Source organism: Pseudomonas sp. No.21, from assembly GCF_054558415.1.
Map to the genome: position 1 here is coordinate 337,126 of NZ_BAAJNO010000008.1, position 57,671 is coordinate 394,796.

At 67.7% G+C, this 57,671-nt stretch carries 47 protein-coding genes (2 of these 47 only partly in view); 19 read left to right on the plus strand and 28 right to left on the minus strand.

Annotation, left to right across the window (positions count from 1 at the left end):
- From ACYJSS_RS18950 to tagH, 9 genes are all read right to left on the minus strand, one after another.
- Positions 1–428, minus strand: the 5' portion of a protein-coding gene (locus ACYJSS_RS18950; protein WP_275672213.1) for an ABC transporter ATP-binding protein. 289 nt of this gene lie to the left of the window's left edge; only the first 428 of its 717 coding nucleotides appear in the window; the start codon lies at positions 426–428; its stop codon lies off the left edge, out of view.
- Entirely contained in the window at positions 428–3,565 is a 3,138-nt protein-coding gene (locus tag ACYJSS_RS18955; RefSeq protein WP_236204806.1) for a serine/threonine-protein kinase, read from the minus strand. Before ACYJSS_RS18955 ends, ACYJSS_RS18950 begins: the two co-directional genes overlap by 1 nt.
- Positions 3,566–3,584: 19 nt before the next feature.
- Positions 3,585–4,313, minus strand: a complete 729-nt coding sequence (locus tag ACYJSS_RS18960; protein WP_213624925.1) for a PP2C family protein-serine/threonine phosphatase — start codon at positions 4,311–4,313, stop codon at positions 3,585–3,587.
- Positions 4,313–5,008 (minus strand): type VI secretion system-associated protein TagF, encoded by a 696-nt coding sequence (gene tagF / locus ACYJSS_RS18965; protein WP_111264723.1) that lies wholly within the window; start codon positions 5,006–5,008, stop codon positions 4,313–4,315. The genes ACYJSS_RS18960 and tagF overlap by 1 nt, the downstream gene beginning before the upstream one ends.
- Positions 5,005–8,520, minus strand: coding sequence for a type VI secretion system membrane subunit TssM (gene tssM / locus ACYJSS_RS18970; protein WP_236204805.1), 3,516 nt, complete (start codon positions 8,518–8,520; stop codon positions 5,005–5,007). Before tssM ends, tagF begins: the two co-directional genes overlap by 4 nt.
- Positions 8,517–9,875: a DotU family type VI secretion system protein gene (locus ACYJSS_RS18975; protein ID WP_111264721.1), complete on the minus strand. Its 1,359-nt coding sequence runs from the start codon at positions 9,873–9,875 to the stop codon at positions 8,517–8,519. The genes tssM and ACYJSS_RS18975 overlap by 4 nt, the downstream gene beginning before the upstream one ends.
- A 6-nt stretch (positions 9,876–9,881) precedes the next feature.
- Entirely contained in the window at positions 9,882–11,216 is a 1,335-nt protein-coding gene (gene tssK / locus ACYJSS_RS18980; protein WP_111264720.1) for a type VI secretion system baseplate subunit TssK, read from the minus strand.
- Positions 11,217–11,233: 17 nt separating this feature from the next.
- A complete protein-coding gene (tssJ, locus tag ACYJSS_RS18985; protein WP_111264719.1) occupies positions 11,234–11,713 on the minus strand; it encodes a type VI secretion system lipoprotein TssJ in 480 nt (159 codons plus the stop codon).
- A gap of 69 nt (positions 11,714–11,782) precedes the next feature.
- Positions 11,783–13,417, minus strand: coding sequence for a type VI secretion system-associated FHA domain protein TagH (gene tagH / locus ACYJSS_RS18990; RefSeq protein ID WP_236204804.1), 1,635 nt, complete (start codon positions 13,415–13,417; stop codon positions 11,783–11,785).
- A 403-nt stretch (positions 13,418–13,820) separates the two neighbouring features.
- Here tagH and tssA point away from each other — a divergent pair, with 403 nt between their 5' ends.
- The 10 genes from tssA to ACYJSS_RS19040 all read left to right on the plus strand — a co-directional run bounded on the left by tssA (position 13,821) and on the right by ACYJSS_RS19040 (position 26,938).
- Positions 13,821–14,855, plus strand: coding sequence for a type VI secretion system protein TssA (gene tssA, locus ACYJSS_RS18995; protein WP_111264315.1), 1,035 nt, complete (start codon positions 13,821–13,823; stop codon positions 14,853–14,855).
- A 94-nt stretch (positions 14,856–14,949) separates the two neighbouring features.
- A complete protein-coding gene (gene tssB / locus ACYJSS_RS19000; RefSeq protein ID WP_111264316.1) occupies positions 14,950–15,465 on the plus strand; it encodes a type VI secretion system contractile sheath small subunit in 516 nt (171 codons plus the stop codon).
- 12 nt (positions 15,466–15,477) lie between these two features.
- On the plus strand, positions 15,478–16,974 hold the full coding sequence (gene tssC, locus ACYJSS_RS19005; RefSeq protein ID WP_111264317.1) for a type VI secretion system contractile sheath large subunit: 1,497 nt from the start codon (positions 15,478–15,480) through the stop codon (positions 16,972–16,974).
- Positions 16,975–17,047: 73 nt separating this feature from the next.
- Positions 17,048–17,536, plus strand: coding sequence for an Hcp family type VI secretion system effector (locus tag ACYJSS_RS19010; protein WP_111264318.1), 489 nt, complete (start codon positions 17,048–17,050; stop codon positions 17,534–17,536).
- A 228-nt stretch (positions 17,537–17,764) separates the two neighbouring features.
- Positions 17,765–18,550 carry a type VI secretion system accessory protein TagJ gene (locus ACYJSS_RS19015; RefSeq protein ID WP_111264319.1) on the plus strand — a complete coding sequence of 262 codons (786 nt, stop codon included), beginning with the start codon at positions 17,765–17,767 and terminating at the stop codon, positions 18,548–18,550.
- Positions 18,551–18,552: 2 nt separating this feature from the next.
- Complete coding sequence (gene tssE / locus ACYJSS_RS19020) at positions 18,553–19,071, plus strand: type VI secretion system baseplate subunit TssE (protein ID WP_111264320.1); 519 nt, start codon at positions 18,553–18,555, stop codon at positions 19,069–19,071.
- Positions 19,068–20,927, plus strand: a complete 1,860-nt coding sequence (tssF, locus tag ACYJSS_RS19025; protein ID WP_111264321.1) for a type VI secretion system baseplate subunit TssF — start codon at positions 19,068–19,070, stop codon at positions 20,925–20,927. Before tssE ends, tssF begins: the two co-directional genes overlap by 4 nt.
- On the plus strand, positions 20,891–21,907 hold the full coding sequence (tssG, locus tag ACYJSS_RS19030; RefSeq protein ID WP_111264322.1) for a type VI secretion system baseplate subunit TssG: 1,017 nt from the start codon (positions 20,891–20,893) through the stop codon (positions 21,905–21,907). Before tssF ends, tssG begins: the two co-directional genes overlap by 37 nt.
- Before the next feature lie 290 nt (positions 21,908–22,197).
- A complete protein-coding gene (gene tssH, locus ACYJSS_RS19035; RefSeq protein WP_236204803.1) occupies positions 22,198–24,897 on the plus strand; it encodes a type VI secretion system ATPase TssH in 2,700 nt (899 codons plus the stop codon).
- A 127-nt stretch (positions 24,898–25,024) separates the two neighbouring features.
- A complete protein-coding gene (locus ACYJSS_RS19040) occupies positions 25,025–26,938 on the plus strand; it encodes a type VI secretion system Vgr family protein (protein WP_371921737.1) in 1,914 nt (637 codons plus the stop codon).
- A gap of 447 nt (positions 26,939–27,385) precedes the next feature.
- Here ACYJSS_RS19040 and ACYJSS_RS19045 read toward each other — a convergent pair whose 3' ends face one another.
- The 5 genes from ACYJSS_RS19045 to ACYJSS_RS19065 all read right to left on the minus strand — a co-directional run bounded on the left by ACYJSS_RS19045 (position 27,386) and on the right by ACYJSS_RS19065 (position 30,938).
- Positions 27,386–27,910 carry a hypothetical protein gene (locus ACYJSS_RS19045; RefSeq protein ID WP_111264325.1) on the minus strand — a complete coding sequence of 175 codons (525 nt, stop codon included), beginning with the start codon at positions 27,908–27,910 and terminating at the stop codon, positions 27,386–27,388.
- Positions 27,911–28,174, minus strand: a complete 264-nt coding sequence (locus ACYJSS_RS19050; protein ID WP_111264326.1) for a hypothetical protein — start codon at positions 28,172–28,174, stop codon at positions 27,911–27,913. It abuts the gene before it with no gap.
- A gap of 8 nt (positions 28,175–28,182) precedes the next feature.
- Entirely contained in the window at positions 28,183–29,451 is a 1,269-nt protein-coding gene (locus ACYJSS_RS19055) for a PAAR domain-containing protein (protein ID WP_111264327.1), read from the minus strand.
- A 46-nt stretch (positions 29,452–29,497) separates the two neighbouring features.
- Positions 29,498–29,932 carry a DcrB-related protein gene (locus ACYJSS_RS19060; RefSeq protein WP_111264328.1) on the minus strand — a complete coding sequence of 145 codons (435 nt, stop codon included), beginning with the start codon at positions 29,930–29,932 and terminating at the stop codon, positions 29,498–29,500.
- A 577-nt stretch (positions 29,933–30,509) separates the two neighbouring features.
- Positions 30,510–30,938 (minus strand): GTP pyrophosphokinase, encoded by a 429-nt coding sequence (locus ACYJSS_RS19065; protein WP_236204802.1) that lies wholly within the window; start codon positions 30,936–30,938, stop codon positions 30,510–30,512.
- A gap of 370 nt (positions 30,939–31,308) precedes the next feature.
- Between ACYJSS_RS19065 and ACYJSS_RS19070 the strand changes: the two genes are divergently transcribed.
- The 7 genes from ACYJSS_RS19070 to ACYJSS_RS19100 are packed head-to-tail and all read left to right on the plus strand — an operon-like array spanning position 31,309 to position 39,511.
- Positions 31,309–33,534 carry a type VI secretion system Vgr family protein gene (locus tag ACYJSS_RS19070; RefSeq protein ID WP_111264330.1) on the plus strand — a complete coding sequence of 742 codons (2,226 nt, stop codon included), beginning with the start codon at positions 31,309–31,311 and terminating at the stop codon, positions 33,532–33,534.
- Between the two features lie 28 nt (positions 33,535–33,562).
- Positions 33,563–34,009 (plus strand): DUF6484 domain-containing protein, encoded by a 447-nt coding sequence (locus tag ACYJSS_RS19075; RefSeq protein WP_236204801.1) that lies wholly within the window; start codon positions 33,563–33,565, stop codon positions 34,007–34,009.
- Positions 34,010–34,022: 13 nt separating this feature from the next.
- The gene (locus tag ACYJSS_RS19080) at positions 34,023–35,138 is read left to right on the plus strand and encodes a DUF2169 family type VI secretion system accessory protein (RefSeq protein ID WP_236204800.1); all 1,116 of its coding nucleotides are present in this window, start codon (positions 34,023–34,025) and stop codon (positions 35,136–35,138) included.
- Positions 35,138–36,172, plus strand: a complete 1,035-nt coding sequence (locus tag ACYJSS_RS19085) for a beta-ketoacyl synthase N-terminal-like domain-containing protein (protein ID WP_111264332.1) — start codon at positions 35,138–35,140, stop codon at positions 36,170–36,172. Before ACYJSS_RS19080 ends, ACYJSS_RS19085 begins: the two co-directional genes overlap by 1 nt.
- Positions 36,172–37,359 carry a PAAR-like domain-containing protein gene (locus ACYJSS_RS19090; RefSeq protein WP_236204799.1) on the plus strand — a complete coding sequence of 396 codons (1,188 nt, stop codon included), beginning with the start codon at positions 36,172–36,174 and terminating at the stop codon, positions 37,357–37,359. The genes ACYJSS_RS19085 and ACYJSS_RS19090 overlap by 1 nt, the downstream gene beginning before the upstream one ends.
- A 17-nt stretch (positions 37,360–37,376) precedes the next feature.
- Positions 37,377–38,276, plus strand: a complete 900-nt coding sequence (locus ACYJSS_RS19095) for a beta propeller repeat protein (RefSeq protein ID WP_236204798.1) — start codon at positions 37,377–37,379, stop codon at positions 38,274–38,276.
- The gene (locus ACYJSS_RS19100) at positions 38,276–39,511 is read left to right on the plus strand and encodes a TIGR02270 family protein (protein WP_236204797.1); all 1,236 of its coding nucleotides are present in this window, start codon (positions 38,276–38,278) and stop codon (positions 39,509–39,511) included. Before ACYJSS_RS19095 ends, ACYJSS_RS19100 begins: the two co-directional genes overlap by 1 nt.
- Before the next feature lie 13 nt (positions 39,512–39,524).
- Here the strand turns inward: ACYJSS_RS19100 and ACYJSS_RS19105 are convergent, their stop codons facing one another.
- Positions 39,525–40,193: a TetR family transcriptional regulator gene (locus tag ACYJSS_RS19105; protein WP_236204796.1), complete on the minus strand. Its 669-nt coding sequence runs from the start codon at positions 40,191–40,193 to the stop codon at positions 39,525–39,527.
- 78 nt (positions 40,194–40,271) lie between these two features.
- Positions 40,272–42,182 (minus strand): 3-dehydroshikimate dehydratase QuiC, encoded by a 1,911-nt coding sequence (gene quiC, locus ACYJSS_RS19110; RefSeq protein ID WP_111264807.1) that lies wholly within the window; start codon positions 42,180–42,182, stop codon positions 40,272–40,274.
- 577 nt (positions 42,183–42,759) lie between these two features.
- Between quiC and ACYJSS_RS19115 the strand changes: the two genes are divergently transcribed.
- Complete coding sequence (locus ACYJSS_RS19115) at positions 42,760–44,136, plus strand: MFS transporter (RefSeq protein WP_236204795.1); 1,377 nt, start codon at positions 42,760–42,762, stop codon at positions 44,134–44,136.
- Between the two features lie 114 nt (positions 44,137–44,250).
- Positions 44,251–45,516 (plus strand): OprD family porin, encoded by a 1,266-nt coding sequence (locus tag ACYJSS_RS19120; RefSeq protein ID WP_111264808.1) that lies wholly within the window; start codon positions 44,251–44,253, stop codon positions 45,514–45,516.
- Positions 45,517–46,402: 886 nt separating this feature from the next.
- Here ACYJSS_RS19120 and pcaC read toward each other — a convergent pair.
- From pcaC to benA, 12 genes are all read right to left on the minus strand, one after another.
- Positions 46,403–46,798, minus strand: a complete 396-nt coding sequence (pcaC, locus tag ACYJSS_RS19125) for a 4-carboxymuconolactone decarboxylase (RefSeq protein ID WP_043245095.1) — start codon at positions 46,796–46,798, stop codon at positions 46,403–46,405.
- 13 nt (positions 46,799–46,811) lie between these two features.
- A complete protein-coding gene (pcaD, locus tag ACYJSS_RS19130) occupies positions 46,812–47,606 on the minus strand; it encodes a 3-oxoadipate enol-lactonase (protein ID WP_236206657.1) in 795 nt (264 codons plus the stop codon).
- Between the two features lie 10 nt (positions 47,607–47,616).
- The gene (locus ACYJSS_RS19135) at positions 47,617–48,978 is read right to left on the minus strand and encodes a 3-carboxy-cis,cis-muconate cycloisomerase (RefSeq protein ID WP_275672251.1); all 1,362 of its coding nucleotides are present in this window, start codon (positions 48,976–48,978) and stop codon (positions 47,617–47,619) included.
- A 274-nt stretch (positions 48,979–49,252) separates the two neighbouring features.
- Positions 49,253–50,458 carry a 3-oxoadipyl-CoA thiolase gene (gene pcaF, locus ACYJSS_RS19140; RefSeq protein WP_111263919.1) on the minus strand — a complete coding sequence of 402 codons (1,206 nt, stop codon included), beginning with the start codon at positions 50,456–50,458 and terminating at the stop codon, positions 49,253–49,255.
- Positions 50,455–51,249, minus strand: a complete 795-nt coding sequence (locus ACYJSS_RS19145; protein WP_236206656.1) for a CoA-transferase subunit beta — start codon at positions 51,247–51,249, stop codon at positions 50,455–50,457. The genes pcaF and ACYJSS_RS19145 overlap by 4 nt, the downstream gene beginning before the upstream one ends.
- The gene (locus tag ACYJSS_RS19150) at positions 51,246–52,097 is read right to left on the minus strand and encodes a CoA transferase subunit A (RefSeq protein ID WP_111263921.1); all 852 of its coding nucleotides are present in this window, start codon (positions 52,095–52,097) and stop codon (positions 51,246–51,248) included. Before ACYJSS_RS19150 ends, ACYJSS_RS19145 begins: the two co-directional genes overlap by 4 nt.
- A gap of 124 nt (positions 52,098–52,221) precedes the next feature.
- Positions 52,222–53,493: a benzoate/H(+) symporter BenE family transporter gene (locus tag ACYJSS_RS19155; RefSeq protein WP_111263941.1), complete on the minus strand. Its 1,272-nt coding sequence runs from the start codon at positions 53,491–53,493 to the stop codon at positions 52,222–52,224.
- A gap of 84 nt (positions 53,494–53,577) precedes the next feature.
- Positions 53,578–54,906, minus strand: a complete 1,329-nt coding sequence (locus ACYJSS_RS19160) for an MFS transporter (protein ID WP_111263922.1) — start codon at positions 54,904–54,906, stop codon at positions 53,578–53,580.
- A gap of 61 nt (positions 54,907–54,967) precedes the next feature.
- Positions 54,968–55,741, minus strand: a complete 774-nt coding sequence (locus ACYJSS_RS19165) for a 1,6-dihydroxycyclohexa-2,4-diene-1-carboxylate dehydrogenase (RefSeq protein WP_111263923.1) — start codon at positions 55,739–55,741, stop codon at positions 54,968–54,970.
- Positions 55,742–55,794: 53 nt separating this feature from the next.
- On the minus strand, positions 55,795–56,808 hold the full coding sequence (gene benC, locus ACYJSS_RS19170; protein WP_111263924.1) for a benzoate 1,2-dioxygenase electron transfer component BenC: 1,014 nt from the start codon (positions 56,806–56,808) through the stop codon (positions 55,795–55,797).
- A gap of 45 nt (positions 56,809–56,853) precedes the next feature.
- Positions 56,854–57,342, minus strand: coding sequence for a benzoate 1,2-dioxygenase small subunit (gene benB, locus ACYJSS_RS19175; RefSeq protein WP_111263925.1), 489 nt, complete (start codon positions 57,340–57,342; stop codon positions 56,854–56,856).
- On the minus strand, positions 57,339–57,671 hold the end of the coding sequence (benA, locus tag ACYJSS_RS19180) for a benzoate 1,2-dioxygenase large subunit (RefSeq protein ID WP_111263942.1). Its footprint extends 1,026 nt past the window's final position; only the last 333 of its 1,359 coding nucleotides appear in the window; the start codon falls outside the window, past its right edge; the stop codon is at positions 57,339–57,341. The genes benB and benA overlap by 4 nt, the downstream gene beginning before the upstream one ends.

The window sequence follows — 57,671 nt, forward strand, 5'->3', positions numbered from 1 at the left end:
CGCTTGCCCAGTTGATCGGCGATTTCCAGGTGGCTGGCCAGGTGGCGCACCGTATCGTCGTCCGGCATGCCCAGCAGCGCGCGGGGCAGGCCGATGTTGCCGGCCACGTCGAGGTAGCCCAAGAGCCCGCCGGTCTGCAGCACATAGCCGATGCCGCGACCCCGCAGGGCCGCCAGCTCGTCGCTGCGCCCCTGCTTCCACAGCGCGGCGACGTCGCGCACGCGCCCGTCCAGCTCACACTCCATCACCCCGCCGGCATCCGGCGAGAGGATCAGCGCCAGCAGGTCGAGCACCGTGCTCTTGCCGCTGCCGCTGGGGCCGACCAGGGCCAGGCGTTGCCCGGCGCGCAGGTCCAGCCTGGGGATTTCCAGGCTGTAGCGCTGGGCGCCCTGCCCCCGCGTCTTGCGCAGGTCACGAAGCCTGAGCATCAGGGCAGCGTCGACAGCGGTACGCGGTAGAGGGCGTCGCCGGGCGCCGCGTCGCCGAAGCGCACCCAGTTGGCGGTGTCGTTGTGGAAGGTCTCGTAGAGGCGGATCTTCGACTCCAGCTCGTCGATGAAGTCCTCCTGCTCGGCCACAGACAACGACAGCCACAGGTCCTGGTTCATGTTCAGCGACTTGCTGCGGTACGGCAGCCCTTCCAGGTACTCGCCGAGGATGCCGCTCTGCGCCAGGTTGCTGCCACGGGCCAGTTTCGAGGGGTCGCGGGCCATGTGTGCACTGGCGCTGGCGATCTCCTGGAAGAAGTCCTTGGGCGAGCTCTGGGTGCGGCGCGCGGCGTCGACGATCACCTTCAGCGACTGCTGCAGGTCGTTGAGCTGCAGCTTGGTCAGCAGCACGCAGACCTGAAAGGCCGGCAGCTGCGGGTTGGTCAGGTCGCGGTCGGAGGTCCAGGCGGTCACCAGCTGCGGCGCGCGGGCCTGGGACTTGTGGCCGAGGAAGTCCATGTGCATGGCGTAGCCGATGGCGGCGGTCTTGGCGGCGATGCTGTTGCCCGCCACCGGCGCCTCCAGCGGTGCGTCGCTGCGCACCTTGTGCACCAGGTCGGCGAAGACGCTGCCGATCTCGCCGATGCTGTCGCCGAACTTCTTCACGTCGCCACCGGCCACCGGGATGTACAGGTCGCCGATCTGCGGGTTGGCATCGGCGGTGAGGCTGCGGTACTGCTGCTCGGCGAAGCCGTGGTTCTTCTTCCCGGCGTCGGTCTTCAGGTGCAGGGCGTATATCTTGATCTGCTTGCGCAGCGCCGCCTCGCGCACCTCGGCCTCGTTCATCTGGGTACGGCCCAGGGGGTCGTTCTTGCGGATCGCGCCGGCATCGCTGACCAGCAGGATCAGGCGCCCGCCGTAGCCGCTCCAGTCCATGCCGTCGACCGCTTCCATGACACCGGCGAAGGCGTCCTCGTTGAAGTCGTGGCTGGAGACGTTGGTGGCCTTGACCTGCTGCGCCAGTTGCAGGAACTGGTCCGGATTGCGCCCCTCGTCCAGGCTCACCAGGGTCTTGGCGGTGTACTCCAGGCCCGGCGTCTTGTCGGTGTTGCTGCGGAAACCGACCATGCCGAAGCTGACGCTGTCCAGCTCGCCCCGGGCGGCGATCTGGTTGTGCAGCTCGTGCACCACGTCGCGCACGCGGTCGATGTAGGGCTGCATGGACACCGAGGTGTCCACCACCAGCACGATGGCGGTGCGGAAGGCATCGGTCTTCGCCGCCGGCGCGCTGCCCTCGCCCTTCACCTGGGGCGTGTCGCCCGGGTCGATGGAGGCGACGTTGAGCAGCTGCACCGGCTGGCCGCTGGCGTCGAAGCTTTCGCGGGAATCGAAGATCGGCAGCAGGTAGAACTGGTCCTGGGGGATGGCGCTGGCGGCCGGCTCGATGGCGACGATCTCCGGGTCGGTGCTGTCGCCGAACTGGGCCTGGTGCACGGCGTTGCGCGCCTTGCTGGAGTCGGCGAGGTAGAGCTCCACCTGCTCCGGGTCACGCAGGAACATCACCGGCGAGCGGCCGGAGCGTTCGGTGAACTTCAGCACCAGGCTCTGCTTCCAGTCGCTGAGCTTGTCCAGGGGCAGCCAGCCATCGCGGTGGCCATCGCTGGAGGCCCCCACTTCGACCCAGGGCGTGCCGCCCACGACCTTGCGCGCGTACACGTAGAACACCGAGAAGGCCGGCACCGGCGCGCCGTCGGCCTCGGCGCCGGGGGCGCTGGCGAAGCGTGCGCCGGGCTTGCTCAGCACGCGCTCGAAGAGGGTTTTCTTGCCGGCCATGATCAGCGGACGGCTGCCACCGTCCTGGTTGCCCACGGGCTTGGCGTCAGCACTGGAACCGCTGTCTGCCGGCTGGTCGCCTTCGCTGCCTGGCGTACCGGTGGCGCCGCCGTCGACCTGGCCACCGTCGACCTGGGCGGTGTCGGGTTTGGCCGGCGACTGGTTCAGCCACCAGTAGGCACCGCCGCCGATGCCGGCGAGGCCGAGCACGGCCAGGCCGGCGGCGATCAGCGGTGCGCGGTTGGGGCCACTGGTGGGCTGGCCGGCAGCGGCGCTGAGTTCGGTGTCCAGCACCGAGGCGCGCTTGCCCTTCTTGGGCGGCGTGGCCGGGGGTGTCGCCGGCGGCGTGACCTGGGTCGGCGGTGCGGGGGCGTCCAGTGGGGGCATGGTCACCGAGACCGGGGTCAGCCCGGTCATGCCGCTGCCGGTCGGCGCGGCGGGTGGGGTCGGCGGCAGGCCGAGGGGGCGGAACTGGGTGGCGCCATCGTCGTCGGCCGGGGCCGCCGTGGGCAGGCTCGGCAGGCGGTCGAGGGCCGCGATCAGCGCGGCGGCATCCGGGTAGCGGTCCTTGGGGTCCTTGGCCAGCAGGCGGGTGAGGATCTCCTGGTAGCGGCCCTGGGCGATGGGCAGCTCCGGCAGCGGCTCTGTGAGGTGCGCCAGGGCGGTGGACAGCGAGTCCGAGCCGACGTAGGGCAGCTTGCCGGTGAGGATTTCGTAGAGCACCACGCCCAGGGCGTAGAGGTCGGCGCGGCCGTCGATCTCCAGGCCGCGCGCCTGCTCGGGGCTCATGTAGCTGGGGGTGCCGACGGCGAAGCCGGCCTGGGTGAACTGGGTGCGGTCGTCCAGCGCCTTGGCGATGCCGAAGTCCGAGAGCACCGCGCCACCGTCGGCGCGGAACAGGATGTTGGCCGGCTTGACGTCGCGATGCACCAGGCCCTGGGCATGGGCGTAGCCCAGCGCGGAGGCGATCTGGCGCAGCCACACCAGGCCCTGCTCGGGGCTGAGGCCGGCGCTGATGCGCTCCTTCAGCGTGCCGTTGGGCAGGTACTCCATGGCCATGTAGTACAGGCTGCCGACGTTGCCGATGTCGTGGATGGTGACGGTGTGCGGATGCGACAGCCGCGCCAGGGTCTTGCCCTCGCGCAGGAAGCGTTCGCAGAAGCTGGCGTCGGCGGCCAGCGCCGCGGCCATCACCTTCAACGCGACCTTGCGCTCCAGCGAACGCTGGGTGGCCAGGTAGACCACGGCCATCGCGCCGTCGCCCAGCTCGCGTTCGATTTCATACCCCGGAATTTCTATGTCCATGCTGGTCTTTTTTTCTTTTTCAGGATGCTTTGACGACTACCGCCGTGATGTTGTCCGGCGCGCCCCGGGTCAAGCCCAGATGCACCAGGCTGCGGACCACCTGATAGGGGTCCTCGTGGCCCAGTACCTCACACAGCTCGTGGTCCTCCGCGGTCTTGTTCAGACCGTCGCTGCACAGCAGGAAGCTGTCGCCGGGCAGCACCACGAACCTCGTTTCTTCCAGTTCCAGATCGTCCTGCACCCCCACCGCGCGGGTGACGATGTTGGCCATCGGGTGCACCTTGGCCTCGGCCTCGTTGAGCAGGTGGCTGTCCACCAGCTCCTGCACGTAGCTGTGGTCGCGGCTGATGGGTTCCAGCTTGCCCTCGCGCAGGCGGTACAGGCGGCTGTCGCCGGCCCACAGGCAGGTCCCCTCGCTGCCCCGCGCCGCCAGCACGACGACCGTGCTGCCCATGGTGCTCACCCCGCGCTGGCGGGTTTCCGCGCGCACCAGGGTGTTGACGTGTATCAGCGCCGCGCGCAGGGCGTCGACATAGGCATCGAGCCCGTCGCCGTACTGCACGCCGCGAAGGGTATCGACGATCAGGTTGCTGACGTAGTCACCGGCGGCATGGCCGCCCATGCCGTCGGCGACCACCCAGAGCCCGTAGTCGCCGGCATCGAGGCAGGCGTCTTCGTTGACCTGGCGGACCATGCCGACGTGGCTGTGGCTGGCCGATCGGTATTGCGCAACCGGAGGCAGTGGCATCACAGGCTCCCGAAATCGATCTGCCCGATGCCGGCGGGCTGCTCGACGGCGCCCTCGCCCACCAGGAAGCGGCTGAAAAACCGCGTCGGCGGCAAGCCCTGGAATCTCACCAGCTCGGCCGCGACACGCTCTGAACCACGCCCCCACCAGAAACTGCAGCCGTCGCTGGCGATCTGCGCCAGTACCGCCTGTCGCGACTCGCTGCCCTGCACCGCGTAACGCAATGCGCCGACCTCGCTGAGACGCGCGTCGTGGCGCGGGCTCACCAGCGGCGAGCCCAGCCCCTGCACCCCGGCCTCGAAGGCGTCGAAATCGGCCTCCGGCTCCAGGGTGGAGAGCAGCAGCGCCTCGGCGCGATCGAACCAGTCATCGGCGCCACCGACCACGGCGCCGAGGTTGCTGCGCTCATCCAGCAGCACCGCGATGGTCAGCGGGAAATAACGGCCGACACGGTCGATGCTGGGCATCACCACGCCGGCCACGGCCTCGCTCCCCAACAGGTTCGGGGCGATCGCGAAGCGCCACAGGGGGCTCACCAGGTAGGCGTCCAGCCAGGCGCCGCCCAGCTCGGCCTGGCTCTGCGCCATGCCGGCGGCCAGCCACTGGTCCCAGGCCTCGATGAAGGCCGGGGGCAGGCCGCGATGGATGAAGTCGCCACGGCTGGCGAGCTTGCCGTAGAAGCCCGCCGTCGTCATAGGCGCTCCGGCAGGCCGAAGCCTGTGACCACACGGCTGCGGAACGGGTTGAAGGCACTGCTGGCGCGCAGCTCGCTGGAGATGCTGACGTTGTCCACGCGCATGCGCAGGGTGAAGCGGTCCGGCGCGTTGCCCTGGGTGAGGTCCGACTGGTCGAGCAGGCGGAACCAGGCCCAGGGGCCTTCCATGGTGATGCCCGAACGGCCGCTGGAGGACGGCGGCGAGATGGTCAGGCGCACCACGCCCAGGCTGTTGGGGCTTGGCCACTGCATGGCCACCGGCCGGCTAGGGCCGTGGTCGTAGCTGAACTGCTGGCCGTCCAGGTCGAGCTGGAACTGGTCGATGGCGGCGTCCATGGCCACCGCCTTCAGCTCGAAGCGCACCATGGGCGTGGTGTTGCCGGAGCGGAAGAAGGCGTCGCGGATCTGCGCGGCACGCTGGAAGGTGCCGAGCACGCCGGAGCCGATGCCGAGCTTCTCCGCCGCCCCCGGCTGCCAGCGCCAGGTGGTGGCGGAGGTGTCGACGTAGGGCTGCAGGTACTTGCGGAAGTAGCTGTCCATCACCCCGCCGACGCCGAAGAAGGCGCCGAAGTCGTCCAGGGTGGCGTCGCGGGTGCTGTTGCGGTCCAGCGGGTAGCGCCCGGCCAGGGACTGGCGGTAGACGTTGACCACTTCGGCCGTCCAGGCGGCGTTCAGCTGGTTGCGGATGCCGCCCATCATGGTGCTGGTGGTGGCGCTGACCACGGACTTGACCAGCCCCTGGACCAGCGGCGGCTGGCGTTCGGCACCGAGGCTGACGCGCTGGGCGGCGGCCTGGGCCTGGTTCTTCGCCTCGCCCAGCAGGGCGTCGCCACTGGCACCGCTCATGGCGCTGATCTGCACGTAGAGGGCGTTCATGTCCGCCAGCAGGCCGTCGATGGCCGCCGGTTCGTTGTCGTTCTTGGCCACCAGGCTGTTGAGCTCGGCGAAGTGCGCGGTGATCGGGTCCTCGCTCGGCGCCTGCTGCTGTTGCGGGGCGTCGTCGCCCTGCCCCACCAGGGAGCCGAGGCGATCCTTGAGCTTGCCGACGGTGTCGCTGGTGCCCTTGAGTTTCTCGGCGGCCAGGCGCTCTTCCTTCTGCAGGTCGGTCTCCTTGGCCACGGCTTCGAGCAGCTTCTTCAGCGGCGACTGCGGGCCGGACAGCACGCGCAGCACGTCGGCGGCCTGGGCGGTGCTGGTGATGGCGACGAAGTCGATGTCGGCCAGCAGCGCATCCCATTGGCGCAGGTAGTCCTGGAAGTACAGCTGGCGCACTTCCAGGGCCAGGCTGGCGGCGTCCTGGGTGTCGTCCATGGTGCGGCCGAGCACCCATTGCTCCTCGGCCAGGGTGCCGGACTGGCTCAGGCTGGAGACCATGAACACTTCGCGGTAGCCGCGCTGGGTGAAGAAGCCCGACAGCGGGTCGTTCAGCGCCTTGCCGCTCTTGCGCGAGAACACCAGGGCGGCATCACGGCCGGCGGCTTCGCTGATGCGGAAGTCCGGCAGGCCCTGGGGCAGCTTCTGGCGCTTGACGCGGTCGTACACGCGCTGGGCGATGGACAGCTGCTGCAGCTGGCGACGGGTGTCCTGCACCAGGTTGTCGTCCAGGCGCACGGCCGGCGGCGCGCGGTCGTAGAGCGCGGCCAGGTGCTCGTTGAGCGCCTGGCGCTGCTCGGGCACCAGGTCGCGCGGCAGGCTGCGGTCCCAGTCCAGCGCCACCCAGGCCTTGATGAAGTCGCCGTCGTAGTGTTCCGGGTCGGCGAGCATCAGGTAGGCCTTCAGGCCCTCGTAGAGGAAGTCCGAGGAGCCGCCGCTGCGCAGCTGCTCCTCGATACGGGCCATGACCCGGGGGGCCATCACCGCGATCAGCAGCTTGCGGTACACGCTGGCGCCTTCGGCACCGAGCATGTCGCCCTGGTAGAGGCCGTAGCCCTCCGCCCAGCTCGGCGCATCGCCGGACACGTTGCGGATGGCATTGAGCAGCGGCAGCACCGCCAGCACGTCGCGCTGCGCCGGGCTCAGGGCCTGCAGCTCACCGTGCAGCGGCTTGACCCGGCCATCGACGGCGGCGATGTAGCTGCGGTTGGCGCTGAAGCTGGCGAACCAGATGGCGGCGATGCCCAGGACCAGGATCGCGGTGGCGGCGAGCACGCCACGGGCCATCCATTTGCGCTGGCGCTCGACCTTGGGGTTGGCGCCCACCAGGCCGCGCTCGCCGAAGGCCACTTCGCGGAACAGGCGCTCGATGAAGTAGCTGCGCCCGGTGCCGGTCTGGCGGGCCAGGTGCTGGCGGTCCAGGTTCATGCTCTGCGCCATGGCGCCGATCAGGCGGTCGATGGGGCTGCCTTCCTGGGTGCCGCTGGTGAAGTAGACGCCACGCAGCAGCGCGCGCTCTTCATAGGGGTTGGGCTTGAACACGCCGTCGAGGAAGCTCGACAGCGCATCGCGCAGCGCCGCGAACTGCTGCGGGAAGCCGTAGATCAGGTCGCGCCGCGCGGGGTCGCGTTCCTGCTGCAGGCGTTCCACCAGGCGCTCGTTGAGGCGCTGTTCGAGCAGGGCGAACTCGTTGCCGAACACCGACAGCGGGCCCTCGGCGCTCTTGCCGTCGTCGAGGGCGAAGGTCATGCCCCAGACCTGGGCGCGGTCTTCCTTGCTCAGCGAGTCGAAGAACTCCATGAAGCCCGGCACCAGGTCGAGCTTGGTGAGCATCACGTAGATGGGGAAGCGCACGCCGAGCTGGGCGTAGAGCTCCTGCACCCGGGCGCGGATGGCGCGGGCATGGGCGGCACGCTCGGTCTCGCTGCCCAGCAGCAGGTCGGACAGGCTGATGGCCACGAAGGCGCCGTCGATGGGTCGGCGCTTGCGCTGGTTCTTCAGCAAATCGAGGAAGCCCAGCCAGGCGGCCTTGTCCACCTGGGCGTGGCTGTCCTGGGTGGTGTAGCGGCCGGCGGTGTCGAGCAGCACGGCCTCGTCGGTGAACCACCAGTCGCAGTTGCGGGTGCCGCCGACGCCACGGATGGCGCCGCTGCCCATCTGCTCTGCGAGGGGGAAGTTGAGGCCGGAGTTGACCAGTGCGGTGGTCTTGCCCGAACCCGGCGGGCCGATGATCACGTACCAGGGCAGCTCATAGAGGTTGCGCCGCTCGTTGCCGCCGAGCTTGGCGCGCTTGAGCAGGACCAGGGCCTCGTCCATGCGCTGCTTGAGGGTGGCCAGCTCTTCGCTGGTGGCCACGCTGGCGGCATCGGGGGCCACGGCGACCAGGCCCTGCATCACCTTGGCGGCGTTGCGCCGCGCCTGGATGATGCGCAGCACGCGCCAGCCGATCCACACGGCGAACAGCAGGCCGATGAGCACCCAGCGCACGGTGGCCGAGGCCAGGGGCTCGACGTCGCCGATGGCGATCAGCGGGCCGACGAACCAGATCACCAGGCTGAGGGCGATCAGGCCCAGCACAGGTATCACCCAGCGGGCGAGGAAACTGAAAAACGCCTTCACTCGACGCCCTCCGCAAAGACTGTGATCTCCACCCGACGGTTGCGCGAACGGCCGTCGGCGGTGTCATTGGATGCGACCGGCTCGGTGTCGCTGCGGCCCTCGGCGCGGAAGCGCTCGGGCTGGCCGCTCTTGGCCGCGAGCACGTCCATCACCTGCTGGGCGCGGTCCTGGGACAGCTTCCAGTTGGACGGGTAGCGCAGCGTGGCGATGGGCCGGTTGTCGCTGTGGCCGGTGACCAGCACATTGCCCTTCACCTTGCGGATGGCCTCGGCGATGCGCAGCAGCAGCGGCTGGAAATCGTCGGCGATGGTGGCGCTGCCGGAGGCGAACAGCTGGTCGCCACGGATGGTCACCACCGAGCGGTCGACGGCGTCTTCCACCGCCACCTTCTGCTGGCGGATCTCCTCGGCGAGGAAGCCGGCCAGGCGCGGGCGCTCGACGATCTTCGGCTGTTGCGGCGGGCGGTCGATGGTCTGCACCGGGACGTCGCCCAGGGCATGCAGGTTCTTGAACACGGGCTCGGCCTCGGCGGCCAGCTTCAGGCGCATGCCGAACAGCAGCGCCAGGAGCAGCGCGGCACCGATGGCCACGGCCACCCAGGGCGGCAGGAACTGGCGCAGGCGATCACGCGCCACCACCAGGCCGCGCCAGTGCGGCGACAGCTCGCGCTCGATCTCGCCGTGGGTGCTGCGGATGGTCCCGGCGACACGTTCGCGCAGCGCTTCGAGCTGGCTGCGGCCGTCGTTCATCACCCGGTAGCGGCCTTCGAAACCAAGGCTGATGCACAGGTACAGGAGCTCCAGCAGGTTGAGGCGCTGGCGCGGGTTCTGCAGGCAATGGTCGAGCAGCTGGAAGACCTTCTCGCCACCCCAGGCTTCGTTGTGCAGGGTGATCAGCAGGCTCTGCTTGCTCCAGTCGCTGCCGCTGCCCCAGGGGGTGCTGAGCACGGCTTCGTCCAGCGCGGTGCAGAGCACGTAGCGGCTGAGCATGACCTCGTCCTGGGCGATGCCGGCGGCGCGGGCCTTTTCCTCGAACTGGCGCAGGTAGCCCAGCAGCTGCGCGCGCAGGCTGGCGGGCATCGGGTGGGCGATGGTGTTGCGCAGGCGGGTGAGCAACGCCAGCATCGGGCCGGCGGCGGCTTCCAGGGGGTTGAGGCCCTGGCCGCGTGCGGTGAGCATCGGGCCGGTGGGCGCGGGGCCCGCGGGCGGCGGCGTGGGCGCGTCGTAGCGCGGCGCGGCCGGGTCCGGGGCACGGCCACCGGGGCGCGGCATGATCATGGTGCGGTCGTTGTTGCCGTTGCCGCCGCTGCCACCACCGGCGGGCGGGCCGCCGAAGGGATCGTCGATTGGATGCATCGCGAATTAACTCCGGATGGCCCAGAAGGCCAGGTTCAGGCCAGGGAACTGGCCAGCGATGTGGAAGGCGAAGCCGCCGGAATGCACCAGTTGCTTCCAGTGGTCGCTGCCACGGTCGAGTTCGAAGTAGGTGCTGCCCGCGTGGTAGGGGATCTGCCGTGGCGCCACCGGCATCGGCAGCAGCGCGATGCCCGGCAGCTGCAGGTTGACCAGGTCGCGGATGTGCTCCACGGAGCCGATCTTGGCCTGCTGCGGGAAGCGCGAGCGCAGGGCTTCGCCGGGCACATCGGCGCGCACCACGAGGATGAACGCCGAGTTGTCCAGCAGGCTCTTGTCCGCCAGCATCGCCACGTGCACGCCGTAGGCCTTCTCGACGATGGGGATGGGCACGGCGCGGCTGTCGATGACCATCGACAGGGCCTGGCGCAGGGCGAGCATCACCGGGGCGAAGGTGGTGGCCAGGTCGTCGTGCTCGTAGGCCGGGAACTCCGCCGGGCGACGGCCGCTGGCGGAGAAGGTGGAAAACTCGCCGGCCAGGCTCACCGCCTCGCGGTAGAACCATTCCGGGTGCAGCGGGGTGATGCTGGCCAGGTGCGAGACCAGGGGCTCGGCGCGGTTGACCAGTTGCAGCAGGAGGAAGTCGGCGATCTCCGAGGCGCCACCGGCACCGGAGGCGACCACGCGGCCGGCCAGGGCCTCGCCACGCTGGTGCAGCAGGCCCAGCAGCTCGCTGCGGAAGGCCGCCAGGGGTTGCGAGGCGGCGACGTCCAGCAGCGGCGGGATGTAGCCCTCGTCCAGGGCCAGGGAGCGGTCGGCACGTTTTTCCACCACCCGCACCACGCCGACGGCGGCGTATTCGCCGAGGCCGTCACGGGCGGTGAGCAGGCGCAGGGCGCGCCCGCCGATGGACACGGGGGCGCGGCTCTCGAAGGGGGCGTTGTCGTCACGCACTTCGCGCACCGCGCTCTGGTAGCGCGCGCCACCGAGGGCCTCGCCCTCCTCCACCGTGTCGCGGGCGCCGGCGCGCTTGAGCGGCAGGGCCAGGTAGATGATGCCGTCGCGCAGGCCGTCCTCGACCTCCAGCGGCACCGGGGCCACATCGTCGCCGGGGATGTCGAAGGGGGTGCCATCGGGCAGCACGCCACGGGCCGAGACGATGGCCACCTTGCCCTGGGTGAGCAGGGCCTCGTCGATCTTCAGCTCGGAGAAACCCCAGCCGCCGGCCTGCAGCGAGCGGCAGCGGCCTTCCACCAGGGACTCCAGGTAGCGGTCGTGCTGCTGGAAGTGCTGCGGACGCAGGAACATTCCCTCAGACCACACCACTCGGTTGTTCCAGGACATGGACGAACTCTCCGTTTCTATTTGGCCGGCTCGGCGACGGGGGCCGGCGAGACGCTGATGGCATGGGCGCCGAACTTCACGCTGTAGGCGCTGGTCTGGTTCAGGGGCACGGTGATCACGTCGCGCCAGACCGCGCTGTCGAGTTCGCGGTAGCCGACGACGATGCCGAACTGGCGAGTGGCGTCATCGAGCTTGCGCTCCTGCATCTGCTTGTCGCCGGGCTTGACCAGCAACTCGTCCTGGGCGACCAGGTCGGTGGACAGGGTGGTCTGCGTCTGCTCGACCAGGGAGAAGTAGTCGGCACGGTTGAAGGCGGTGGCGCTCTTGAGTTCGAAGACCCGCACGCGCACCGGCGCGCCCTGCCCGCCCGGGCCCGGGTTGACGTCGCTGGACGCCTCGATGTGCAGCTGCACGACGGTGGGCGGGGGCGGCGGCGGGGGCTCGGAAGCGCATGCGCTCAGGAGCGCCACCACGGCTACCAGTAGAATCCTTGGCATTTCGATTCGTCCTCAATGACTGCTGTTGTTACGCGGGGCCGGCTACCGGGCACCCAGTGGGCTGCCGGGTCAGTGCCCGCGAAGCCTGGCGCTGTGCTCCTCGTAGGCGCGGCTGAACTCGCGCCCGAAAAGATCCTGGAAGTCGTCTTCGGCCTCCCGCGAGATGCTCGCGTAGAGGTCGGTGAACAGCTCCCAGTACTGCGACTGCCGGGAGCCCGGCAGCAAGGCCGAGAGCCCCGAGGGCTTGCTCAGCCGCGCTTCCAGCACCGAAGGCTCGAAGCGTTTGAGAATGTGCTTGATGGCCGCCTGCACGCCGGCCATCACCGCCAGCTGGTGGGCCTTGAGGTCGTCGAAGCTCTCGCCCACGGCCTGGTCCGGCGGCATGAAGGCGGCGTTGCCATGGCGCAACAGAAGCAGCAGCGCCTCGTCGACGTTGGGGGCGAACTTCAGCGGGTTGTTCTCCACCGGGCGGATCATGGTCTGCGCCATGCGGAACTCGCCCTTGAGGCTGGAGCGCGCGCGCAGCACATCCACCAGCCCCTCCACCATCAGGCGGTAGCTGCGGCCGATGGCTTCCATCTGCGCGGCGGCTTCGGCGCGGTCGATGCGTAGCTGGCCGAGGCCGGCGCCGCGCAGGAAGGCGTCGAGCAGCGCGCCATCCTCACCGGCAGGAGCAGGCGCGGCAGCAGGCGCCGAGGCCGCTGCGGCATGGGTGGCCTGGGCGGTGGGCGTCAACGCCGGCGGCGCGGGAATCGGATTCGGCGCGACCGCGGCCACGGGGGGCGGGGTCGGGGCGATGGCCGGCTGGGCGACCGGCTGGGGAATGGCGACGGGCGCGGGGATGGAGGTCGCCGCGGCGTCATGGCCGATGGGCGGATTGCTGAAGAAATCCGCCGGCAATTCGACCGCCACCGGCGCGGGCTCCAGCGGCGCGGCGGCGGTGGGCATCGGCACCGGAACGGCCGGCGCATGCTGCGGCGCGGGGCTGCTCAGGCCGAGGTCGGCGAAGGGGTCCCAGTCGGCGGGAATGGCCGGCGCGGCACCCACAGGCTCGGCGAATGCGGCAGGTGCACTCACGGGCGGTACTGGCGTCGGCTCGAAACTGGGGATCGGCGTCGGCGGGCGGAAATCATGGCGCTCGGCGGGCACGTGATCCGGGATGGAAGGCGCGGCGGCCGGCGGCGGATTGAGGAAGTCGAACAGGTCGGGCTTGGTGTCCAGGGGCGAGCCGCCGCCCTGGATGTGGGCCATGGAGGCCGGCGGTGGCGCCAGCGGCTCGGGAATCGACGCGGCGCCCGACTGGCGGCTCATCAGCGCATCGAAGCTGCTGAACGGGTCGCCGCCCGTGCTGATCGGCGCGGCGCTCACCGGCTGCATGCTCATGCCCTGCACCTGGACGAGGATCTCGTACTCGCCGAGCTTGAGGATCTCGCCATCCATCAACGGCTCGCTGTTGCCGCGACGCAGGCGCACGCCCGACTGCGCGAGCATCACGCCGTTGGTGCTGGTGTCGGTCAGGTAATAGGTGCCGTCACGGAACTGGATGGTGCAGTGCTGGCTGGAGACGAGGCGCTCGGGATCGGGAAGGACCCAATCGTTTTCGGCACTGCGGCCAATCCTCAACTCACCACGATCAAGCTCCACCTCGGGACGTTGGCCGGGGGTCAGCTTGTGATAACTGGTGATGGTCAAACGCAGTGGCATTGCGACTCCTTGCACTTCTCACTGTGGACGCGAGCACCGAGTCCCTTCGATGCCGTGCAACTTCGATCCGGTCCCTGTTCTGCACGTGGCCCTTTGCCATACATATGTTCCTACAGGCGAACGGAAAATTTGCGTGGCTTTAGCCGAATTATCTTAGATCGAAAAAAGACAAAAATGACAGCCGAAAGAGGCTAGCGTGGACTGGTGCACATCTGTCGTTTGTGCTCTGGGATTGTCTTGACAAGGGTGAAATACGACCCCAAGAATGGAAAAGAGTTGCAGCGGGTGAAGCCATGAAATTGGCGTCATCGGAACGTTGATCCAAAGGACTGTGATCAGGCCGTACGTTCACTCTGAATACAGCTTGCCCTCCCTCTGAGGCCTGACAAGGAGAACACCCACCGTGGTGGATGTGTCGCGTTTGCTATCCCCTGTTTCCCCTGAATCGCCCTGTGGTGATGACCTCGAATACGACGCTGCGTATCTCGAACTGGAGCGTATTGCCCAAGGCCAGCCCGAGCGCCAGATGGGCGACTCCGTACTCCCTGCCGAACCCCCTGTGTGGCGCGATGTCCGCGAGCTGTCCAGCGACCTGCTGCAGCGCAGCAAGGACCTGCGCATCGCCAACTATTTCCTGCAGAGCAACCTGGCCCTCGAAGGGATTCCGGGACTCGCCCAGGGCCTGATCCTGGTGCGCGAGCTGCTGACCCAGTTCTGGGACGGCCTCTACCCGCAGCTCGACGCCGACGATGACAACGACCCCACCTTCCGCATCAACGCCCTCACCGGGCTGGCGGCGGAACCGGTGATCCAGCTGCTGCGCGAAAGCAGCCTGACCAGCTCGCGGGCCTTCGGCTCGGTGAGCCTGCGTGCCGCCCTCAACGCCCTCGACCTGCAGCGCTTCCCCAGCGAGACGCTGACGGCCGAGCAGCTGCAGGGTGCCTTCCGCGACAGCGACGATGCGCTCCTCGCCAGTACCCGCAACGCCCTGACCGATGCCCAGGCCGCCCTGGCCACCATCGAGTCGACCCTTTCCGATCGCGTGGGCTCGGCCCGGAGCGCCGACCTCGGCGCCCTCAAGCAGTTGCTGCGCCACGCCCTGCAAATCCACAAGGACCAGGCCCCCGGTGACGACGCCGGCGCTGACGCCGCCGCGGCAGGCGACGACACCGCCACGGACGCCGACGCCCCGGCCTCTGCGCCGGCCGCCCGCGCCACGCCACGCATCTCCGGCGAGGTGACCAACCGCGACGACGTGCTCAAGACCCTGGATCGCATCCTCGAGTACTACGCGCGCCAGGAGCCATCGAGCCCGGTGCCGATCCTGCTCAAGCGTGCGAAGACCCTGGTGACGGCCGACTTCGCGGCGATCGTGCGCAACCTGATCCCGGATGGAATGTCCCAGTTCGAGAATTTGCGGGGCCCCGAGTCCGAATAAGTGCACGGCACATTCGAAGCGGGTTCACGCATCCGTTACCGGCTAGCGGCCGATGACGCCAACACAGCCGCACAGGCAGCGAAGGAGGAGCACCATGGGTAGCACCAGCAGTCAGAAATTCATCGCACGCAACCGCGCGCCCCGCGTCCAGATCGAGTACGACGTGGAACTCTACGGCGCCGAGAAGAAGGTGCAGTTGCCCTTCGTCATGGGCGTCATGGCCGACCTCGCCGGCAAGCCGGCCGAGCCCCAGGCCGCCGTTGCCGACCGCAAGTTCCTGGAGATCGACGTCGACAACTTCGACTCGCGCCTCAAGGCCATGAAGCCGCGCGTCGCGTTCAACGTGCCCAACGCCCTGACCGGCGACGGCAACCTGTCCCTGGACATCACCTTCGAGAGCATGGACGACTTCAGCCCCGCCGCCGTGGCGCGCAAGGTCGACTCGCTGAACCAGCTGCTCGAAGCCCGCACCCAGCTCGCCAACCTGCTGACCTACATGGACGGCAAGACCGGCGCCGAAGAGCTGATCATGAAAGCGATCAAGGACCCGGCCCTGCTGCAGGCGCTGGCCAGCGCGCCGAAGCCGCAAGACAACGAGCCGCAAGCTTAAGAGGACACCCAGATGGCCGAGTTGATGACCGACGCCGCGCCCCAGGCCGGCGAAGCGACCGAGCAGACCAGCGAGTTCGCCTCCCTGCTGCTGCAGGAGTTCAAACCCAAGACCGATCGCGCCCGTGAAGCGGTGGAAACCGCCGTGCGCACCCTCGCCGAGCACGCGCTGCAGCAGACCAGCCTGATCTCCAACGATGCGATCAAGTCGATCGAATCGATCATCGCTGCGATCGACGCCAAGCTCACCGAGCAGGTCAACCTGATCATGCACCACCCGGACTTCCAGCAACTGGAAAGCGCCTGGCGTGGCCTGCACTACCTCGTCAACAACACCGAGACCGACGAGCAGCTGAAGATCCGCGTGCTGAACATCTCCAAGGGCGAGCTGCACAAGACCCTGAAGAAGTTCAAGGGCACCGCCTGGGACCAGAGCCCGATCTTCAAGAAGCTCTACGAAGAGGAATACGGCCAGTTCGGTGGCGAGCCCTACGGCTGCCTGGTGGGCGACTACTACTTCGACCAGTCGCCGCCGGACGTGGAGCTGCTGGGCGAGATCGCCAAGGTCTCCGCCGCCATGCACGCGCCGTTCATCTCCGCCGCCTCCCCCACCGTGATGGGCATGGGGTCCTGGCAGGAGCTGTCCAACCCGCGTGACCTGACCAAGATCTTCACCACCCCGGAATACGCCGGCTGGCGCTCGCTGCGCGAGTCCGACGACGCGCGCTACATCGGCCTGACCATGCCGCGCTTCCTGGCCCGCCAGCCCTATGGCGCCAAGACCGACCCGGTGGAAGAGTTCGCCTTCGAGGAAGACACCGCCGGCGCCGACAGCAGCAAGTACACCTGGGCCAACTCGGCCTACGCCATGGCGGTCAACATCAACCGCTCGTTCAAGCTCTACGGCTGGTGCTCGCGCATCCGCGGCGTGGAATCCGGCGGCGAAGTGCCGAACCTGCCGGCGCACACCTTCCCCACCGACGACGGTGGCGTGGACATGAAGTGCCCGACCGAGATCGCCATCTCCGACCGCCGCGAGGCGGAGCTCGCGAAGAACGGCTTCATGCCGCTGCTGCACAAGAAGAACACCGACCTGGCGGCCTTCATCGGCGCCCAGTCGCTGCAGAAGCCGGCCGAGTACGACGACCCGGACGCCACGGCCAACGCCAACCTGGCCGCGCGCCTGCCGTACCTGTTCGCCACCTGCCGCTTCGCGCATTACCTCAAGTGCATCGTTCGCGACAAGATCGGCTCGTTCAAGGAGAAGGACGACATGCAGCGCTGGTTGCAGGACTGGATCCTCAACTACGTCGATGGCGACCCCGCTCACTCCACCGAGACCACCAAGGCGCAGCACCCGCTGGCAGCCGCCGAAGTGGTGGTCGAGGAGATCGAGGGCAACCCGGGCTATTACAGCTCGAAGTTCTACCTGCGCCCGCACTACCAGCTCGAAGGGCTGACCGTGTCGCTGCGCCTGGTATCCAAGCTGCCTTCGGCCAAGGGGGCCTGAGGCGCGTCACTTTAAGCGCCTGCCAGGTGGCGGGCGCGCCTGACAAGGTGGCGAAAGCCACGAAGGAGGAAACATGGCTGTAGATATGTTCATCAAGATCGGCGACGTCGAAGGTGAGTCCGCCGACAAGACCCACGGCAAGGAAATCGACGTGCTGGCCTGGAGCTGGGGCATGTCCCAGTCCGGCAACATGCACCAGGGCGGTGGCGGTGGCGCCGGCAAGGTGAGCGTGCAGGACCTGTCGCTGACCAAGTACATCGACAAGTCGTCGCCGAACCTGATGATGGCCTGCTCCAGCGGCAAGCACTACCCGGAAGCCAAGCTGACCATCCGCAAGGCGGGCGGCGAGTCGCCGGTCGAGTACCTGATCATCACCATGAAAGAAGTGCTGATCTCCTCCGTCAGCACCGGCGGCAGCGGTGGCGAAGATCGCCTGACCGAGAACGTCAGCCTGAACTTCGCCCAGGTACAGGTCGACTACCAGCCGCAGAAAGCCGACGGCGCCAAAGACGGCGGCCCGGTCAAGTACGGCTGGAACATCCGCGAGAACGTCAAGATCTGATGCTCTCCCACCCGGGCCTGCGCGAGCGGGCCCGGGTGCGTTTCGAGCCACCCGCCCCGGACCGACCATGGCCAGACCCTTGCCCGACTCCCACGCAGCGGCCTCCCCTCCGCCGGTCGACCTTCGTGACGCTGCCCGCTGCCGCCTGCCCCAGGCCGCAGTGGAGAGCGCCACCTCGAGCCCCATCCCCCCTTCCCTTCGCGCAGCCCGGCTGCAGGCAGGACGACCATGACCGCCGAAGAACTACTGCGCGCAGGACGCGCCGACGAAGCCCTGAAATCCTTGCAGGACCAGGTGCGTGCCCAACCTTCCAACGCCGAGCTGCGGGTGTTCCTGTTCCAGCTGCTGGCGGTGCTCGGCCAGTGGAGCCGCGCGCAGAACCAGCTGAAGGTCGCCGGCGAGCTGGATGCCAGCACCCTGGCCATGGTGCAGACCTACCGCACCGCACTGGAATGCGAAGCCCTGCGCGCCGAGGTGTTCGCCGGCCGCCTGACCCCCGTGGTGCTGGGCGAGCCCGCCGAGTGGGTGGCGCCGCTGATCCAGGCGCTCAAGCATGACGCCGACGGCCAGCACGAAGCCGCCCAGGCCCTGCGCGACGCCGCCTTCGAAGCCGCGCCCGCCGTGGCCGGTACGCTCAACGAGCAACCCTTCGAATGGTTCGCCGACGCCGACCCGCGCCTGGGCCCGGTGCTCGAACTCATCGTCAACGGCCGCTACGTGTGGCTGCCGATGCACAACATCCAGAGCCTGGTCACCGAGGCGCCCACCGACCTGCGCGACCTGGTCTGGCTGCCGGTGGAAGTCACCCTGGTCAACGGCGGTGCCACCGTGGGCCTGATCCCCAGCCGCTACCCGGGCAGCCAGGACGACGCCGACGGCGCCATCCGCCTGGCCCGCAAGACCGATTTCCTCGACGATGGCCGCCCCCTCGGCCAGCGCCTGTTCGTCACCGACCAGGGCGACACCGCGCTGTTCGAACTGCGCAGCCTCGCCTTCGGGCATCCGGAGGCCTGAGCATGGCCGAGCTGACGCTGCAGGAACGTCTGCAACCCTCCCTCCTGGACCGGTTGACCGACGAGGACCCGAGCAACGCCAAGGAGAGCGTCGACAAGCGCGTGCTCTCCCTGTCCCAGCTCAAGGCGTCCGTCCTGCGCGACCTGGCCTGGCTGTTCAACACCATCGCGCCGCTCGACAGCGAGACCTCCGGCGAGATCCAGGCCGGCAACTCGGTGGTCAACTACGGCCTGCCGCCGCTGGCCGGGCACACCGCCTCCAGCGTCGACGTGCAGGCCATCGAAGCCCTGCTCACCGAGACCATCGCCGACTACGAGCCGCGCATCATCCGATCCACCTTGCGCGTCCGCGCCCAGCTGGCAGCCGACCAGATGAACCACAACGCCCTGTCCTTCGAGATCGAAGGCGACCTCTGGGCCGAACCCGTGCCCCTGCGCATGTTGCTCACCACCGACCTGGACCTGGAGACCGGACACGTGCAGATCGTCCCCGCCGACCACCTGCGCAGGCGCAACAAATGAACCCGCGCATGCTCGAGTACTACAACCAGGAACTGCAGCACATCCGCGAGAGCGCGGCGGAGTTCGCCGGTGAATACCCGAAGATCGCCAGCCGCCTGACCCTCTCCGGCATCGACTGCGCCGACCCCTACGTCGAGCGCCTGCTGGAAGGCTTCGCCTACCTCACCGCGCGGGTGCAGCTGAAACTCGACGCCGAGTACCCCACCTTCACCCACAACCTGCTGGAGATCGCCTACCCGCAGTACCTGGCGCCGACCCCGTCGATGACCGTGGTGCAGCTGCAGTCCGATCCCAACGAAGGCTCGCTGGCCAGCGGCTTCACCGTGGAGCGCAACGCCTCCCTGCGCGGCCTGCTGGGCACCGACGAGCAGACCGCCTGCGAGTACCGCACCTCCCAGCCGGTGACCCTGTGGCCGCTGGAGGTGACCCGGGTCGAATACTTCGGCAACCCCGCCTCGGTGCTCGGCCGCCTCGCCGCCTCCGAGCCCACCGCCAAGGCCGCCCTGCGCCTGCGCCTGCGCACCGGTGCCGGGCTGCCCTTCAGCGCCCTGCCCCTGGAAAGCCTGTCGTTCTACCTGCACGGGGCCGACGAGCAGCCCTTCCGCCTCTACGAGCAATTGCTGGGCAACGCCTGCGCCGTGTTCGCCCAGGCCCCTGGCGGCGACTGGGTCGAGCGCCTGCCGCCGGAGAGCCTGCGCCCGCGCGGCTTCGATGACGAGGACGCGGTGCTGCCGGTGGTCCCGCGCGCGTTCCAGGGCTACCGCCTGCTGCAGGAATACTTCGCCCTGCCCAACCGCTTCCTCTTCGTGGACGTGGCCAACCTGCGCCGCCCGGTGCAGCGCTGCGCCGGCCAGGAGCTCGACGTCATCGTGCTGTTCAACCGCCTCGACCCGAGCCTGGAAGGCAGCATCGGCACCGAGCAGTTCAAGCTGTTCTGCACCCCGGCGGTGAACCTGTTCCCGCGCCGCGCCGACCGCATCCACCTGAGCGACCGCGTGCACGAGCACCAGGTGATCGTCGACCGCACCCGCCCGCTGGACTTCGAGGTGCATTCGCTGACCGAGGTCAGCGGCCATGGCGCCGGCCCCGAGCAGCCGTTCCAGCCCTTCTATGCCGTGCGCGACCCCTCGCGCTACGGCCGCGAGCAGGCCTGGTACACGGTGCGCCGCGAGCCCCGCGTGCTCTCCAGCAAGCAGCGCCGCAAGGGCCCGCGCTCCACCTACATCGGCAGCGAGACCTTCGTGTCCCTGGTGGACGCCAACCAGGCGCCCTACCGCCACGACCTGCGCCAGCTGGGCATCGGCGCGCTGTGCACCAACCGCGACCTGCCGCTGTTCATGCCGGTGGGCAACGGCCGCAGCGACTTCACCCTGGAAGACAGTGCCCCGGTGCTGTCCGTGCGCTGCCTGGCCGGCCCGAGCCGCCCACGCGCCAGCCGCGCCCACGACGCCAGCGCCTGGCGGCTGATCAGCCAGCTGTCGCTCAACTACCTGTCGCTGAGCCAGGAGGGCCAGGGCGCCGCCGCGCTGCGCGAACTGCTGCGCCTGTACGGCGACCCCACCGACTCGGCGCTGCAGATGCAGATCGAAGGCCTGCGCCAGGTCACCAGCAAACCCTGCACGCGGCGCCTGCCGATGCCCGGCCCCATCGTCTTCGGCCGTGGCCTGGAGATCGGCCTGGAGTTCGACGAGAACGCCTTCCGCGGCACCGGCGTGTTCCTCCTGGGCGCGGTGCTGGAGCGTTTCCTGACACGCTACGTGTCGATCAACAGCTTCACCGAGACGGTGATGCGGACCACTGAACGGGGCGAGGTGATGCGATGGCGGGCGAAGCCCGGACGCCGTCCGAATCTGTGAACACCCTCGCGGCTATGGAGACCGCGCCCTGGAACTACGACTTCTTCCAGGCGCTGCGCCGTATCGAGTGCGAATTCCCCGAGCGCCCGCGCCTCGGCCATTCCGTGCGCCTGGCCGATGACCCGCTGCGCCTGGGGCAGAAGCCCGACTGCGGTTTCGCCCCCTCGACCCTGGCCAGCGTCGAGCACAACCCCGACGGCACGCCGCGCATCGAGCAGTACTTCTTCGGCCTCACCGGCCCCAACGGCCCGCTGCCGCTGCACCTGACCGAGTACGCCCGCGAGCGCCAGCGCAACAACGCCGACGCCACCTTCAAGCGCTTCCTCGACGTCTTCAACCATCGCCTGCTGACCCTGTTCTACCGCGCCTGGGCCGAAGCGCGCCCGACCGTGAGCCAAGACCGCCCCGCCGACGACTACTGGTCGCCGCGCCTGGGCGCCCTCTCCGGCCGTGGCATGCAAAGCCTGATGGGCCAGGGCCCGATCGACGACGCCGCGCGCTACTACTTCACCGGCCACCTGGCCGCGCAGACCCGCTACCCGGACGGCCTGCGCAGCATCCTCGCGGAGTTCTTCGGCGTCCCCGTGGCCATCGAGGAGTACGTCGGCCAATGGCTGGAGCTGCCCGAGTTCAGCCGCCTCGGCGCCCAGGCCAGCACCCTGGGCACCGACCTGTGCCTGGGCACCCACGTGTGGGATCGCCAGCACAAGTTCCGCATCCGCATCGGCCCGCTGGACCTCTCGCAGTACCAGCGCTTCCTGCCCGGCGGCGAGCTGTTCCACGAGCTGGCCGCCTGGGTCGCCGAGTACCTGGGCGAGGAGCTGGACTGGGACGCCAACCTGGTGCTCAAGCGCGGGGAAGTCCCCCCCGTGACCCTGGGCGGCAACGACCGCCTGGGCCTCAACACCTGGCTGGGCAAACCCGCCGAGGACGCCGACGACCTGCTGCTGGCGGTGAGTCATTTGAGCCATGGTGAGTAATGTTGATGAGGCCATGCCTCGCTCTTTAGTGGGTCCCCGCGTGCGCGGGGATGACGACGAATGCAGGAATGACGACATGCGCGGGGATGACGACGTGCGCGGGCGACGGCGAGCGCTGGGGTGACGGCATTCACGGGGACGTCTCCGTGCACCGTCACCCTCGCGAACGCGGGGGCCCACTGGACTAGCGAACCACTGAACAGATGACAACCGGAGCGCATGGAGCGCTCCAGACAGGACCAACCACACGGCCATCACTGCAAGCGTGCCGTCAGGAAAAGGAGAGCAAGATGAGCGAAATCAGTCGTGCCAAGCTGTTCGGGAAGCTGAACAGCCTCGCCTACAAGGCGATCGAAGCGGCCACGGTGTTCTGCAAGCTGCGTGGCAACCCCTACGTCGAGCTGGTGCACTGGTTCCACCAGATCCTGCAGCTGCAGGACTCCGACCTGCACCAGATCATCCGCCAGTTCAACATCGAGCCGGGACGCCTGGCCAAGGACATCACCGAGGCCCTGGATCGCCTGCCCCGTGGCTCGACCTCGATCACCGACCTGTCCTCCCATGTCGAGGAATCGGTGGAGCGCGGCTGGGTCTACGGCAGCCTGATGTTCGGCGAAAGCCAGGTGCGCACCGCCTACCTGGTGGTCGGCATCCTCAAGACCCCGAGCCTGCGCCACGCCCTCAGCGCCATCTCCCGCGAGTTCGACAAGATCAAGGTGGAAACCCTGATCGAGCGCTTCGACGAGATCGTCGGCAACTCCCCGGAGAACGCCCTGACCGCCACCGACGGCTTCAACGCCGGCGCCGCCCCGGGCGATGCCAGCGGCGCCATGGCCCCGGCGGCCATGGGCAAGCAGGAAGCCCTCAAGCGCTTCACCGTGGACCTCACCGAGCAGGCCCGCAGCGGCAAGCTGGACCCGATCGTCGGCCGTGACGACGAGATCCGCCAGCTGGTGGACATCCTCATGCGGCGCCGCCAGAACAATCCGATCCTCACCGGCGAGGCCGGCGTGGGCAAGACGGCTGTCGTGGAAGGCTTCGCCCTGCGCATCGTCGCAGGCGACGTGCCGCCCTCGCTGAAGGACGTCGAGCTGCGCGCCCTGGACGTGGGCCTGCTGCAGGCCGGCGCCAGCATGAAGGGCGAGTTCGAGCAGCGCCTGCGCCAGGTGATCGAGGACGTACAGAGCTCGCCCAAGCCGATCATCCTGTTCATCGACGAAGCCCACACCCTGGTGGGTGCCGGTGGCGCCGCCGGCACCGGCGATGCCGCCAACCTGCTCAAGCCGGCCCTGGCGCGCGGCACCCTGCGCACCGTGGCGGCCACCACCTGGGCCGAGTACAAGAAGCACATCGAGAAGGACCCCGCCCTCACCCGCCGCTTCCAGGTGGTGCAGGTGGACGAGCCCTCCGAGCACCGCGCCATCCTGATGATGCGCGGCGTCGCCTCGACCATGGAGAAGCACCACCAGGTGCAGATCCTCGACGAGGCGCTGGAGGCGGCGGTCAAGCTGTCCCATCGCTACATTCCCGCGCGCCAGCTGCCGGACAAGTCGGTGAGCCTGCTGGACACCGCCTGCGCCCGCGTCGCCATCAGCCTGCATGCCGTGCCGGCCGAGGTGGATGACAGCCGCCGCCGCATCGAGGCGCTGGAGACCGAGCTGGCCATCATCGGCCGCGAGCACGCCATCGGCGTCGCCATCGGCAGCCGTCGCACCGACGTGGAGAGCGCGCTGGTCGAGGAACGCGCCCGCCTGGCCGGGCTGGAAGAGCGCTGGAACGAAGAGAAGGCCCTGGTCGACGAGCTGCTGGCCACCCGTGCCAGCCTGCGCGCCGCCGCCGAGCCGGTGGACGGCACCAGCCGCGAGGCCGGCGCCGACGCCCCGAGCCTGAGCGAGGACGAACTGAACGGCCTGCGCGCCAAGCTGGCCGACCTGCAACAGCGCCTCACCGCGCTGCAGGGCGAGACGCCGCTGATCCTGCCGACCGTGGACTACCAGGCCGTGGCCTCGGTGGTCGCCGACTGGACCGGCATCCCGGTGGGCCGCATGGCACGCAACGAGATCGAGACCGTGCTCAACCTGGGCACCCACCTGAAGAAGCGCATCATCGGCCAGGACCATGCCCTGGAGATGATCGCCAAGCGCATCCAGACCTCCCGCGCGGGGCTGGACAACCCCAGCAAGCCCATCGGCGTGTTCATGCTCGCGGGCACCTCGGGCGTCGGCAAGACCGAAACCGCGCTGGCCCTGGCCGAAGCCATGTACGGCGGTGAGCAGAACGTCATCACCATCAACATGAGCGAGTTCCAGGAAGCGCACACCGTCTCCACCCTCAAGGGTGCCCCGCCCGGCTACATCGGCTACGGCGAGGGCGGCGTGCTCACCGAGGCGGTACGGCGCAAGCCCTACAGCGTGGTGCTGCTGGACGAGGTGGAGAAGGCCCACCCGGACGTGCACGAGATCTTCTTCCAGGTGTTCGACAAGGGCGTGATGGAAGACGGCGAAGGCCGGGTGATCGACTTCAAGAACACCCTGATCCTGCTCACCACCAACGCCGGCACCGACCTGATCGCCAGCCTGTGCAACGACCCCGAGCTGATGCCCGAACCCGAGGGCATCGCCAAGTCGCTGCGCGAGCCGCTTTTGAAGATCTTCCCGCCGGCGCTGCTGGGCCGCCTGGTGACCATCCCCTACTACCCGCTGACCGACGAGATGCTCAAGAGCATCACCCGCCTGCAGCTGGGCCGCATCAAGAAGCGCGTGGAGGGCTCGCACAAGGTGCCCTTCGACTTCGACGACAAGGTGGTGGACCTGGTGGTCTCGCGCTGCACCGAGACCGAGAGCGGGGGTCGCCAGATCGACGCCATCCTCACCAACAGCATGCTGCCGGACCTCTCCCGCGAGTTCCTCGGCCGCATGCTCGAAGGCCGCAAGGTCGAGAAGGTGACGGTGGGCGCCGAGAACGGCGAGTTCACCTACAGCTTCGATTGAAGCGACGCGGCGCGCCCCACGACGGGGTGCGCCGCCTGATATGTGGAAGGTTCCGGCGCGTCGGAACCCGGCAGTGACGCGTACAGCGCTAAGGAAGTGTGGGATGGCGATTTCGCAACGGGCACGCATGGCCAAGGTCAGCAGCCCGCTGGGCGGCGATGCATTGCTGCTGGACCGGCTGGATGGCCATGAGGAGCTGGGACGGCTCTTCGACTACGAGCTGAACCTGATCTCGGAAGATCACTCGATCCAGCTCGATGCCCTGCTGGGCAAGCCCATGGGCGTTTCCCTGGAGTTGCCCGACGGCAGCCAGCGCTACTTCCATGGCATCGCCAGCCGCTGCAGCCAGACCGCCGGCAGCGGCCAGTTCGCCGGCTACCACGTGAGCCTCAAGCCCTGGCTCTGGTTGCTGTCGCGCACCTCCGACTGCCGCATCTTCCAGAACAAGACGGTGCCGGACATCATCAAGCAGGTGTTCCGCGACCTCGGCTTCTCCGACTTCGAGGACGCCCTCACCCGCACGTACACCGAGTGGGAATACTGCGTCCAGTACCGCGAGACCAGCTTCGAGTTCGTCAGCCGCCTGATGGAACAGGAAGGCATCTACTACTACTTCCGCCACGAGCAAGCGCGCCACGTGCTGGTGCTCTCCGATGCCTACGGCGCCCACGCGCCGGTGGCGGGCTATGGCACGGTGCCCTTCTACCCGCTCGCGGACCAGATGCGCGAGCGCGACCACATCTACGACTGGTACCTGGCCCGCGAGGTGCAGCCGGGTTCGCTGTCGCTCAACGACTACGACTTCCAGCGCCCCAGCGCCCACCTGCAGGTGCGCTCCACCGTCAGCCGCGCCCACAGCAACGCCGAGCTCCCGCTGTACGACTACCCCGGCGAATACACCCAGAGCCAGGATGGCGAGCAGTACGCGCGCAACCGCATCGAGGCGATCCAGACCCAGTACGAGCGCGTGCACCTGCGCACCAATGCGCGCGGCCTGGGTTCCGGGCACCTGTTCAAGATGAGCGGCTACCCGCGTGCCGACCAGAACCGCGAGTACCTGATCGTCGGTGCCCGCTACCAGGTCAGCCAGGAGAGCTACGAGAGCGGCTCCGCCGGCGGCCCGTTGCAGTTCGAAAGCGCCCTGGACTGCATCGAGGCGCGCCAGCCCTTCCGGCCGATGCCCACCACCATCAAGCCCATCGTCCAGGGGCCGCAGACGGCCATGGTCGTCGGCCCCAAGGGCGAGGAAATCTGGACCGACCAGTACGGCCGCGTGAAGGTGCACTTCTACTGGGACCGGCATGACCAGTCCAACGAGAACAGCTCCTGCTGGATCCGCGTCTCCCAGGCCTGGGCCGGCAAGAACTGGGGCTCGGTGCAGATCCCGCGCATCGGCCAGGAGGTGATCGTCAGCTTCCTCGAGGGCGACCCCGACCGCCCGATCATCACCGGCCGCGTGTACAACGCCGAGCAGACCGTGCCCTACGAGCTGCCCGCCAACGCCACCCAGAGCGGCACCAAGAGCCGCTCCAGCAAGGGCGGCACGCCGGCGAACTTCAACGAGATCCGCATGGAGGACAAGAAGGGCGCCGAGCAGCTGTACATCCATGCCGAACGCAACCAGGACATCGCCGTCGAGCACGACGAATCCCACTGGGTCGGCCACAACCGCACCAAGAGCGTGGACAACGACGAGCTGGCACGCATCGGCCAGGACCGCACCCGCGCGGTGAAGCGCAACGACACCCTGATGGTGGGCGGCGCCAAGGCCGACAGCGTGAGCACCCAGTACCTGATCGAGGCCGGCGCGCAGATCCGCCTGGTGTGCGGCAAGAGCGTGCTGGAGTTCAATGCCAGCGGCGAGATCAACATCTCCGGTACCGCATTCAACCTCTACGCCAGCGGCAACGGCGCCATCGACACCGGCGGTCGCCTCGACCTCAACTCCGGCGTCGCCAGCGAGGTGCCGAACAAGGGCAAGGGCATCAAGGGCGCCATCGACGCCATGGTCAAGGCGCTGTTCCCACCACCCAAGGCCTGACAGCCCCGCCCGGCCGCCGGCCGACCACCCAGGCCCTCGCCACCCAGGGTGGACCTCGCGCCATCGGTCCGCCTTGCGTGCTCGCCGGCCGCTCCGCTGGTGGATGGAAAAAGCGCCATCCACCCTACGAGCAGCTCAGGCACCGTGGAAATTCATTCGCGATGCCCTGCCGCCGGCCGATCACCCATGCCCGCGCCGCGTAGGGTGGACCCCGCTCCATCGGTCCACCTTGCGTGCTCGCCGGCAACACCTTCATCGATGTGTGCATCGCGCTCGGGGCACAGCCGTTTCCGTAGGGTGGCGTAGAGCGAAGCGAAACCCGCGCGGTGGCGGCGGCAGAAATTCGTGGACGCCCGGAAAGCACCGTTCTTGATCGCTTGCTTTAAAACCACAACTGCTAACGCAGACAGAGCCAATTCATTCGCCCAAGGGCAACGGCGTCGCGCCTCAGGCGTTGGCCGGCACGAAGTCCGGGCCGCCGAGCTTGTCGCGCACGGTCACGGCGGTGCGCAGCAGCGGTGTCCACATGCCGTCGGGGCTGTTCCAGGCGGCGCCGGCCCAGCGGGTGTCGGCCTGCAGGGCGGCCTTGTTGGCTTCCAGCTGGCGTTGCAGGGCTATCGCCACGCCGCTCATGTCCACTTCGAACAGCTCGCCATAGGGCCCTTCCGGCTGGGCGCGTTTCTTCGCCAGGCAGAAGCGGTAGTACCAGACCCAGTCGTGGGCCAGGTAGATGGCGCGGTTGCGGTCCGGGTAGGTGGCCAGGATCTTCAGCAGCGCCGCGACGAAGCGCTGGGGAAAGGCCGGGTCGTGGGTTTCGCGCCAATAGGGCACCACCAGCTGGTCGAAGGCGGCCACCACGTTCTGCGGCTCGTCGTTTTCGCTGCGCGCCTCGAGGAAATAGAACGGCTCGCCCACCAGGAAGCGGTCCAGTTCGTCGTTGGCCAGGGCGAGACGAAGCGGGCCCTCCCCCATCTAGATCGCAGTGCCGCGAAGCTTGCCCGGCTTGACTATCAGCAGGTCGTCCATTTCGCGGTTCTTGCAGCGGCGGGCGAATTCGATTGCAGCTTCGACATCGTTCTCGAGCAGGTCGAAGGTCGCCTTGTTGACCTCGTAATACTCTTCATAGTCGACGAGACCGTTGCTCACCGGGATGGACAGGAACAGGCGCCCCGACTCTTCTTCGATACCCAGGGAAAACCGGTACTCCCGGCTGACGAACAGATCGGTGAATTTCATCGTTACCTCTATAGATCCAAGGGTATCCAGTTGAACTCGCTGGGACTGATGCTGCCAGCGTCGATCACGGCTTCGGTGTTGCCGTTGGGCAGTTTGCCGCCCGGTATCCAGAATTCGTTGGCCCCCGCCTCGTTGCCCGAGGGTATGCGCAGGTTCAGCTTGCCCGGCTCCGGAATGTCGACCCGGACCAGGCTGTTGCTTTCGAGGAAGTCCTTCGGCAGGCCCAGGGCCTCTTCCATGGCGCGCTTGTCGCCCTTGGTGGAGGCCAGCAACTGGTCGGCTTCGTGCTTGGGCATTATGAACGAGGTGCCATCGCGCTGGGCGATCCCGTATTTGTCGAGGTTCGCCTTGGTCATGAAACGCGAGGCGCCCTTGTCGAACTGGCCCAGGTGCTGGGACACGTATTCCGGTGTCAGGTAGTCCGTGGCGGGCGGGCGCGAATTCTTGGGAATGGCGAGGATGTCCGCCTCGCTGAAACCCGGCTTGAACTTGGGCACTTCGGCCGCCGGGCGGCCCAGGCGCGCCATCTTCGGCCCCAGGCCGAGCATGGCCATGCCGGCCACGCCCTGCAGCAGGTCGCGGTAGCCGGGGCCGAGGCGGTCGCCCAGGTCACCCAGCAGCTCCATGCCGCCGAAGATGGCGCCTCCGATGAGTACGGTAGTGGCCAGCGCGGCCAGGCCGGCCATGGCCGCGACCACCAGGCCGACGCCCAGGGCGGCCAGGCCCAGGGCCTCCAGCCCCGTGTGCATCCAGCCCTCGATGTCCAGCACGAAGGCGACCCGCTCGGTGGGGCCGCCGATGAAGGTGTTCTCGCTGCCGCTCTTGATGTGTGCGCCGCAAACCATCTTGCTGGTGATGCGCGCCGCCGGCTTGCCGTTGATGTAGACGGTGGCGCTGCCCTCGGCGATGGTCACCTCGAAGGGCCAGATGGGGTGGTTGCACGGCAGGCCGCTGCAGGAGGACGAGGCATCCTCCCCCGCACGCATGGAGGCGCGGAGGTTGATGAAGACGTTCGGGCTGCCCCGTATCAACGCCCCCGTCGTCGGTTCCGGCAGGTTGAAGAGTGTGTTCAGGCCCTTGAGGATCTGGAACATCGAGAGGCCGCCACCGGCGATGGAGCCGGCCATCACCGCCAGGGCCACGCCGCCGGTGGCCGCCGTGGCGGCGATCACCGCCGCGCCGATCAGCGCACCCGCCACCGCGCCGGCCACCATGGCCGCCACGCCGAATCCGTGGGCTATCTCGTCGCCTAGGCGTGCCGCTGCCTGTGCATCCATGAGGTACGTCTACGTCCTTGCTGCGGGGCGCCTCGCGGCGCTCGGATCAGGCTGCCGGGGGCAGCGGTTTGAAGGTCTGCATCGCCTGTTTCCAGGCCGGCTCGTGGTACGGCAGGTCCTGGGGCGTGGTGGTGAGGGTGGCGATCAGCACTGTGGCCCTGAGCTCGATGAACACCTGGCGCAGCATCAGCTGGCGGCCTTCGCGCTGCCAGGTGTAGTCCAGCAGCACGGCGGGCGAGCCCTGGATGTTGATGTCCCATTGCTTGATCAGGGCGAAGCCCGGCAACTGCTGGCGCGCAGTGGAAAGCTGCTGCTCGATGTAGTCGGCGAACGCGCCATCGCCCTTGCTGGGGTCGCGGCTGATGACGAAGCTGGCTTCCTTGGCGGGGCCCGTTGCGGGCAGTTTGAAGATGTTGATGCTCTGGTCCTGCCAGGAGTCCGGAATATCCAGATCCGCCTCGTGGAGTCGGTAGAGAGTCACTGCTGAAGGCCTTCCCTAGTCTGTATCGCGCATGAGCGGGTCGCCGAATACCTCGCCGCGACCCGGGGGTGCGGGTTCGACAACCGGTGAGGCGAAAAATTTTCGGGGAACGCGAAACAAACATCAAGGAGCAAGGCCGCTGGATATGCCCCAGGTCTCGATTTATCTGCGCGGGGAGCGGCCTGTCGGGTTTCCCACGACCGACCAGGGAGCAGGTCGGGTGGGAGCGGATTCATCCGCGATGGGAGGCGATAGGTGCTAGAGGTCTTTTCGCGAGTAAAAATCCACGTTTTTAGAGCGTGACTTTGCTTTTGGTCCCCTATGAAGAGGGTGCAATCAGACCTCGAAACATGCAGCCGCCGCTTACTCCGGAGGTAGGGTGTGCTGCGCGCACCTCGGACTCGCCGGAAGCACCGCGCGGAGGTGCGCACGGCACACCCTACGACACGCGTTCATCCTGCAGGGCTCTCAACTCACATCGTCACAGGCAGAGCCGATGACTCATGACCGCGACCTAAGGACGTGGTTTTCCAAGTTCAAATGAATTCGCCCCTACGGGCCGGCCGGAATCGCGAGGTCAGCCCTGGGCCTCCAGCACCTGCAACGCCCTGTGGTACTTGGCCACCCGCGCCAGGTCCTTGTCATCGAGATGCGGCAGGCGCGAGACATCGAGGTTGTCGCGGATGTCGGCGAGCTTGACCCGGCGGGCCAGCGGGTTGGGGCGGATGCGCTCGATGAAGGCCTCGTAGCCCTCCCCCTCGCGCTTGCTCAGGCAGTCGATGGCGGCCAGCACCGGTTCGGGAATGCCCAGGGCGCGCAGGTCGTCGAGGCCGATGTCGCCGTCTTCCACCACATCGTGGAGCACGGCGACCATCTGCGACTCGGCATCGTCGAAGCGCAGCATCAGGCGCAGGGGGTGGAGGATATAGGCCTTGCCGGCCTTGTCGCGCTGGCCGGCGTGCACACGGCAGGCCAGGGCGATGGCACGTTCGAGGGTGTCGTTCATGGGGGCTCCGGGGCTGGGGCAGGCGGCGAGCATAGCACCCGCCCTCACCCGCCCAGCCGTTGCGAATGTGAACCCCGTCCAGAAGTGGGAAGGCCGGCCGGCGCTCGCTCATCCGCTCTCTGGACAGCGGAGCCGCTCTGCACTACAACAATCGCCGGCGAGAATCCTGCCGCCCGATCGGCAAGGTTGTTTCCCGTCACCCCGAATGGATTCGCGGATATCGGAAAAAGCGCCCGGGACGAGCGTCGTCTGCTAATACTTCGACCCAGGTTTCCCCGGAAATCCCGGCCTGCCCGCCCCGCGTCGATCCCCTGGCGCCGGCCCGATGGCGGTTCGCTCCGATCCCAGTGGTACACGAGGCAAGGACAGCATGGCAATCACACAACAGGCCCGCATGGCCAAGGTCAGCAGCCCGCTCGGGCCCAACGTCCTGGTCCTTGACCGGCTCGATGGCCATGAGGAACTGGGGCGGCTCTTCGACTACGAGCTGAGCCTGGTTTCGGAAAACTACGCCATCAAGCTCGATGCCCTGCTGGGCAAGCCCATGGGCGTCTCCCTGGAGTTGCCCGACGGTAGCCAGCGCTACTTCCACGGCATCGCCTGCCGCTGCAGCCAGACCGCCGGCACCGGCCAGTTCGCCGGCTACCAGATCAGCCTGCGGCCCTGGTTCTGGCTGCTGTCACGCACCTCCGACTGCCGCATCTTCCAGAACAAGACGGTGCCGGACATCGTCAAGCAGGTGTTCCGCGACCTGGGCTTCTCCGACTTCGAGGATTCGCTGTCACGCTCCTACCGCGAGTGGGAGTACTGCGTGCAGTACCGCGAGACCAGCTTCGAGTTCGTCAGCCGGCTGATGGAACAGGAAGGCATCTACTACTACTTCCGCCACGAGAAGGAGCGCCACGTGCTGGTGCTCTCCGATGCCTACGGCGCGCACAAGTCGGTGGCCGACTACGCCTCCGTGCCCTACTACCCGCTCGAAGACCAGATGCGCGAGCGCGACCACATCTATGACTGGCACCTGGCCCGCGAGGTGCAGCCCGGCTCCCTGGCGCTGAACGACTACGACTTCCAGCGCCCCAGCGCGCGCCTGGAGGTGCGCTCCACCGTCTCCCGCCCGCACAGCAATGCCGAGCACCCGCTGTACGACTACCCGGGCGAGTACGTGCAGAGCAAGGACGGCGAGCAGTACGCACGCAACCGCATCGAGGCGATCCAGACCCAGTACGAGCGCGTGCACCTGCGCACCAACGCGCGCGGCCTGGGCTCCGGGCACCTGTTCAAGATGACCGGCTACCCGCGCGACGACCAGAACCGCGAGTACCTGATCGTCGGCGCGCGCTACTCCATCAGCCAGGAAAGCTACGAGAGCGGCGCCACCGGCGGCGTGCTGCAGTACGAGAGCGCCCTGGACTGCATCGAGGCCTCCCAGGCCTTCCGCCCGATGCCCACCACCATCAAGCCCATCGTCCAGGGGCCGCAGACGGCCATGGTCGTCGGCCCCAAGGGCGAGGAGATCTGGACCGACCAGTACGGCCGGGTGAAGGTGCACTTCTATTGGGACCGGCATGACCAGTCCAACGAGAACAGCTCCTGCTGGATGCGTGTGTCCCAGGCCTGGGCCGGCAAGAACTGGGGTCATATCCAGATCCCGCGCATCGGCCAGGAGGTGATCGTCAGCTTCCTCGAGGGCGACCCCGACCGCCCGATCATCACCGGTCGCGTGTACAACGCCGAGCAGACCGTGCCCTACGAGCTGCCCGCCAATGCCACTCAGAGCGGCACCAAGAGCCGCTCCAGCAAGGGCGGCACGCCGGCGAACTTCAACGAGATCCGCATGGAGGACAAGAAGGGCGAGGAGCAGCTCTTCATCCACGCGGAGAAGAACCAGGACATCGAGGTCGAGAACGACGAGACCCACTGGGTCGGCCATGACCGCACCAAGACCATCGACCACGACGAAACGGTGCACGTGAAGCACGACCGCACCGAGACCGTGGACAACAACGAGACCATCACCATCGGTGTCGACCGTACCGAGAAGGTCGGCAACAACGAGAAGATCACCATCGGCGTCAACCGCACCGAGGACGTCGGCAGCAACGAGACCATCACCATCGGCGCCAACCGCACCGAGAAGGTGGGCAGCAACGAGAACATCACCATCGGCAGCAACCGCACCGAGAGCGTGGGCAGCAACGAGAACATCACCATCGGCAGCAACCGCACCGAAAGCGTGGGCAGCAACGAGAACATCACCATCGGCGCCGACCGCACCGAGAGCGTGGGGGCCAACGAGCAGGTGGACATCGGCAGCAACCAGACCACCAGCATCGGCAAGAACGAGTCGCGCAGCATCGGCCAGAACCGCAGCACCGACGTCGGCCAGAACGACAGCGTCGACATCGGCAAGAACTTCTCGCTCAACGCCGGCGACTCCATCAGCCTGGTCACCGGCTCCGCCAGCATCACCATGAAGAAGGACGGCACCATCGTCATCCGTGGCAAGAACATCACCATCGACGGCTCCGGCGCGATCAACATCAAGGCCAGCAGCAACGTCGTGGTCAAGGGTCAGAAGATCCTGCAGAACTGAGCCCGCGCTCGGTCAGGGAGTACAGAGCATGACAGTCCAGATCCACACCCCCGCCGCCACCCGCCTCGATGGCGTGGTGATCGGCATCCTCCTCGACGTGCCCGAGGCCTCCAGCCCGGTGGTGGCCTTCCCCGGCTGCCCGTCGGAGACCGGCATCGCCGCGACCACCACCACGGTGCTCGCCCGCGAGGACATCGGCACCCAGGTGGCGCTGATGTTCGTCGGCGGCGACCCCGCCCTGCCCCTGGTGATCGGCCGCATCCAGCGCCTGCCGGAGACCCGCAGGGAGCCTTCGGTGGCGCACATCGACGGCGAGCGCCTGGAGTTCTCGGCCGAGCGCGAGATCGTCCTGCGCTGCGGCAAGGCCAGCATCACCCTCACCCGCGAGGGCAAGGTGCTGATCAAGGGCGCCTACCTGTCCAGCCGCTCCTCCGGGGTCAACCGCATCAAGGGCGGTTCGGTGCAGATCAACTGACAGAGCCGCATACATGGAATTGCTCAACGCCACCCGCCTGACGGCCGCCTACACCCAGGGCCTGGCCCCCGACGGGCGCGAATCCCTGGTGGTGGTCGCCAAGGGCACCTTCGACCTGCCGCTCGATGGCAGCGAGGCGCGCCTGGCCGAGGTCCAGCGCCCGCTGCTGATGGCCGACGAATACGTCGGCGAGCCCGGCCTCTCGGCGCCACGCCAGGAAATGGACTTCGCCCCGGTCAAACCCTTCTGCGACGTGCTGGTGATGGGCAAGGCCCATGCCCCCAACGGCCGCCCCGCCACCCAGATCACCGCCGGCATCCGCCTCGGCCGGGTCAGCAAGGCCTTCAGCGTGCTCGGCCCGCGCCAGTGGCAGCCCGGCATGCTCGGCGCCAGCCCCGGTGTCCCGCAGCCCTTCCTCGAACAGGACATCGGCTACGCCCACGCCTTCGGCGGCCGCCACGCCATGGCCGAGCGGCCGGACTTCGCCGAGACCTACCTGCCCAACCCGGCCGGCATCGGCTGGTACCCCAAGAGCGCCGGCACCGCCGAGATCGTCGGCATGCCCATGCCCAGCACCGAAGCCCTGGGCCAGCCGATCGACAGCCCCAACGGCGACTTCACCCCCATGGCCCTCGGCCCCATCGGCCGCCACTGGCCGCCGCGCATCGGCTATGCCGGCACCTATGACGAGGCCTGGCTGGCCGACCACTTCCCCTTCCTGCCGCCGGACTTCGACACCCGCTACTACCAGGCCGCCCCGCCGGACCAGCAGACCGAGTACCTGCAGGGCGGCGAGGATGTGCTGCTGCTCAACCTGACCAAGCAGGAGCGCGCAGGCTTCAAGGTGCCGAGGATGCAGGTGCCGGTGACCTTCTTCCTGAAAAAGGGCGGCCACGAGACGGTGCAGGCGGTGATCGACACGCTGGTGGTGGACACCGACGCCGGCAAGGTGGAGATCACCTGGCGCGCGAGCCGGGCGCTGAGGAGGAACATGTTCGAGATCACCCAGGTGCTGGTAGGCACCAAGTCAGCTGCCTGGTGGCGGGCCAAGGCCCTTGGCAAGGACTACTACCCATCACTTTCGTCGTTGACCGCTGCCCGGCGCACCGATGCGCAGGAGCAATCCTAATGACCAGTTTCTGCGTCCTCGGCTCCGGCATGGTGACAGCTGTCGGCCATGACGCGCCCTCCAGTTGCGCAGCCATTCGCTGTGCCATCGACAACTTCCAGGAAACCCGCTTTATGGACAGCGGTGGCGAATGGCAGATCGGCTCGACAGTTCCCCTGGAACAGCCCTGGCGGGGCCGGGTAAAGCTGGTCAAGATGGCCGCCCGCGCGATAGCCGAGGCGGTGCGCAGCGTGCCCGGCTGTCAACCCGACCAGACGCCGCTGTTGCTGGGCCTGGCCGAGGCCGAGCGCCCCGGCAGGTTGGCGAACCTGGACATCAGCCTGCTGCATGACATCCAGCGCGAACTCGGTATCGAGTTCCATGAGGCTTCCAGTGTCATTGCACGTGGCAGGGTCAGCGGTGCCGTAGCGCTGCTCAATGCCCGCAAGCTCCTTGCCGCGGGGCACCGCTATGTACTGGTTGCCGGAGTCGACTCCTTTCTCGATGCCTCGACACTGGAGAGCTATGACAAACGGGAACGGTTGCTGACCAGTCGCAACTCCAACGGATTCATACCCGGTGAAGGTGCCGCCGCTGTCGTGCTTGGCCTGCCACGCCTCGATGAAAACCCACAGCTGGCCTGTATCGGCCTGGGCTTCGGTATCGAGCAGGCCAACATCGAAGCAGAAGACACTCCACTGAGAGCGGAAGGCCTCACCCAGGCGATACGGGCCGCTCTCGCCGAGGCAGGCTGTGGCCTGGAGAGCATGGATTACCGGCTGACGGATCTATCCGGGGAACAGTACTACTTCAAGGAAGCATCCCTGGCGATGAGCAGGAACCTGCGGGTGCGCAAGGAGTTCTTCGATATCTGGCACCCAGCGGACTGCATCGGAGAGTGCGGGGCCGCCATTGGCCCTGCAATGCTTTCCGTTGCACTGGCCGCTTCGCGCAAGGGCTATGGCGAGGGTCCCAACATCTTCTGCCACCTGGGTAACGATGCAGGACAACGTGCCGTCGTCCTCTTGAGCTACCAACATGTGAGGGCTGCCTGATGGCCAACCAGGTTTTCGCCAACAACATGGAAGTATCCTGCAAGTCGGCAAGCGGCAAATCCATCGCCTGCTTCCCCGACGTCTGCTTCACCCCGCCCCAGGCGCCTCCTACTCCCCCTGGCGTCCCCATCCCCTACCCCAACACCGGGATGGCCAGCGACACCACCAATGGCACCCGCACGATCAAGATCACCGGCAAGGAGGCGATGCTCAAGAACAAGAGCTACTTCAAGACCAGTACCGGCGACGAGGCGGGCTGCGCACCGAAGAAAGGGGTCGTCACCAGCAAGATCAAAGGCAAGGTCTACTACACCGCCTGGTCGATGGACGTGAAGTTCGAGGGTGAGAACGTCGTCCGCCACATGGACCTGATGACGCACAACCACGCATCGATGCCCGGCAACACACCGACCTGGCCCTATCTCGACGAAATGGCAGTATCCAAGGAAGAAGGACCTTGCAAGGACGACATCAAGAAGGAAAAGGAGGCGTGCAAGGAGTTCACCCCGCACAAGGCGGACGGCCCCAGCCCCTGTCCTCCAGATGGCAAGCCCTCCACCAAGGATGAAGCCGATGCTTATGCGGACAAGACTGCGGCAAAGGAGTGCCTCAGGGCCCGTCGATGCCAATTGAGCCCTTATGCGCCTACCGGAAAACAGCCCGGCTGCTGCCCGGGACAAACCGGGCACCACGTCGTTGAGGCCGGCTCGTTCTACAACGTGGGGCGAGGCGGCTCGAACTCGACGGCCATTGAGGGGACCGCGAACTACAACGCCGACAAGGCCCCATGCATCTGCGTGGAGGGCTGCAATCAATATCACGGTACTCACGGGCTGATGCACACCTACCAGAGCACCGCCGCCCTCAACAGCGGCGCGACCACCCAGGCCTTGCCGCTTGAAGGTGGGAAGCAGACTTCCGTCGTCAGCCTCACCTACAAGCAGGCAAAAACCTTCGGTGTCGATGCAGTAGGCAAGAGCTTCCCGGAGTCCAAGTGCGAACCTGCCTGCCTTGAAGCGCAGCTGGACGCTTACCACAACAAACAGGGCATCGACGACTCGACCCAATGTCGTTCCATTGCCACCGGTTACAAGGGAGACGAAGCAGAGAAGGCAGCCAATGCGGCTGTCGTAGCCCGCTCGTCCCGCCTGGCCGCCGCATCCGCATCCGCACCAAGCGGCCGATAATTTCTCGGGAGAAATTGATGACTCTAGGACTCAACACCAGACACACCTACGTATCCGGCTGCGTGCGCTATCACGACCTCGCCTATACCGCATCGCAGGACGATGCCGTACCGGCCGAGGTGGAGCACAGCCACTTCCATGAGATCGATGGCAGCAACCTTGGTTACATCGGCGCAGTGACCTGGGCCACGGCCAGCATGGCGGTGAGCAAATTCCCCCATGAGCAAATGATCGCCATGTCGGCTCACGGTGAAGTGAAGCTATTTGGCAGTGGGAAACAGAGCGACGAGCAGATCACCACTCCCGATGGTTCTCCAGAAACACGGGGGCTGCTCAGAAAGCTGCGCACCATCGAGAACCGCACGTACGCTGTTGGCATGGGTCGCCAGGTGTATCGCCGCGAGAACGAAGATGACTGGCGTTGTCTCGACCAGACCATTCGACCTGCTGTCGGGGAGGTCAAGGGCTTCGAGTCCATCGACGGCTTCTCGTCTTCGGATATCTACGCGGTAGGTTGGGATGGCGAGATCTGGCATTTCGATGGACAGAAATGGGATCAGAAAAGCAGCCCGACCAACGTCGTGCTGACCAGTGTCCTCTGCGCTGGGGACGGCAACGTCTACATCGCAGCGCGTCAGGGTCTTCTGATCCGCGGCCGTGGCGACAGCTGGGAGAGCATCGAGCACGAAAGCATGGATGAGGACATCTGGGACCTCGCCTGGTATGGCGAGACACTCTATCTGTCGACCTACAGAGGCGTGTTCAAACTGGCCGGCGACAAGCTGGTTCCCGTCGATTTCGGCGCTGACAAGGCCTGGACCACCTACCACCTGAGCGCCGCCGATGGCGTGCTCTGGTCTTTCGGCAAGAAAGATGTCATGGCCTTCGACGGCCAGACCTGGACCCGGGTCGACTGATGATCCCCATCGTCCTCGACCAGCACGCCGAAGAGGCCGGCTTCCTCGCCGGCCTGCGCGACTATGCCGTGCGCGCGCCGCATTACGACCTCAAGCACCTGCGCACTCTGGATGGCCGCATCGAGGCGCACCTGGACGGGCTGCTGGTGGCCGGGCTCAAGGGGCTGGACCTGTTGCTCAAGGGGCTGCATCCGCTGGCCACCGGCGAGGTGTTCGCCGCCACCGCGCTGGCCTTCATGGCCGGCAACGGCCCGGCGCTGTCCACCCTGGCCGAGCACCTGCGCAAGGCGCCGGACGGCGAGCGGGCCTTCACCGCCGCCCTCGGCTGGCTGGAGTGGGAGAAGGTCGAGCCCTGGATCGAACGCCTGCTCTCATCCCAGGAACCGCTGTTCCGCCGCCTGGGCCTGGCCGCCTGCGGCATGCACCGGCGCGACCCGGGCCCGGCGCTGATCGCCGGGCTGTCCCACGCCGACCCCGGGGTGCTGGCCCGTGCCGCGCGCACCGCCGGCGAGCTGCGCCGGCGCGACCTGATGCAGACCATCCGCGCCCACCGCCTGCACGCCGACGAGGCGGTGCGCTTCTGGGCCAACTGGGCAACGGTGCAGATGGGTGACGAAGAGGCCCTGGGCCCGCTGCGCCTGCTGGCCGAACAACAAGGCGCGTTCCGCCTGCGGGCCCTCGACACCCTGCTCTGCTGGCAACCCCGCGAGGCCAGCATCGCCTGGTTGCGCGGGCTGATGCAGAGCCCCGAGCACCGGCGCCTGGTGATCCAGGCCACCGGCCTGTTCGGTGACCCGGTGACGGTGCCCTGGCTGATCCAGCAGATGGGCGACCTGCCCCATGCCCGTGTGGCCGGCGAAGCCTTCACCCTGATCACCGGAGCGGATCTGGCCGAGCTGGACCTGGAGCTGAAGGTGCACCCCGACTACGACGCCGGGCCCACGGACGACCCCGAGGACCCGAACGTGGAGATGGACCCGGATACCGACCTGGCCTGGCCGGACCCGGCGCGGGTGGAAGCCTGGTGGCAGGCCAACCAGGAACGTTTCAACCGTGGCAGCGGCTACCTGCTGGGCCAGCCCCTGAGCGAGGCGCGCTGCCTGGAGGTGCTGAAGACCGGCTACCAGCGCCAGCGCATCGCCGCCGCCTGCGCCCTCGCCCGCTACATCCCCACCCGCCCGCTGTTCCCGACCAGCGCACCGGCCTTGCGCCAGCGCCAGCTGCTGGGCACCTGATCCCGCAGGGGGGTCAGGCCTTCAGGAAACGCAGGATCGATTCGACGATCATCTCCTTGTGACGCGCCTTCACATCGGCCTCGTTGAGGTCGATGGCGAAGATCGCGCCCAGGGTGTGGCGGTTGGAGACGCGGTAGAAGCAGAACGACGACATCAGCAGGTGCACGTCCATGGCCTGCACCCCGGCCCGGAAGGCACCCGCCTCGACGCCACGCCGGAGGATGTCGTCGAGGCTGGCGAGGATGGTGACGTTGAGCGAGCCGATGGCATCGGACTCACGGATGTACTGCCCGTGCTGGATGTTCTCGATGCTGACGATGCGCACGAAGTCGACGTTGCGGTCGTGGTGGTCGAAGGTGAACTCGACCAGGCGGCGGATCGCCTCGCGCGGTTCCAGTTCCGCCAGGTGCAACTGCGCCTCGGTGTGGCGGATGTCGCCGTAGAGCTTCTCCAGCACCCGCAGGTAGAGCTGCTCCTTGCTCTCGAAGTAGTAGTAGATCATCCGCTTGGAGGTCTGGGTGCGCTCGGCGATGGCATCGACCCGGGCACCGGAGAGGCCCTGCTGGACGAATTCGACGATGGCCGCCTGGAGGATGTTCTCGCGGGTCTTCTCCGGGTTGTTCTTGCGGCTCTTGCGGGGTGTCTCGACAGGCTCGTCGGGCAGGTCAGCGGTGATGGTCATACGGGACTCAGGCCAATGCATACCGGCCGGATTATGGGCCGGTCGCCCCTGCGAAGGAAGCGCCGGCCCGCCCATCGGCTAGAGCTTCGCCTGGCGTGCGGCGCCGCTGCGCGCCTTGGCCATCGCCGCCAGGCGCACCGCGACGTTGGCCGCACCGTAGCCGACATAGCCGCCCTTGCGCTGCAGCAGCTCGAAGAAGAAGCGCCCCTCGAACGGCTCGGTGTAGACGTGGAACAGCTCGCCGCCCTGGGCGTCGCGGTCGTAGAGCACGTTGTAGTAGGCCAGCTCGCTGAGGAACTCGTCGTCGAAGTCGAAGCGCGCGGCCAGGTCGTCGTAGTAGTTGAGCGGTATGTCCAGCAGCGGCACGCCGGCGTCCTTGGCCCGGGCGATCTCGGCGAACAGGTCGTCGCAGGCGAAGGCGATGTGGTGCACGCCCGAGCCCCGGTAGCTGGACAGCGCGTGGGAGATGGCGGTGTTGCGGTTCTCCGAGATGTTCAGCGGCAGGCGCACGCTGCCGCAGCGGCTGCGCAGCGCACGGCTCTTCACCAGGCCGTAGGGGTCAGGCAGCACCACCTCGTCGTCGGCCTCGAAATCCAGCAGGCCCTTGTAGAACAGCACCCAGCTGTCGAGCCCATCGGCCGGCAGCGCCATGGCCATGTGGTCGATGCGGGTGAGGCTGCCGCGGGCCTGCGCGGTGGCGTCGAGGCGGAAGTCGCTGTCGTAGATGGTCTGCCCTGGCGCTGAGGGCTCCACCAGGTAGATCAGGCTGCCGTCCGGGGCACGCACGGCGGGGATCTCCCGCTCGTTGGGGCCGACCAGGCCGCGATAGGGCTGGCCACGGTAGGCCCGCGCCCGCTCCAGGGCCGAGGCGCTGTCCGCCACGCGCAGGGCGGTGGCGCAGAGCGACGGGCCATGGGCCTCGAAGAAGCCGTGGGCGAAGGAATAGGGTTCGGCGTTGAGGACGATGTTGATATCGCCCTGGCGCAGCAGGCTGACGTCCTTGGAGCGGTGCTGGCCGGCGCGGGCGAAGCCCAGGCGCTCCAGCCAGGTGGCCAGCCGCGCGCCCTGCTCGCCGTCCACGGCGAATTCGAGGAACTCCACGCCGTCGTAGCGGCCGGCCGGCGGCGGCGCGAACAGCGCATCGAGGTCGGCCGGCGGTGTCGGGTCCTGGCGCAACAGGTCGCGGGTCTTCTCTTCCAGGTACAGCAGCGAGCGCAGGCCATCGGCGGCGTTGGCCCGAGGCGGCGCGGCACGGAAGCCGTCGTTGAAGATCTCCAGGGACAGCGGGCCGCGGTAGCCGCTGCGCAGGATGGGCGCGAGGAAGCCCGGCAGGTCGAACTCGCCCTGCCCCGGAAAGCAGCGGAAGTGGCGGCTCCACTCCAGCACGTCCATGGCCAGGATCGGCGCATCGGCCATCTGCACGAAGAAGATCTTCTCGCCGGGGATGTCGGCGATGGCGCGCGGATCGCCCTTGAGCGACAGGGTATGGAAGCTGTCGAGGATCACCCCGACGGCCGGGTGGTCGGCCTGGCGCACCAGGTTCCAGACCTGCTGCCAGGTGTTGACGTGGCGGCCCCAGGCCAGGGCCTCGTAGCCGATGCGCAGGCCACGTGCACCGGCGCGCTCGCCGAGCAGGCGCAGGTCGTCCACCAGGGTGCGCTCATCGCCCAGGGAATCGGCGGCGACGTTGCTGCACACCAGCACCAGGTCGGTGCCCAGTTCCTGCATCAGGTCGAACTTGCGCTCGGCGCGGTCGAGGTTCCTCTGCAGCCGGTCGCGGCGGCAACCCTCGAAATCGCGGAACGGCTGGAACAAGGTGATGGCCAGCCCCAGGTCGGCGCACAGCTGGCGCACTTCACGAGGGCTGCCGGCGTAGTAGAGAAGATCGTTCTCGAAGATCTCCACGCCGTCGAAACCGGCGGCGGCGATGGCTTCGAGCTTTTCCGGCAGGGTTCCGCTCAACGAGACGGTGGCAATCGAACGCTGCATGCTTGAGCTCCTGGCAAGGGCGCCGGTTCTGCGACCGGCGGCATGGATGGCCGACACGCCTCCCGATGCGAGGCCGGGATTTTGCGTGGAGGCCGTAGCGCAATCGATTATTCGTAGCTAAAGTCCGCCCAGCAATTGAAATGTACGAACTGGTTAGTTTTGTGTTCGATTACCGAACAGAAGGCCGGTTATCGAATTGACGGTATTTCGCTCGCTGCGCAACCATCTTCACCACATTGCAACCCGCCGCCGGTGCAGCCTGCTGAAAACGCCACGGCAAAACGCAATCGAAACCCAGCGTCACCACATAACAATTTCAAGAATCGGGTAAATCCTCATGCTCACTCCAAGCCGCCTCACCGCACTCCTCCCCCCGCCAGCCCCGCCGCGACTCGAACCCCGGGCGCGAACAGCCTAGCCATCCCCGGCAGCACTCCCTGAACCAGACCGGTCAACCCGGCGCGTGCCCCCGAGGGCACCGCCAGTCCGGCCAAGCCTGCGTGCACCTCATTCGACCCGGCACACTACCGGTCGAGCCCGCTTGCCCGGCGTACAGACAAGAACAACGGAGACAACGATGGCTACTCCCTCAAGCTCCCAAGCCAAGAAAGCAACTGCCAGCGGGTGGATAGGCTCCGCCCTCGAGTACTACGACTTCTTCATCTACGCCCAGGCGGCGGCACTGATCTTCCCGCAGATCTTCTTCCCCTCCACCGACCCGAAGATCGCCATCGTCGCCTCGCTGGCCACCTATGGCGTCGGCTACCTGGCGCGCCCCATCGGTGCCTTCGTGCTCGGCCACTGGGGCGATACCCGTGGCCGCAAGAACGTGCTGCTGCTGTGCATGTTCCTCATGGGCATCTCGACCATGGCCGTGGGCCTGCTGCCGACCTACCACGACATCGGCATCCTCGCGCCGGTGCTGCTGGTGATCCTGCGCCTGATCCAGGGCTTCGCCGTGGCCGGGGAGATCTCCGGGGCCAGCTCGATGATCATGGAACACGCCCCCTTCGGCCGGCGCGGCTACTACGCCAGCTTCACCCTGCAGGGCGTGCAGGCGGGCCAGGTCATGGCCGCCGCGGTGTTCCTGCCGCTGGCCTACTTCATGCCCAGCGACGCCTTCAACGAATGGGGCTGGCGGATTCCCTTCCTGCTCAGCGCCCTGGTGCTGGTGGCCGGCTACATCATCCGCCGTGAAGTCCACGAGACCCCGGCCTTCGTCAACGAGGAGTCGCAGCAGAAGGTCGCCAGGTCGCCGGTCACCGAAGCCTTCCGCCACAGCTGGAAGAACATGATCCTGGTCACCTTCATGGCGCTGATGAACGTGGTCCCCGTGGTCGCCACCATCTTCGGCGCGGCCTATGCGGTGCAGCCGGCCTACGGCATCGGCTTCGACAAGAGCGTCTACCTGTGGATCCCGGTGGTGGGCAACATCGTCGCCGTGCTGGTCATCCCCTTCGTCGGCAACCTCTCCGACCGCATCGGCCGCCGCCCGACCATGATCGCCGGTGCATTGGGCTCGGGCCTGCTCGCCTTCGCCTACCTCTACGCCATCAGCATCCACAACGTGCCCCTGGCCTTCGGCATGTCGATCCTCATGTGGGGCATGGTCTACCAGGGCTACAACGCGGTGTTCCCGAGCTTCTACCCGGAGCTGTTCCAGACCCGCTACCGCGTCTCCGCCATGGCCATCTCGCAGAACATCGGCACCATGCTCACCGCCATGCTGCCGGCGCTGTTCGCCGCCGTCGCGCCGCCCGGCTCGGACAACGTGCCGGTGATCGTCGGCAGCCTGGCCTTCGCCATCACCTGCCTCTGCGCCCTCGCCGCCTACCTGGCACCCGAGACCTACCGCCTGCAGATGGAGGACCTCGGCAAGCCGAACGCCAAGCCGATGGACAAGACCCAGTACGACAGCAGCCGCCAGGACAGCCTGCGCGTCGCCAGCCACTGATCCGCCGGGGCTCTCGCGAGCCCCCATCACTCGACCGCACCCGCCCTTTCGCGCCCCTCGGCGCGGAACGGGCACCCCATGCCTGAAAACAACAAGCAAAGAGGCACGCACACCATGCAACAGCTTCACACCCACCGCCTTTCCCGCGCCCGCCTGCCGCTCGCCGTCGCCCTGGCCATCGCTGCCGGTGCCGCATCCGCCGCCGAAGCCGGCTTCGTCGAGGACGCCACGGCCACCCTGACGGCGCGCAACTTCTACATGAATCGCAACTTCGTCGGCTCCAGCACCCAGGACCAGGCGGAGGAATGGACCCAGAGCTTCATCCTCGACGCCCGTTCCGGCTTCACCCAGGGCACGGTGGGCCTGGGCGTCGACGTGCTCGGCCTGTATGCCCTCAAGCTCGACGGCGGCAAGGGCACCCGGGGCACCCAGCTGCTGCCGGTGCACGACGACGGGCGCCCCGCCGACGACTTCGGCCGCCTCGGCGTGGCCGGCAAGATGCGCCTGTCGAAGACCGAGCTGAAGGTCGGCGAATGGATGCCGGTGCTGCCGATCCTGCGTTCCGACGATGGCCGCTCCCTGCCGCAGACCTTCGAAGGCGCGCAGCTGACCTCCAGGGAACTCGACGGCCTGACCCTCTACGCCGGCCGCTTCCATGGCAACAGCCCGCGCAACGACGCCAGCATGGAAGACATGTCGCTCAACGGCCGCGCGGCCTTCACCTCGGACCGCTTCGATTTCGCCGGCGGCGAATACACCTTCAACGAAGGCCGCACCCTGGTCGGCGCCTGGCATGCGCAACTGGAGGACATCTACCGGCAGAACTACCTGCAACTGACCCACAGCCAGCCCATCGGCGACTGGACCCTGGGCGCCAATATCGGCTGGTTCGACGGCAAGGAAGACGGCAGCGCCCTGGCCGGCGACCTGGACAACCGCACCTGGTCGGGCCTGTTCTCGGCGAAGATCGGCGGCAACACCTTCTACCTCGGCCTGCAGAAGGTCAGCGGCGACGACGCCTGGATGCGCGTCAACGGCACCAGTGGCGGCACCCTGGCCAACGACAGCTACAACTCCAGCTACGAGAACGCCAGGGAGAAGTCCTGGCAACTGCGCCACGACTACAACTTCGTCGCCCTCGGCATCCCCGGCCTGACCCTGATGAACCGCTACATCCACGGCTCCAACGTGCACACGGGCAGCGTCACCGACGGCAAGGAATGGGGCCGCGAAAGCGAGCTCGCCTACGTGGTGCAGTCCGGCACCTTCAAGAGCCTGGCGGTGAAATGGCGCAACTCCAGCCAGCGCCGCGACTGGGGCAACACCAACAGCTTCGACGAGAACCGCCTGATCGTCAGCTACCCCTTCTCGCTGCTCTGAATCCCCGCTTCATCCTCGTAGCTGCAACCCCTCGCCCGTCCTTGTGACGGGCTTTTTTCACAGGAGCGAGTTCATTCGCGATGAGGTATCCGGTCGCTCGGCGCCAGGTGCCGGCGGAAGGTCTTTCGCGGCTGAAGCCGCTCCCACAGGGGGCAGCGCCACCGTGCCCGATCAAAAACGCCACCGGTGCGTAGGGTGGATGACGCTCTTTTCATCCACCAGGCGGTGCCTCCGGTGAACGCGGTGCGAGGGCAGCCCTGCGGCCTGCTTGGCGAATGAATTGGCTATGTCTGCGTTAAGTGTTGCTAGAGGATTTGAGCCCAGCTGATTGCCGAGCTCTGATGATGTTTCTGGTTTCGCCCCCCGGGCGAGTCTCTTTCTTCAGTCGCCAAGAAAGAAACCAAAGAGGCTTGCCCCATCATCCGGCCCCGGCTTCGCCGGGGTTCCCTCACTCCATCGTCGCTCTGGGGGCCGGCGCGATGGGCCATCCATGGCCTGGCGCGCCTCTCGCGGCATCCATGCCGCTCGTCCCCCGGCGCAACGACTGCGTTCGGCCTCCTGGAGGGGCGTTGGCGGCTGCTCCAACTTTCTTCGTCCAGCGCATCGCCACGTGGTACGCAAAGGCTTTCGTAGGATGGGTCGGGCGGCGTTCCGCGAGCGAAGCGAAACCCATGCGGTGGAGGCGGCACGAACCCTTGGGCGCCCGGAAAGGACCGTGCTTGAGCACTTGCATTAAAACCACAACAGCTAACGCAGACAGAGCCAATGAATTCGCCCCTACAGGTGCAACCAGCGGCGGTGGCCTTGGTGCGTGAACGGGATACGCCGCACACACAAAAACGCCGCCCGGATGCGGGGTCCGGGCGGCGTTTGTATGGCTCGCGGGTCAGTCCTGCAGCGATTCCACGCCCAGCTCGTCCCACACCGATTCGGCCAGGTGGAAGGTGGCATTGGCGGCTGGAATGCCGCAGTAGATGGCGCTCTGCATGATCACTTCCTTGATCTCGTCGCGGGTGACCCCGTTGTTCTTCGCGGCGCGCAGGTGCAGGCGCAGCTCGCCCTCGCGGTTCATGCCGATGAGCATGGCGATGGTCACCAGGCTGCGGGTGTGGCGCGGCAGGCCCGGGCGCGTCCAGATATCGCCCCAGGCATGGCGGGTGATCATCTCCTGGAACTCTTCGTTGAAGGGCGTGAGGTTCTGCAGGCTGCGGTCGACATGGGCATCGCCCAGCACGGCGCGGCGCACCTGCATGCCGGCTTCGTAGCGCTCTTTCTCGTCCATCGGTCGCTCCTCGCTAGCCCTTGGCGTTCAGGAAGTCCAGCACCCGGCGGGTGAAGGCTTCACCGGCCTGGACGTTGGACAGGTGCGCGGCGGCGAACTCAACCAGCTCCGCCCCGACGATATGCGCCTGCAGGAAGCGGCCATGCTCGGGCGTGGTCACCGCATCGCCGCTGCCGCAGACGATCAGGGTCGGCGCGCGGATGGCGTCCAGTCGCTCGCGGAAGTCGGCGTCGCGCACCGCCGCGCAGTTGGCCGCGTAGCCCTGGGGCGAGGTCTGCGCCAGCATGGCGACGATGGGCTCGACCTTGGCCGGTTGCGCCTCGGCGAAGTCCGGGGTGAACCAGCGGGCGATGGAGGCATCGCGCAGGGCCGCCATGGCCGCCTGGCCATCGCGCAGCACCGTCTCGATGCGCGGGTTCCACACATCCGGGGTGCCGATCTTGGCGGCGGTGTTGCACAGCACCAGGCGCTGGATGCGCTCCGGCGCATGGATTCCCAGCCACTGGCCGATCAGCCCACCCATGGACAGGCCGCAGAACGAGGCCTGGGCGATATCCAGCGCATCCAGCAGGGCCAGCACGTCACGGCCGTTCTGCTCGATGCTGTAGGGGCCTTCGCTGACCAGGGAGCCGCCATGGCCACGGGTGTCGTAGCGCAGCAAGCGGAAGTGTTCGGCGAAGGCCGCGGCCTGCGCGTCCCACATGTGCAGGTCGGTGCCCAGGGAGTTGCTGAGGACCAGCACCGGCGCATCGGCCGGGCCTTCGAGCAGGTAGTTCAGGTCGCCATCGGCGAGTCGTACGGCAGGCATGCAAAGGCTCCTAACGCGAGAAATTCTGATGCTCGGCCACGGCGCGGTCGACCCAGCGACGCGCCTGACCGAGGTAGTGGGCCGCATCGAGCAGGCGGTCCAGCTCGTCGGCGGACAGTTGCGCGGTGACCTCGGGCTCGGCGCCGAGCACGGCACGCAGGTGCGCCCCCTCCTTCACCGCCTGGCGGCAACACCGCTCGACCAGGTGGTGGGCGGCGTCGCGGCCGATGCGCTGGGCCAGGGCGATGCTCACCGCCTCGGCCAGCACCAGCCCCTGGGTCAGGTCCAGGTTGCGGCGCATGCGCGCGGCGTCCACCTCCAGGCCCGGGACCACCAGCAGCGCCTGCTGCAAGGCGCCGGATACCAGGCAGCAGAGCTCCGGCAGGGTTTCCCATTCGGCGTGCCACAGGCCCAGGCTGCGCTCGTGTTCCTGGGGCATGGCGGCCAGCAGGGTCGCCACCAGGCCCGGTGCACGGGTGGCGGCACCGATGAGCACGGCGGCGCTCACCGGGTTGCGCTTGTGCGGCATGGTGGACGAACCGCCCTTGCCCGGCGCCGCGGGCTCGAAGACCTCACCCGCCTCGGTCTGCATCAGCAGGCTGAGGTCGCGCCCCAGCTTGCCCAGGCTGCCGGCGACCAGCCCCAGCAGGCTGGCGAACTCCACCAGGCGATCGCGCTGGGTGTGCCAGGGCTGCTCGGGCAGGGCCAGGTCCAGTTCCTCCGCCAGGGCACCGGCCACGGCGAAGGCCTTGTCGCCCAGCGCCGCGAGGCTGCCGGAGGCGCCACCGAACTGCAGGCACAGCAGGCGCGGCTTGAGCTCGGCCAGGCGCTGGCGGTGACGGGTCACCGCACCCAGCCAGCCGGCGATCTTCATGCCCAGGGTCACGGGCGTGGCGTGCTGCAGCCAGGTGCGCCCGGCCAGCGGCGTATCGGCATGCAGGCGCGCCTGCCCGGCCAGGCCCTCGGCGAGCGTGGCGAGATCGTTTTCCAGCAGGGTGATGGCAGCACGCAGCTGCAGCACCAGGCCGCTGTCCATGGCGTCCTGGCTGGTGGCGCCCAGGTGCACATGGCGCTCGGCCTCGGCGTCGCTGGCGGCGATGCGTTTGCCCAGCGCCTTGACCAGCGGAATCGCCGAGTTGCCGGCGCTGCCGATGGCCACGGCCAGGGCGGGGAAGTCATAGAGCTCGGCCTTGCAGGCCGCCTCGATGGCCGCCACCGCCTCGGAAGGGATCACCCCGACGCGGGCCTCGGCGCGGGCCAGCGCGGCCTCGAAATCCAGCATGCCCTGCACCCGGCCGTGGTCGCAGAAGATCGCGCGCATGGCCGGCGCGGTGAAATAGGCATCGAAGAGTTGGTTGCTCGGGCTGTTCAAGCCAGTGCTCCGGAAATCAGGAAGGTGAATCGTTTTATAGCAGCCGGCCCGTCACGACCAGCCTTTACGCACTTCGCCCGGCACATCAGGCGTAGCGAGCTCAAACCGCTACGTCGGATGGGTCATGGTGGGCTGAAGCCACCCTACGGCTGCATCACGCCGACCAGCCGTAGGATGGGTAGAGCGGAGCGAAACCCATCACGTGCCTCGCAGCTCCAGGGAGCGTTCCTACAGCTGCGCCGCGCACAGCAGCCGTAGCGAACGCAGTAGCCTGTCACACCCGTTCTATGGCCAGGGCGAGCCCTTGCCCCACCCCCACGCACATGGTGGCCAGACCGAGCTTGCCGCCGGACTTCTCCAACTGGTGCAACGCCGTCTGCACCAGGCGTGCGCCGCTGGCGCCCAGGGGGTGGCCGAGGGCGATGGCGCCGCCGTTGGGGTTGACCCGGGCGTCATCGTCGGCGAGGCCGAGGTCACGGGTCACAGCCAGCCCTTGGGCGGCGAAGGCTTCGTTGAGTTCGATGACGTCGAACTGGTCGATGCCCAGGTTGAGGCGCTCCAGCAGCTTGCGCACCGCCGGCACCGGGCCGATGCCCATGACCCGCGGTGCCACGCCGGCACTGGCCATGCCCAGCACCCTGGCGCGCGGGGTCAGGCCGTGTTTCTTCACCGCCTCGGCGCTGGCGAGGATCAGCGCCACGGCACCGTCGTTGACGCCCGAGGCGTTGCCAGCGGTGACGGTCTTGCCTTCACCGTTGACCGGCTTCAGCTTGGCCAGGGCCTCCAGGGTGGTCTCGGGCCGCAGGTGCTCGTCCTGGTCGATCACCGTGTCGCCCTTCCTGCCCTTGATCACCACCGGGACGATCTCCTCGGCGAAGAAGCCCTCAGCCTGGGCACGAGCGGCGCGCTGCTGGCTGCGCAGGGCGAAGGCGTCCTGGTCTTCGCGGCTGACCTGCTGGTCGTCGGCGACGTTGTCGGCGGTCTGCGGCATGGCGTCGACGCCGTACTGCGCCTTCATCAACGGATTGATGAAGCGCCAGCCGATGGTGGTGTCTTCGATCTTCTGGCTGCGGCCAAAGGCGCTGTCCGCCTTGCCCATCACATAGGGCGCGCGGGACATGGATTCGACGCCGCCGGCCAGGGCCAGCTCCATCTCCCCGGCAGCGATGGCGCGGAAGGCGGTGCCCACCGCGTCCATGCCCGAGGCGCAGAGGCGGTTGAGGGTGACGCCGGGAACGCTCTCCGGCAAGCCCGCCAGCAGCAGCGCCATGCGCGCGACATTGCGGTTGTCCTCGCCGGCCTGGTTGGCGCAGCCGAGGAACACTTCGTCGACTTCGTCCCAGCGCACCTGCGGGTTGCGCTCGATCAGCGCCTTGAGCGGGATGGCCGCCAGGTCGTCGGCACGCACGGGTGCCAGGGCGCCGCCGAAGCGACCGATGGGCGTGCGCACGGCATCGCAGATGAATACGTCGCGGCTCATTCCTCACCTCCCTGCTGGCCGTGGGCGGCGGCGGTGCGGGCTTCCAGGGCACGCAGCGCGGTCAGCTCCTCCTCGTTCGGGGCGAGAGTCTCGCTGACGCTGTCGGCGAAGCGGATCGGCCAGCCGGTGGCCTCGACCACCTGCTCGCGGGTCACCCCCGGGTGCAGCGAGGTGACGATGAATTCGTGGGTGCCGGCTTCCGGCTCCATGATGCACAGGTCGGTGATGATGCCCACCGGGCCCTTGCCGGGCAGACCCAGGCGCTGGCGCGAGTCACCGCCTTCGCCATGGCCGACCGAGGTGACGAAGGCCAGCTTGTCGACGAAGGTGCGGTGGGACTGCTTGAGGATGATCAGCACTTCCTTGGCGGAGCCGGCGATCTCCGGCGCGCCACCGGCACCGGGCAGGCGCACCTTGGGCGTGTGGTAGTCGCCGATCACGGTGGTGTTGATGTTGCCGAAGCGGTCCACCTGGGCGGCGCCGAGGAAGCCGACGTCGATGCGCCCGCCCTGCAGCCAGTAGCGGAAGATCTCGCCGGTGGGCACCACGGTGTCGGCGGTCTCGGCCAGCTCGCCGTCACCGATGGACAGCGGCAGCACCGTGGGCTTGGCGCCGATGGGGCCGGATTCGTAGATCAGCACCACGTCCGGGGACGAGGTCAGGCGCGCCAGGTTGGCCGCCTTGGACGGCAGGCCGATGCCGACGAAGCAGACCGCGCCGTTCTTCAGGCGGCGGGCGGCGGCGACGGTCATCATTTCATTGGTGCTGTAGCCAGTGGATTGGGCGCTCATTGCTTGGCCTCCGCAATTTTCTGCTGGAACTGGGCGAAGTCCTCGGTGCCGCGGATGTAGTCGTCGATCCAGGCGCTGAAGGCCTCGCGGTCGCGGGCGATCGGGTCCCAGGCCTGGTAGAAGCGGTTGTCGCGCTCGTAGTAGCCGTGGGCGTAGGACGGGTGTGCGCCGCCGGGCACATGGCAGACGGCGGTCAGGGCCCAGGTGGGCAGCACGCAGGCGTTCATCGGCGCGTCGAGGTCGTCGACGATCTCTTCCACCGTGACGATGCAGCGCTTGGCCGCCAGGGCCGCTTCCTTCTGCACGCCGAGGATGCCCCAGAGCAGCACGTTGCCCTTGCGGTCGGCCTTCTGTGCGTGGATCACGGTCACGTCCGGGCGCACCGAGGGCACGGCCGCCAGCACTTCACCGGTGAAGGGGCAGGTCACGCTCTTGATCAACGGGTTGACCTTGGGCAGGTCGGAGCCGGCATAGGCGCGCAGCACCGCGAACGGCAGCCCGGAGGCACCGGCCACATAGGAGTTGGCCAGGTCGGCATGGCTGTGTTCCTCGATTTCCAGCGCATGGGGCCAGCCTTTCTCCACTGCATCGCGCAGGCGGTGCAGCGAACCGACACCCGGGTTGCCGCCCCAGGAGAAGACCAGCTTCTTCGCACAGCCGGCACCGATCAGCAGGTCGTAGACCAGGTCGGGCGTCATGCGTACCAGGGTCAGGTCGCGCTTGTTCTGGCGGATCAGCTCGTGGGAAGCGGCGGTGGGGATCAGGTGGGTGAAGCCTTCGAGGGCGACGGTGTCGCCGTCGTTGACGAAGCGCTCGACCGCTTCGCGCAGGGAGATGATTTCAGCCATGTCGATCTCGTTCTGTTATCCAGGGCGCAAGGTTCGCCGGGTGATGGAAAGCTACCCCCGGCCCGATCGGCGAACAATCCGATAATCGACTATCCGTTCGATAATCGAACAACTCTGTACCTTGCTAAGCATTTCTTTCGGCGCCGGGAGCCTGCCGGCGGCCTTCCCCCGGGTGCGCCGGCGCGGCCTTCTCGTCCGTGGCCAGCAGCCCAGGCCGAGCTTGGGCCCGCGGTCGATGCACGCCCAGCAGCAGGTGCGCGGCCAGGCCGAAGATCAGCCCCCAGAAGGCCGCCGACAGCCCGAGCAGGGACATGCCGGACGCCGTGACCAGGAAGGTGATCAGCGCCGCTTCGCGGTCCTCCGGCACCGCCATGGACCCGGCCAGCGCACCGGCGATGGCGGCGAACAGCGCCAGCCCGGCCAAGGCCGCGACCAGCTCCCGGGGGAAGGCGCTGAACAGCGACACCAGGGTGGCGCCGAAGAGGCCCAGCAGCAGGTAGAACAGGCCGCCGACCACGCCGGCCACGTAGCGCCGGCCCGGGTCCTCGTGGGACTCGCGGCCGCTGCAGATGGCGGCGGTGATGGCCGCCAGGTTGAGGCCGTGGCAACCGAAAGGGGCCAGCAGCAAGGTGCCCAGTGCGCTGCTGGCGATGATCGGGCTGGCGGGCGTGCCGTAGCCGTCGTTGCGTAGCACGGCGATGCCCGGCACGAACTGCCCGGTCAGCGCCACCATCACCAGCGGCAGGGCGATGTTCAGCGTGGCGTGCCAGCTGAATTCCGGGGTGATCCACACCGGGGTGGCGAAGCCGATCACCAGGGCCGAGGCGTTCAGCTCCCCGGTCGCCAGGGCGATGCTGCAGCCGGTCACCAGCACCGCCATCACCGCATAGCGCGGCAGCAGCCGCTTGCCCAGCAGGTAGGCGGCGAACATCGCCAGCACCAGCAGCGGTTTCTCCTTCACCGAGACGAACAGCTGGGTGCCGAAGCTGAAGAGGATGCCGGCCAGCATCGCGGCGGAAATCGCCGCGGGCAGCCGACCGATGATGCGATCGAAGGCGCCGGACAGCCCCACCAGCAGGATGAGCAGGCTGGAGAGCAGGTACGCGCCCACCGCCTGGTTGAGGCTGACGCTCGGCAGCGAGGCCACCAGCAGCGCCGAGCCGGGAGCGGACCAGGCGATGACCAGCGGTACCCTGAAGCGCAGGCTGAGGACGATCCCCAGCACGCCACTGCCGATGGAGATGGCCCAGACCCAGGACGACAGCACCGCGTCGGGCAGGTTCGCGGCCTTGGCCGCCTGGAAGATGATCACCAGCGGCCCGGCATAGGAAATCACCGTGGCGACGAAGCCCGCCACGGTTGCCGACAGCGAGAAATCACGGATCAGGGTGCGCAGGAAGGTTGCCTGTCGCGTGGCCATGGCCAGCTCTCCTGTTTGTCTTTCCGGGTCAGGCGGGGCGTTGCCGACGCCCCGCGCGCTTCAGAGCCTGGCACCCGCCAATGGAGCAGCCTGGGGCGCACGCAGCGAGACGAAGCACATGGCCAGTGCGGCGATGGCGCCGGGGATGGCGAAGGCCATGAAGTTCAGCTGCAGCGGCAGGTTGATGCCCAGCAGCGCACCGCCCAGCAACGGCCCGACGATGGCGCCGTTGCGGCCGATGCCGGAGGCCCAGCCAAGGCCGGTGGAGCGGATGGCCAGGCCATAGAACTGCGCCGCCGTGGCGTACAGCAGGATCTGCGTGCCGATGGTGGTGGCGCCGGCGATGCCGATCAGCAGGTATAGCAGCGGTGTCGGGCTCTTGAAGCCGAGCAGGCTGATGGACAGCGCCGCGACGATGAAGAAGGCCGCCACCACCCGGGGCAGGTTGAAGCGATCACCGAGGACGCCGCCGGCGATGGCGCCGAACATGCCGCCCAGGTTCAGCGCCAGCAGGAAGGACAGGCTCGAACCCAGGCTGTAGCCGGCGTTGGCCATCAGCTTCGGCAGCCAGGAGCTGAGCGCGTAGACCATCAGCAGGCAGCAGAAGAAGGCGATCCACAGCATCAGCGTGCGCAGGGCCCGCCCCTCGCGGAACAGCTCCAGCACCGGTGCGCCCTGGGCCTTCGCCTCCACCAGTTCGAGCAGGTCGTCATCGCGCAGCTCCCGCTGCGGGTCGACCTTGCGCAGGATGGCCCGCGCCTGTTCGGTGTGGCCCTGGCGCAGCAGGAAGCCGACGGACTCGGGCAGGTACCAGAGGATCAGCGGCAGCAACAGCAGCGGCACCGCAGCGACGAAGAACATCGCCTCCCAGCCGAAGCGCGGCAGCATGTAGATGCCGACGCCGGCGGAGAGCATGCCGCCCAGGGAATAGCCGCTGAACATGATGGCGACCAGGGTGCTGCGCAGCCGTTTCGGCGCGTACTCGTTCATCAGCGCCACCACGTTGGGCATCAGCCCGCCGATGCCCAGCCCGGCCATGAAGCGGCAGATGCCGAACTCGGTGGGGTTGCGTGCCAGGCCGTTGAGCACCGTGAAGCCGGAGAACAGCACGAAGCAGATGGCGATGCCGCGCTTGCGCCCGATGCGGTCGGCCAGGGGGCCGAAGACCAGCGCCCCGAACATCATGCCGAACAGCGCGTAGCTGCCCAGGGCGCCCGCTTCCATGGGCGTCAGCCCCCACTCCTTCATCAGTACCGGCAAGACCACGCCGTAGATGAACAGGTCATAGCCGTCGAAGACCAGCAGCAGGGCGCACCAGAGCATCACCATCCAGTGGAAGGGCGTGAAGCGGGCGTCGTCGATGATCGCGTGTACGTCGAGTTTTCGCATGGCATTCGTCTCTTGTTCTTGTTGTCGAGAAAGCGTTGCCGGTGGAACCGCGGCGCGGGTTTCAGCCCAGGTCGCCACCGCCTACCGGCAGGGTCACGCCGGTGATGTAGGAGGCTTCGTCGGACGCCAGGAAGAGGATCGCGGCGGCCTGTTCGTCGATGCTGCCGTAGCGTTTCATCAGGCTGCTGTCGAGGGTCTGGTCGACGATCTGCTGGTACCAGATCTTCTCCTGGGCGCTCTGCTCCGCCGTGTTGCGCGGGATGCGCCGGGGCGGCGCCTCGGTGCCACCGGGCGCGGTGGCGTTGACGCGGATGCCGCGCCCGGCGTTCTCGAAGGCCAGGCAAGCGGTGAGCGCGTTGACGCCGCCCTTGGCCGCGCCATAGGGCACGCGGTTGAGGCTGCGGGTGGCGATGGAGGAAACGTTGACGATGGCCCCCGCGCCCCGCTCCAGCATGTAGGGCAGCGCCGCGTGGCAGCACCAGAGCGTGGGGAACAGCGAGCGCCGCACTTCGGCCTCGATCTCGTGCACCTCGTAGTGCTCGAACGGCTTGGCCCAGATTGTGCCGCCAACGTTGTTGACCAGCACATCGAGGCGCCCGAAGCGTGCCACCGCCGCCGCCATCACCCGGCTGCATCCGGCGTATTGCTCGAGGTCGGCGGTCAGCGCCAGCACACGGCCTTCCCCCAGCTGTTCGCGCAGCTCAAAGACCCGCTCGGAGCGGTCCACCGCCACCAGGCGGGCGCCCTCTTCCACCAGGCGCTCGGCCACACGGCGGCCGATGCCCTGCGCCGCGCCGGTGACCAGCGCGACCTTGTCGTTGAATCTGTTGCTCATGACGGTCCTCTGCCGTTGCCGGCCACCAGGAGGTTCACGGGTTGGAGTGGTGCTCAGGCGGCGCTGGCGGCGAACTTCTCGTAGTAGAAATTCGCCGGCTGCACGCCCTGCTCGCGGATGAAACGGCTCACCGCCTCCACCATCGGCGGCGGGCCGCAGAGGTAGATGTCGACGTCGCCGTCGTTGAGGTGGCGCGGTTCGATGTGCTGGGTGACGTAGCCCTTTCGCGGGTAGCCGCTCTCGGGATCGGCCACGCAGGCGCTGAAGCTGAAGGTGGGGATGCGCGCGGCGAAGGCTTCCAGGCGATCCAGCTCCACCAGGTCGAAGTCGTTGGTCACGCCGTAGATCAGGTGCAGCGGATGCTCGCTGCCCTGCTCGGCGACCTTCTCCAGCATCGCGGTGAAGGGCGCCAGGCCGGTGCCACCGGCCAGCAACAGCAGCGGCCGGCGGATGTCGCGCAGGTAGAAGCTGCCCAGCGGCCCCACCAGGCTCATGCTGTCGCCGGCCTTGGCCAGCCCGGTGAGGAAGCTGCTCATCAGGCCGCCGGGCACGTTGCGGATCAGGAAGCTGACCTCGCCGTCCTTCTGCAGCGAGCTGAAGGAGTAGGCGCGGGACTGTTCGCTACCCGGCACCCTGAGGTTGACGTACTGCCCCGGCAGGAAGGCCAGGCGGCTCAGGGACTCGCCCTTGATCGACAGCGAGATGGTGCTGTCGGACAGCTGGCGCACGGCGCTGATGGCCGCGTCGAAGCTGGCCTGCTGGGTCTTGCACAGCGCGGACGAGGCTGGCACCCGCACCACGCAATCGCTGGCCGCGCGCATCTGGCAGGTGAGCACGTAGCCCTGCTCGGCCTCCTCCGCGCTCAGGGCATCGTCGATGTAGTCCTGGCCCAGGTCGTAGCGACCCGCCTCGGCGAAGCACTTGCAGGTGCCGCAGGCGCCGTCGCGGCAATCCAGCGGGATGTTGATGCCCTGGCGATAGGCCGCGTCGGCCACGGTCTCGTCGGGGCTGGCGTCGATGAAACGGGTGACGCCATCTTCGAAGGTCAATGCGATGTGATGAGTCATGTCGGGCTCCACGGAGCGCGGCCTCGGGATGGCCGGGCCGGGTGTTCAGATGTGGTAGATGTCGATGACCTGGCGCACGTAGTCGTTCTTCAGGACCACCTTCTTGGCCGTGATCAGCGGCTGCTCGCCGCGCACGTCGAGGCGGTAGAAACTGGTGCCGAAGTAGCTGTCCACGGTCTTGTAGCGGTAGCTCAGGGTGTGCCAGTTGAAGCGCACCCGGCACTCGCCGGCGGCCTGCTCGAGGAGCTCGATGTTGCTGATGTTGTGGGAGGTGCGGGTGTCCGGCATGGTCGCGCTGGAGCGGTCGGTCTTGATGCGGAACACGCGGTCCTCCAGGCCGCCCCGGTTGCCGTACCAGATCAGCGAGATCTCGGTCTGCGGGTTCTCGGTCAACTCGTCGCGATCGTCCCAGGCCGGCATCCAGAAACTGGCATCGGCGGCATAGAGTTCCAGCCAGCTGTCCCAGTCCTTGTCGTCCAGGTAGCGCGCCTCGCGGTAGAGGAAGTCGCGCACGGCGTCATGGGAGATGCTCATTGCACGGCCTCCACGGGGATCAGTCGCTGCTCGGCCGCAGCGGCCTCGAGCAGGGTTGCCTGCCAGTACTTGTGCTGCAGCACGAACAGGCCCTCGTCCTCGGTGCGCACGCCGGACAGTAGCGGGTGCAGGTCGATCTCGCGGGCGGCCTCATCGGCGCCTTCCACCCAGTGCGCGGCGCCGCGGGACATGTCGTTCCAGCCACGGTTGCCCTGGTAGCCGAGCTGGCAGGAGCGGAACTCCTCCAGGTCGTCCGGGGTGGCCATGCCGCTGACGTTGAAGAAGTCCTCGTACTGGCGGATGCGCCTGGCGCGGGCCTCGGCGCTCTC

What these genes read in the sequence shown, in the direction of transcription:
- ACYJSS_RS18955 (WP_236204806.1), bottom strand. Translation starts at nt 3,565, where the DNA reads ATGGACATAGAAATTCCGGGGTATGAAATCGAACGCGAGCTGGGCGAC.
- ACYJSS_RS18960 (WP_213624925.1), bottom strand. Translation starts at nt 4,313, where the DNA reads ATGCCACTGCCTCCGGTTGCGCAATACCGATCGGCCAGCCACAGCCAC.
- tagF (WP_111264723.1), bottom strand. Translation starts at nt 5,008, where the DNA reads ATGACGACGGCGGGCTTCTACGGCAAGCTCGCCAGCCGTGGCGACTTC.
- ACYJSS_RS18975 (WP_111264721.1), bottom strand. Translation starts at nt 9,875, where the DNA reads ATGCATCCAATCGACGATCCCTTCGGCGGCCCGCCCGCCGGTGGTGGC.
- tssK (WP_111264720.1), bottom strand. Translation starts at nt 11,216, where the DNA reads ATGTCCTGGAACAACCGAGTGGTGTGGTCTGAGGGAATGTTCCTGCGT.
- tssJ (WP_111264719.1), bottom strand. Translation starts at nt 11,713, where the DNA reads ATGCCAAGGATTCTACTGGTAGCCGTGGTGGCGCTCCTGAGCGCATGC.
- tagH (WP_236204804.1), bottom strand. Translation starts at nt 13,417, where the DNA reads ATGCCACTGCGTTTGACCATCACCAGTTATCACAAGCTGACCCCCGGC.
- tssB (WP_111264316.1), top strand. Translation starts at nt 14,950, where the DNA reads ATGGGTAGCACCAGCAGTCAGAAATTCATCGCACGCAACCGCGCGCCC.
- tssC (WP_111264317.1), top strand. Translation starts at nt 15,478, where the DNA reads ATGGCCGAGTTGATGACCGACGCCGCGCCCCAGGCCGGCGAAGCGACC.
- ACYJSS_RS19010 (WP_111264318.1), top strand. Translation starts at nt 17,048, where the DNA reads ATGGCTGTAGATATGTTCATCAAGATCGGCGACGTCGAAGGTGAGTCC.
- ACYJSS_RS19015 (WP_111264319.1), top strand. Translation starts at nt 17,765, where the DNA reads ATGACCGCCGAAGAACTACTGCGCGCAGGACGCGCCGACGAAGCCCTG.
- tssE (WP_111264320.1), top strand. Translation starts at nt 18,553, where the DNA reads ATGGCCGAGCTGACGCTGCAGGAACGTCTGCAACCCTCCCTCCTGGAC.
- tssF (WP_111264321.1), top strand. Translation starts at nt 19,068, where the DNA reads ATGAACCCGCGCATGCTCGAGTACTACAACCAGGAACTGCAGCACATC.
- tssG (WP_111264322.1), top strand. Translation starts at nt 20,891, where the DNA reads ATGGCGGGCGAAGCCCGGACGCCGTCCGAATCTGTGAACACCCTCGCG.
- tssH (WP_236204803.1), top strand. Translation starts at nt 22,198, where the DNA reads ATGAGCGAAATCAGTCGTGCCAAGCTGTTCGGGAAGCTGAACAGCCTC.
- ACYJSS_RS19040 (WP_371921737.1), top strand. Translation starts at nt 25,025, where the DNA reads ATGGCCAAGGTCAGCAGCCCGCTGGGCGGCGATGCATTGCTGCTGGAC.
- ACYJSS_RS19045 (WP_111264325.1), bottom strand. Translation starts at nt 27,910, where the DNA reads ATGGGGGAGGGCCCGCTTCGTCTCGCCCTGGCCAACGACGAACTGGAC.
- ACYJSS_RS19050 (WP_111264326.1), bottom strand. Translation starts at nt 28,174, where the DNA reads ATGAAATTCACCGATCTGTTCGTCAGCCGGGAGTACCGGTTTTCCCTG.
- ACYJSS_RS19055 (WP_111264327.1), bottom strand. Translation starts at nt 29,451, where the DNA reads ATGGATGCACAGGCAGCGGCACGCCTAGGCGACGAGATAGCCCACGGA.
- ACYJSS_RS19065 (WP_236204802.1), bottom strand. Translation starts at nt 30,938, where the DNA reads ATGAACGACACCCTCGAACGTGCCATCGCCCTGGCCTGCCGTGTGCAC.
- ACYJSS_RS19070 (WP_111264330.1), top strand. Translation starts at nt 31,309, where the DNA reads ATGGCAATCACACAACAGGCCCGCATGGCCAAGGTCAGCAGCCCGCTC.
- ACYJSS_RS19075 (WP_236204801.1), top strand. Translation starts at nt 33,563, where the DNA reads ATGACAGTCCAGATCCACACCCCCGCCGCCACCCGCCTCGATGGCGTG.
- ACYJSS_RS19080 (WP_236204800.1), top strand. Translation starts at nt 34,023, where the DNA reads ATGGAATTGCTCAACGCCACCCGCCTGACGGCCGCCTACACCCAGGGC.
- ACYJSS_RS19085 (WP_111264332.1), top strand. Translation starts at nt 35,138, where the DNA reads ATGACCAGTTTCTGCGTCCTCGGCTCCGGCATGGTGACAGCTGTCGGC.
- ACYJSS_RS19090 (WP_236204799.1), top strand. Translation starts at nt 36,172, where the DNA reads ATGGCCAACCAGGTTTTCGCCAACAACATGGAAGTATCCTGCAAGTCG.
- ACYJSS_RS19095 (WP_236204798.1), top strand. Translation starts at nt 37,377, where the DNA reads ATGACTCTAGGACTCAACACCAGACACACCTACGTATCCGGCTGCGTG.
- ACYJSS_RS19100 (WP_236204797.1), top strand. Translation starts at nt 38,276, where the DNA reads ATGATCCCCATCGTCCTCGACCAGCACGCCGAAGAGGCCGGCTTCCTC.
- ACYJSS_RS19105 (WP_236204796.1), bottom strand. Translation starts at nt 40,193, where the DNA reads ATGACCATCACCGCTGACCTGCCCGACGAGCCTGTCGAGACACCCCGC.
- quiC (WP_111264807.1), bottom strand. Translation starts at nt 42,182, where the DNA reads ATGCAGCGTTCGATTGCCACCGTCTCGTTGAGCGGAACCCTGCCGGAA.
- ACYJSS_RS19115 (WP_236204795.1), top strand. Translation starts at nt 42,760, where the DNA reads ATGGCTACTCCCTCAAGCTCCCAAGCCAAGAAAGCAACTGCCAGCGGG.
- ACYJSS_RS19120 (WP_111264808.1), top strand. Translation starts at nt 44,251, where the DNA reads ATGCAACAGCTTCACACCCACCGCCTTTCCCGCGCCCGCCTGCCGCTC.
- pcaC (WP_043245095.1), bottom strand. Translation starts at nt 46,798, where the DNA reads ATGGACGAGAAAGAGCGCTACGAAGCCGGCATGCAGGTGCGCCGCGCC.
- pcaD (WP_236206657.1), bottom strand. Translation starts at nt 47,606, where the DNA reads ATGCCTGCCGTACGACTCGCCGATGGCGACCTGAACTACCTGCTCGAA.
- pcaF (WP_111263919.1), bottom strand. Translation starts at nt 50,458, where the DNA reads ATGAGCCGCGACGTATTCATCTGCGATGCCGTGCGCACGCCCATCGGT.
- ACYJSS_RS19145 (WP_236206656.1), bottom strand. Translation starts at nt 51,249, where the DNA reads ATGAGCGCCCAATCCACTGGCTACAGCACCAATGAAATGATGACCGTC.
- ACYJSS_RS19150 (WP_111263921.1), bottom strand. Translation starts at nt 52,097, where the DNA reads ATGGCTGAAATCATCTCCCTGCGCGAAGCGGTCGAGCGCTTCGTCAAC.
- ACYJSS_RS19160 (WP_111263922.1), bottom strand. Translation starts at nt 54,906, where the DNA reads ATGCGAAAACTCGACGTACACGCGATCATCGACGACGCCCGCTTCACG.
- ACYJSS_RS19165 (WP_111263923.1), bottom strand. Translation starts at nt 55,741, where the DNA reads ATGAGCAACAGATTCAACGACAAGGTCGCGCTGGTCACCGGCGCGGCG.
- benC (WP_111263924.1), bottom strand. Translation starts at nt 56,808, where the DNA reads ATGACTCATCACATCGCATTGACCTTCGAAGATGGCGTCACCCGTTTC.
- benB (WP_111263925.1), bottom strand. Translation starts at nt 57,342, where the DNA reads ATGAGCATCTCCCATGACGCCGTGCGCGACTTCCTCTACCGCGAGGCG.